This window comes from Bradyrhizobium sp. LeoB3 (genome assembly GCF_055456055.1).
The window spans coordinates 1-56,128 of the sequence record NZ_JBVBEF010000057.1 but is presented as its reverse complement, the minus strand read 5'-3'; the positions used below and the strand labels follow the sequence as shown (position 1 = coordinate 56,128).

Here is a 56,128-nt window from a genome sequence, read left to right as displayed (position 1 = left end):
GCGATCGAACCCGCGCATCTTCAGGCCGAACGCCATGTTGTCGTAGACGCTCATGTGCGGATAAAGGGCGTAGTTCTGGAACACCATGGCGATGTCGCGGTCCATCGGCGGCAGCTCGTTGACAATGCGGTCACCGATCATGATCTCGCCCGAAGTGATCGATTCGAGCCCAGCCACCATGCGGAGCGTCGTGGTTTTGCCGCAGCCCGAGGGACCGACGAGCACCACGAATTCCTTGTCGTGGATATCAAGATTGACATCCTTGACGGCATGGACTCCGTCAAACCTCTTGTTCAAGCTCCGTATGATGACCCGAGACATGGCTCACCCTTTGGCTCACCCTTTGACGGACCCGGTGATGCCGGCAACGTAGTACTCGACGAAGAAGGAATAGATCAGCGCCACCGGCACCGAGCCGAGCAGGGCGCCGGCCATCAGCGAGCCCCAGTAGAATACGTCGCCGCGGACCAGCTCCGAGGTGATGCCGACGGAGACCGTCTTCTGCTCCGGCGAGGACAGGAAGACGAGGGCATAGATGAACTCGTTCCACGACAGCGTGAAGGCGAAGATTCCGGCCGAGAGGATGCCGGGCACGGCGACCGGAAAGACGATGTAGACCATCGCTTGCCAGCGGGTCGCGCCGTCGATGCGCGCACATTCCTCAAGTTCGCGTGGGATCGCCTTGAAGTAGCCCATCAGCAGCCAGGTGCAAAACGGGATGAGGAAGGTGGGGTATGTGAGAACGAGCGCCCAGGGCGTATCGCCGAGGCGGAAGTTGCGGATGATATCGGCGAGCGGAATGAACAGCAGTGTCTGCGGCACGAGATAGGTGATGAAGATTCCGGTCCCTAAGCTGCCGGCGAACGGAAATTTGAGCCGGGAGAGCGCGTAACCGGCGAGGAGCCCGCAGAACAGCGAGATCACCGTGGCCAGCACCGAAATGAAGAAGGTGTTCAACATCCACCTATTGAACAGCGTCTCGTCCAGGAGATAGCGGATATGGTCAAGGGTCGGATTGAGCGTCCAGAACGGCGTGTAGTTCGGCGCCATCCAGGGACGATAGAGCTCGGCGTCCGGGCGCACCGTCGTCACCATCATCCAATAGAACGGAAACAGCAGCCCGATCACGAACAGCGCGAGCGGGAGATTGAAGAAGACCCAACGACGCCAGCGCGCGCCCTCTATCATCAGAGTGTCTCCACGCGTCGGATGTAGAGCAGCTGCACGACGACGACGACGAGCAACACCGGGAACATGGCGAGCGATATCGCCGCGCCCTCGCCCAACAGACCCGTGCCGACGCCGATCTGATAGGCGTAGGTGGCGAAGAGCTGCGTGGCGTTGGCCGGTCCGCCGCCGGTCAGGATGTAGACGAGCTGGAAATCGGCGAATGTCTGGATCACCGAGAACAGCACCACAACCATGGTGACGGGCAGCAGCAAGGGCCAGGTGATGTAGCGGAAGCGCTGCCAGGGCCGCGCTCCGTCAATCGCGGCCGCCTCGGCGAGCTCCGGACTGATGGTCTGCAATCCGGCGAGCAGGCTGATTGCGTAAAACGGCACGCCGCGCCAGACATTGACGATCATCACCGAGATCAGGGCAAGTTGGGGGTCGCCGAGCCAATTGATGCGGGTGCGGATGATGCCGAGGTGAAAGAGCGTCCAGTTGATGACGCTGAAAGTCGGATCGAACATCCACTTCCACGCGAAGGTCGAGAGCACGGTCGGGATGATGAAGGGCAACAGGATGAAGGCGCGCGTCAGGGCCTTTGCCCTGAAATGGCGGTTGAGCAGCAGGGCAAGCCATAGGCCGAGCGCCAGCTTGAAGATCGTCGTCACCGCCGTGTAGAGGATGGTGTTCCAGACCGCGATGCGGAAGATGCTGTCGTTCATCAGCACCGCGAAATTCTGCAGTCCGACGAAATTTCCGGGCACGCCGACCTTGGCGTCGGTCACCGCCAGCAGCACGCCCTTGACGAAGGGATAGGCGATGAAGAGGCCGAGCAATACCGCGGTCGGCAGCAGCAGAAAGAACGCGAACCAGCGCTCGTTCTCAAGAACTCGCGTAACCGGCCCGCGGCGCGGCGCGGCCACATAGGGTTTGGCGGCGGCGACATAGTCGACGGCCATCGCGCGATTCTCCGAGCGACTGCCGGAGCGCTGCGGCCGCGGGCCGCAGCACCGAGGCGAGAGAGCAAAACCTAGCGCGCGGAAGAAGCGGCTTCAAGCGCCATAAATCCTCGCCACCTCATCGTGCGCCCATTTCACCGCGTCTTGCGGCGGCATGCCCTGTATCGCCTTTGCGGTCATGTCGACCATGATGTACTTGCTCAGCACCTCGGCTGCGCGCCGATCGGCCGGACCGGCGTAGCCGGGGAAACGCCCGGCCCGCGCCGCGGTGCGGAATGGCAGCATCACGGGGTCGTTGTCCCAGAGCTTGTCCTGCTCCCAAACCGTGGTGGCCCCGACGGAATAGCCCTGCTGCGAGTCGAACCACGCCTGATAGACCGGCTTGGAGGTGATCCAGCGCAGGAACTCCTTGCCGGGCTTTGGGTCCTTCACATACTTCATCAGCATGTTGGACATCGGCAGGTGATAGCCGAACTGACCGGCGGCGCCCTTGGGCAGCGGCGAGTGCAGGATGTCCTGCCAGAGCGGGGCGCCGGTTTCGGTCAGATAGACCTGGGGCTTGCGCTTGGCCTCGATATAGATCGAGGCGCCGTTCAGCGTGGAGCTGATCGTGCCTGCGAGGAAGGCCCGGTTGTTGCTGGTATCGTCCCAGGCGAGCCCACCCTCGTCATAGGCGTCGTTCCAGAAGCCGACGGCGAAGTTGACGGAATCGACCGTCGCCTTGGAGTTCAGCGTCACCGTCTTGCCGTCCGCTTCGACCTCCTTGCCGCCCCATGACCAAAGATACGGATAGGCATAGGTCGGCGGGTCGCCGAAGCTGTGGCCGACCGTCTGCCCCAGCGGCCGGCCCTTCGCCTTGAGCTTCTTGCCGGCCTCGCGATATTCCTCCCAGGTTTGCGGGAACTTCGGCGCGTCGTAGCCGATCTCCGCAAACCAGGACTTGCGGTACGCCAGTTGCGCGCCGAGCACGCACCAGGGGACCGCGATCCATTTCTTGCCGTCATTGGCGACGACGCGTGATTCCTCGTAGAAGCCGCCCTGCGCCTGGCCGATCTCCTCCGCCACATCGCTGACGTCGACGACGCTCTCGGGATAGAGCTGCGCCCAGTTGTTGAGCGCGCAGATCACGTCCGGTCCGGTGCCGGATTGAATCGCCGAGGTGGTGCGGGCCTGGATGTCGTTGCCGTTGATCATCTCGATGTTGAGCTTGATGCCGAGCGCCTTGGCGCATTCGGGAACGATCACCTTGCGGAGCAACTCGTCCGAGGCAGGAACGAAATCGTTCCAGCGCAGCCAGTGAATCGTCGTTGCCTGTCCGTAGGCGGGCGCCTGCTTCAGGGCAATGATTGACGCCAGTCCCCCAGTCCTCGCCGCCACCGCACCACCGCCGGAAAGCTTCAGAAGCTTACGCCGACTTATGCGAGCCATGATCTGTCCTCCCTGTTATTTCGTTAAGTTGAATTCTCCTCTTTGCATGCAGACGTCACCCAAGAGACGTTACCGAAAATACTCGGGCGTAAAGAATACTTGGGCGCGAAGAACTGGAGATATTAGCACGCCTGCGCAATTTCGATATCGGCGAGGTGGGCGGAAGCTCGCCCGAACCGGCATTAAGCCGGGATGGCGGCGGCTCTGCCGCGCAGTCTTCCGCACTGCACCGTTCCGGCAATCCATGCGTCAGCGCAGCGCAGCTTGCTTTGCCGACATGAAAAAACGCCCTGTGCTATAATGGTCGGGTCCGCAATCATGTGGAGCGGTGCCATGCGCGCACTCGAGGTGTTCGCGATCTACGTCGCGCCCTTCGTCGTGATCGGAATCATCGCCAAGGTCCTGATGAAGCGAAGCAGCGTCGATCTCACCGACGTCCAGGCGCAGGCGGGAGCAAATCGCAGACCGCGCAGAGTTTTCCTGTTGGGAGGCTGGCGCAACGAAAATTGAAGTTGCCTGTTCCGTCTTCTTCAAGGGCCGCAGCGCAAAAAAATTGCGATGGCGCCAGGAGCCGGCCGCGTGTATAAGCCGGTAGCTTCTTCCGTAGCATGAAGAGGCTGATATGAACGACTTGCATGCATGGCTCTCGCAACAACACCATGGCTTGCGAACCTTCCGAAACTTCCAACAAAAACTTGACGCGTTGGTGAAGGACGAGCCCGGGCAGCAGGCCTTGTGCCGGCTGCTGAGCGATCTCGTTGGTGGCTATATCGAAACCTTCGATGAAGAGCCTCTGCCCGTTGATATCGCGGACCATGCCTATCAGCGTCTGCTCGAGCTGGTTGGAAGCCTCGACCTTGAGGCAAATGCCGATCGGCGCCTGGCCGACATCAATCGCGTCGCGGCGTACGACTTGCTGCATTAATCGCAGATCGCTCGACTGCCAGACTAGAGAGCATTTTCGGTTCTGATGGAATCAGAACCGAAGCTCTGGATTCTTGTTTTGACGGGTTTTCTTCGCGCGAACCGGTGTCCACTTTGCTCGAAAGCGCTCTAATCCTCGTCGCCGAACAGCCTGATCCTCGGCGTCCCGACGCTTACCGGTTCGGCCTCCAAGACGCGTGACCGCTCGGTATCTTCCCTGACGCTGCGCTCGACGTCGCGCAGTTCGTCATCGCGCGGCTCGCGGACGCGGCGACGCTCAGCCCATTGCTGTCGGCGCTCCGCCTTGCGCCGCTGCTCGACACGGCGGGCGTCACGCTTGGATTCGGCGTCGCGTGCTCTTGCCAGCGCGTCGCCGGAAGAAGCCGACGAAGTGCGCGCGGCGGTTTGCGCCGACGGCTGTGCGTTGGCTGCAGGCTGCGCAGATGCATTGGGACCGCGCTCCGGCTCGCTCGACGCCGCGTTGGTTGGAGTGGTGTTGGTTTGCTGCGCCGGCTCGGCCTGCTGCGGCGGCGCTTGCGGCGCGGGATCGACGACGACCGGATTGGTCGCGGCGGCCCGGGTCGCTGCAAGATAGGGTACCGGCTCAGCCGGTGCATTCGATGTCGCGACAGGCTCCGCCGCGCGCCGCTCGAGCTTTGTCAGCTCGGCGCCTGCCTTTGGCTGATGCGGGCTTACGATGTTCGAGATCACCATGCCGCCGCCGAGGCCAACGGCGATCGCGATGACCACAGTTCCGACCCCCGCAAAAAATGCGGTCGTTGTGCGCATGACGGGCTCCCTCTCCTACGCCGCGAGCAACGTGCGAGCGGAAGCGATGTTCCTGCGGAACCCGCGCGACGAAAAACCTGCGCGACCAAGCGCAACGTCGCGGATGAAGGAGATTGCAGAAGGCGCGAGGGCGAAGTGGCGCGCTCAGATCATCGCGGCGACTTTTTCCAGGCCGATGACGCGGGCGAGCGAGCGGACTTCGTTCTTCTGGTCTTCGCGGAGCTGGAACAGGAGCGGCATTGCCGCCGATTTCAATTGCTGCACTTCGTCGGAGTCCGGATCGATCGGCACGCCGGTCGCGTTCGGATCGGCTTGGCGCTTCTGGTGGATCTTGCGGGCGACGGCGCGGAGCGCGGTCTCGACCGCCGGCCAGTAATATTCCTGCGACGAGGTCAGCTTCAGCCGATCCTTGATGCCGGCGATCTGCGCGTCGCTGAGCAGCGCGTAGTTCTTCTGCGGCGCGGGCTTGGCCACCGCCTTCGGCTTGGCGGGGGCCGCCGGCGTAGCCGGCTGGGCGGTTGCCGGCTGGTTCACGGGGGGCTCGGTCAATTTCGGCAGTCCCACATCGGCCGGCTCGGCCGAGGCATAGGCCTGGCGCAGCGAGGCCGTGAGATCCGGGATGGCAGCCTGGGCCTGGGCCTGAAGCTGCGCCTGCGCCGGGGTCTGCGGCTGCGGCTCATAGGCGGCGAGCGCGTAGGCCACCACCGCCAGACGATCCTTCTTGCTCTCCTTGTTGGAGACGGGATGAACGGGCGCGGCGTCCTCCGCGACACTGCGCGGCATCGGCACGCTGTCACGGCTCAAAATGCTGGTGGCGGCGGCGCCGACCACGAGGAAGCAGGTCAGCGCGATGATGGTCATGGCCCTGGTCAACGACGTCTCCATCCCGGCCGGATTACCCTTTGAAATTGAACGCCAATTGCGGCGTTAGCATGCCCTCGGAACCGCCAAGGCGGGAAAAGGCCGAAAAAATCGTATCCAAGCCAGCGAAAATCAGGCCGCGACGGCCAGTTCATAGGCTTCCTGGATGTCGGCGACGATGTCATGGGCCTCGAACAGCGCGGACCCTGAGACCGAATGCAGGCTGATGGTCCAGTTGGTCCGCCGGGTGCGGGGCATCCTGACGACGTCGAATTCGACGTTTCGGCAGAGCGGATGGCGCTGCAAGGCGTGGCGGACACGGGTCCGAAGCTCATCAAGGGTCGCGGGGGTTTTGGTGAGAGAGGCCTCAAGAAGCACGTCGCATCCCCTTTGGTCTTGCGCCAGCCCGGCCGTGGCGGCGGGCTGTCCTGCGCAGCTATTGTTGGGGCGAACGTGGTTAAGGCCGGGTTAAATGGTGAACACAGGGTTGCGAGCCGGACGGCAGGATGGGTACCAGCTAGGAGAGCTCGATACGGCGCGCCGCTGCACGATATTCCTCAACCGTCCGCGCAACCAGTTCATCCACCGCGAGCACGTCAGTCACGCCGGAGACCGAATGGCCGGCGCTCCAGATGTCGCGCCAGCGCTTGGGGCGGGCGCCGATGTCGATATCCTTGCCGATGTCGATGGCCCCGCGCTGCGGCAGATTGTCCGGGTCGAGGCCGGCGGCTTCGATCGAGGACCGCAGCATGTTGGTCTGCAAACCGGTGAAAGCGGTGGTGAGCAGGATGTCGTCGGCGCCGCTTGCGACCAGCATCTGCTTGTAGCGCTCGTCTGCCATGCTCTCGCGCGTAGCGATGAATTTGGTGCCCATATAAGCGAGGTCGCAGCCGAGCGCTTCGGCGGCGCGGAGGGCGTGGCCGTCTGAGATGCCGCCGGCGAGCACGATCGGACCATCGAAAAAGGCACGGACCGCGCGCACGAACACGAACGGATTGAGCCAGCCGGTCTGCCCGCCCGCGCCCGCGGTGAGCAGCACCAATCCGTCGGCGCCGGCCTCGACCGCGCGCTCGGCATGGCGGATCGATGCGACGTCGGCGAACACCAGCGCGCCTATATCATGCAGCGGTGCCAGTACAGGCGTGGGCGAGCCGACCGAGGTGATGACCATCTCCGGCTTGTGACGCAGCAGCACCTCCAGATCCTGCGGCAGCCGCGCGTTGGAGCGATGCACGATCAGGTTCGGACAGATCGGCGCGGCCGTCTTCCCGCTCGCGTCGGAATGACGCTGCAATCGATCTTCGATCTCGGCGAGCCACTGATCGAGCTGTTCCGTCTCGCGGCAATTCACCGTGGGGAACGAACCGATCACGCCATTGCGGCAGGCGGCGACCACCAGCTCGACGCCGGAGACCAGAAACATCGGCGCCGCAATCAGCGGCAGCGCGAGGCGTTCGCGAACGCGCGAGCGAAAGTTGTCCGACGGCAAGGCGTTCCTTCCCTCTCCCGGCTTGAGCCGCTTCCTTGTTGTGCTAGCGTCATCGTCAACATTGGCACGAAGAAATGCCAGACACAAAATCGGCAGGGAGGAATCTTTCAGATGAGCCATCCGCTCCATGCGTTTCCACCGGTATGCGAACAGACGCTGCGGGCGCTGGCACGCTATCCATCGCGCACGGCCTTTAGCTGGCCTGATGGATCGATCACCTACCAGGGCGCGACCGACCTGATCGGGCGGATCCAGAACGTGTTCATGCGGCTCGGCTTCGCGCCCGGCACCCGCGCCGCGCTGCTGAGCGCCAACCGCGCCGACGCCTGGTGTGCCGGCGTCGCCGCGCAGCTCGCGCGACTTGCGATCACCTGGCTGCATCCCTTGGGATCACTGGACGACCAGCTCTTCCAGATCGAGGATTCGGACGCGCAGATGCTGATCATCGATGCCGCGACCTTCCGCGACCGCGGCGGCGACCTCGCAACGAAGGCTACGAAGATCAAAACCGTGTTTACCCTGGGCCCGGCCGATTACGGCATCGACCTGTTGCAGGCGATCGAGCAGGCGGGACACGTCACCGCGCGCTGCCTGGCCGGACCGGACGACGTCGCGACGCTGAACTATACCGGCGGCACGACAGGCAAATCCAAGGGCGCGCTGCGTTATCACCGCGAATATGGCGGCTTCGCCGGCGCGATCCTCGCCGACTTCGAGATCCCCGACACGCCGCGCTATCTCACGGTGGCGCCGATCAGCCACGTTGCCGGCACCAAGGTGCTGCCGACGCTGATGCGCGGCGGCACCGTGCACACGCTCAAAGGTTTTGATCCCGAGGCCGTGTTCAAGACGATCGAGCGGGAGAAGATCAACTTCACGCTGTTCGTGCCGACCATGATCTATGTGCTGCTCGATCATCCCGCGCTTGATAAGACCGATCTCTCCTCGCTCGAACTGTTGCTTTATGGCGCCTCGGCGATGTCGCCGAGCCGGCTGGTCGAAGGCATCGAGCGGATCGGGCCGGTGTTCTCGCAGCTCTACGGCCAGACCGAATGCTATCCGGTCTCGGTGCTGCGCAAGGCCGACCACGATCCGAAGACGCCCGAGCTCCTCCTGTCCTGCGGCTTCCCGATCGCGGTCTGCGACGTGAAGATCCTTGATGACAATGACGAGGAGGTCAGAGCCGGCGAAGCTGGCGAGATCTGCGTGCGCGCGCCGCATGTGATGGCGGAATACTGGAAGCGGCCCGACACGACAGCGGAGACACTGAAGAACGGCTGGCTGCATACCGGCGACATCGCCCGCGCCGACGAGCGCGGCTACATGTACATCTTGGACCGCAAGAAGGACATGATCGTCTCCGGCGGCTTCAACATCTTCCCGCGCGAGGTCGAGGACGTGCTGTCGCAGCATGCTGATGTCGCGATGGTCGCGGTCGTCGGCGTGCCCGACGACAAATGGGGCGAAGCGGTCACCGCTGTCATCGTCGCCCGCGACGGCGCGCGGCCGGATGCCGATGAGCTGATCAACCTGGTGAAAGCGAAGAAAGGCTCGGCGCATGCCCCGAAGCAGATCCGCTTCGTCAAGGAATTGCCGATGACCGCCGTCGGCAAGGTCGACAAGAAAGTGTTGAAGGCAAGCTTCTGGGCCGGCCGCGAGCGGATGGTGGGATAGGCGTGACGTCATTTCGGGCCACCGGAGCGGCGCTACGCGACGTCATTGCGAGGAGCGAAGCGACGAAGCAATCCAGCTCTCCCGTGCGGAGGCATGGATTGCTTCGCTTCGCTCGCAATGACGCGGAGAGAGCTGAGGCGGCATTTATCGCAGCAATTGATCGAGCCGATCGCGCAACTGGTCCTGGTGGTAGGGCTTCGCCAATCGCGGCAAATCGACCTGGACGCCGTCGGGCAGCTCGGCGTAGCCGGTGGCGAGCAGGATCGGCAGCGACGGGCGCACTTTTCGCGTGGCGGCGGCGAGCTCGAGCCCGGTCATTCCTGGCATGACGTGATCGGTCATCATCAAATCGAGCGGCTGCTCGCTGCGCAGGATGTCGAGCGCGTGCAGGCCCGAGGTGGCGCCGATCACGCGATGGCCAAGATCCTCCAGCATCTCCGTGGTCGACATCGCGATCAAGGGATCGTCGTCGACGAACAGGATCACCGCGGAGCGCTCCAGCTTTCGCGACGGCAGCTGCGGGCTCGCTGCTTCCGCCAGTACGGTCGCAACCGGCAGCATCAGCGTTGCGGTGGTGCCCTGGCCTTCGATGCTGGAAAGCTGCAGCGTGCCGCCGAGCTGCACGGCGAGCCCATGCACCATCGACAGTCCGAGCCCGGTGCCCTTGCCGAGCGGCTTTGACGAGAAGAACGGCTCGATCGCGCGCTTCAGGATCTCCGGCGACATCCCGGTGCCGGTATCGATCACCGACAGCCTGATATACCTGCCCGGCTTGAGCGCCGGATCCTTCACGGCCTGATCTTCCGACACCTTGATGTCGATCGCGCCGCCATCGGGCATCGCATCGCGCGCGTTGATCGCGAGATTGAGGATCGCAAGCTCGAGCTGGTTGGCGTCGATCCGCGCCGGCGGCAGGGCTTCGGGCAAATCAAGATGCAATGCGATCCGCGGCCCCAGCGAGCGTTCGAGCAGATTGCTCATGCCCTGGATCAAGACGCGCAGATCGACCGGCACCACGCGCAGATCTTGCTGCCGGGCAAAGGCGAGCAGCCGCTGCGTCAGCGAGGCGCCGCGCTCGGCCCCCTGCATTGCGCCGTCGATGAGACGATGCAGGCGCTGGTCGCCCGGCAGACGCTTGCGCAAGAGTTCGAGATTGCCCATCACCGCCATCAGCAGATTGTTGAAGTCATGGGCGATGCCACCGGTGAGCTGGCCGACGATCTCCATCTTCTGCGCATGGCGGAGCTGCTCCTGCGCCTTTTCGCGCGCGGCGACTTCTTTCAGGAGGTCGGCGGTACGCTGTTCGACGCGCTGCTCCAGCGTCGCCGTCAATTCCGAAAGCGCAATGCGCTCGGCTGCGAGCTGCGCCAGCAGGTTTTCGCGCTCGATCTCGGCGGTCTTGCGCAAGGTAATGTCGGAGCAGACGCCAACCAGCGACCTGAGACTGCCGTCGGGCCGCCGCACGGCGCGGGCGCGCACGTCGAGCCAATGCTGCGAGCCGTCCGGCCAGATCACGCGGTATTCGATCGCGTAGTGCTTGCCGGTGCGGATGCTTTGCTCGAGGACGCCAAGTCGCCGCTCGCGGTCGTCGGGATGTACGGCGTCGAGGAGCTCCGGATAGGTGAAGTGCTCGCTCGCGCGACGCCCGAAATAGGTCTTGCAGATGTCCGAGGCCTCGAGCTCGAATTCCGGCAAATGCAATTCCAGCGCGCCGAGCTGGCCGGCATTCAGCGCGGTCTGCAGCAGGCTCTCGCTCTCGGTGAGATCTTCGAGAATGGCGCGGGTCTGGTACTGGCGGCGCCGGCCACGCACCGCGGAGCCGACGATGCTCGCAAGCGTGGTGGGATGAAACGGGCGCTCGATGAAGGTGACATTGCCCAGGATCTTGCCGAGCCGTACCGCGCCCGGATCACGCTCCAGGCTGCCGCCCTGGGTCAGAAGCACGATCGGGAAATCTGACCATGCCGGCTGATCGTTGAGCCATCGCGTCAGGTCGGTCAAATCCGCCCCCTTGATCGCGTCGTCGGCAATGACGGCAAGGCCGGCGCCGCTTGCGATCTCGCGCCTCAGCACAGCGAGATCACCGCAGATGTTGGCGTAGTAGCCGGCGTCGCGGATCAGGCAGGCAGTCTCGACCGCTTCACGCTCGCTCGAGGCAAGGACCACCGCACGCTCAGAGGAAGGACCGGGCCTCACAACACGCTCCGGCTTGAAAAGGACTTGGCTGCAATAGGATAGGAAGTGCCGACGGCTGACGCTTGCCTGGCAGCGAGCGTCAGTCCGCCGGCGGCTAAATCAACGCGCTTCATGATGGCCCTCGACGAGTGCCAAACTCGCCCGGCCTCGAAGCGTTCCAAGGTGAGGCAGCGATTTTTCGCCGCGTTGCTCTACCGCTTCTCGATTACGAGGCTTTGCACGGCGCGGCCGAAATAGCCGCGCTCGTCGGCGAGACGCGACATCGCAAGCCCCGCCCCGTCGGGGCCGATCCAGCTTTCGCCGTCAAGCAGGATCCACTCGCCGACCGGTTGTCGCGAAAGGCTCACGGTGAGGTCGGCATTGATGAAGGTCCACTCCCGGAAATCCAGCGCGGACGAAGTGCCGTTACTGAAATCGGCGGCGACCACCGCGCGCATGGCCTGCGACACCGGCGATCCCGCGATCAGCGGCCGCTCGACGCGAAACCAGATCGCGGCAGGACCAACCATGCCGAAGCGGCCGCGGGCGGCGCGCATCGAGATACATTTGGTGAACGGGCTGCCGGCGTTATCGGCAGGCTCGAACGTCGATTGATCGGGGCCGGGAAGTCCGAGCGGCAGATCAACGACATCCGGCGGCAATGCCTGTGCCTGCGACTTGATCCGCAGCACGGAGGCCGCGACCACAGGCACACCTTCGGCCAGCAGCCGCACGCCGCAGAGCTGGATCTTGCGGCCCTCGCGCAAGATCTCGGTCTCGATGGCGAGCGGCGCGACCGGCACCGGCCGCATCAGGTCGATGGTGACGCGCGCGATCTGCATCGGCAGCGGCGTCGGCAGGGACTCGGCGGCCCACACCACCAGCGCCGCGGGCGCGGAACCGTGCTGCATCTGCGGATGCCAGGGGCCGGCGGCATCCGGGCTGGTGACGACCTTGTTGCCGTCAACGCGGAAGATGGGGTCCATGATAACTGGGCCTATTTGGTGCCGAACATGCGATCGCCGGCATCGCCGAGGCCGGGCAGGATGTAGCCGTGGTCGTTCAACCGCTCATCGATGGCCGCGGTCCAGAGCGGCACATCGGGATGCTCCTTCTGGAAATGAGCGATTCCCTCGGGAGCGGCCAGCAGGCAAACGAAGCGGATGTCACGTGCGCCACGCTTCTTCAGCAGTGTCGCACCGGCGACGGCGGAATTGCCGGTCGCCAGCATCGGGTCCATCAGGATCGCGGTGCGATCGGCCAGGTCGTGAGGCGCCTTGAAGAAATATTCCACCGCTTCCAGCGTCTCGGGATCGCGATAGAGCCCGATATGCGACACGCGCGCCGACGGCACCAGCGCGAGCATGCCGTCCAGGAAGCCGACGCCGGCGCGCAGGATCGGCGCGAAGGTCAGTTTCTTGCCTGCGATCATCGGCGCCCGCATCGGCATCAGCGGCGTCTCGATGTCGACCAGTTCGAGCGGCAGGTCTCGCGTCACCTCGTAGCAGAGCAGCATGCCGACCTCGTTCACGAGTTCCCGGAAACTCTTGATCGACCGGTCACGCTCGCGCATCAGCGTAAGCTTGTGCTGTACCAGCGGATGGTTGACGACGTTGACGGCGGCGGCGCTCATGGCGGTATTTGTCGCACAGGCGTGATGGCTGCATCAAGGGTGTGCGGACGGCGACGGGTGCCCCACTCCGTCATGGGCGGGCTTGACCCCGCCATCCACGCGTCTCCGCAAACTCCCGAAGAGCGTGGATGCCCGGGTCAAGCCCGGGCATGACGGACTAGGAAAGACGCCGCGCCAAACGAGGCGTTCACAACGCCGGATCGACGGCTTCCTCGTATTCCTTCTTGAAGCGCGCGATCAGTTCGGCGGCGGGCACGATCTTTTCGACGCTGCCGACGCCCTGGCCCGAGCCCCAGATCTCCTTCCAGGCTTTCGGCTTCGCCCGCTCGCCGGAGGCGTCGGTGCCGAAGCTCATCTTGGAGGGATCGGAGGTCGGCAGATTGTCCGGGTCCATGCCGGCGGCGACGATCGACGGCTTCAGGTAATTGCCGTGCACGCCGGTGAACAGGTTGGAATAGATGATGTCTTCGGCGGCCGAGCCGGTGATCATGTTCTTGTAGCCTTCGACGGCGTTCGCTTCTTTGGTCGCGATGAAGGCCGAGCCGATATAGGCGAAGTCGGCGCCGAGGACGCGCGCGGCGCGGATCGCCTTGCCGTTGCCCATCGCGCCCGACAGCGCGATCGGGCCGTCGAACCACTGCCGCGTCTCCGTAACGAAGGGGAACGGCGACAGCGTGCCGGCATGACCGCCCGCGCCGGCCGCCACCAGGATCAGGCCGTCGGCGCCCTTCTCGATCGCCTTGTGGGCGAACTTCTGATTGATCACGTCGTGGAAGACGATGCCGCCCCAATTGTGCACGGCCTGATTGAGCTCCTCGCGCGCGCCGAGTGAGGAGATGATCATCGGCACCTTGTGCTTCTCGCAAAGCGCGAGGTCATGATCGAGCCGGTTGTTCGATTTGTGCACGATCTGATTGACCGCGAACGGCGCCGAGGGCCGTTCCGGATGCGCCCTGTCATAGGCCGCGAGTTCTTCCTTGATGCGCCCCAGCCATTCGTCGAGCAACTCCGGCGGCCGCGCATTCAGCGCCGGAAACGATCCGACCACACCGGCCTTGCACTGCGCGATCACGAGATCAGGCACGGAGATGATGAACAGCGGCGCACCGATCACTGGAATCGACAGACGGCCCTTGAATAACGCAGGCATGGACATCAGGGAAAATCCTTCGAGCTACTTGGAAGCGAGACTCGGCTTAGGATGCCAGACATCATACCAGCAACGCAATCTTTCCAGCGTCAAGTATTGCGTCTTGGCGCTACTGCCGTAGCCCGGGTGAAGCGGAACGCGTAACCCGGGACCCCTGTGTCCTTGTCTCCGAGCGCACCCGGGTTACGCTGGCGCTCCACCCAGGCTACGAGAGCTACAGCACTACTGGCAGATCGCCCGCGTGACGAAATTTTCCGTCCGGCAGTCGTTCGGCCTGCGTTTGTGGCCGGGCAGGAACACGATCGGCGAGCATTTCTCGGCGGCATCGGTGTCCAGGCTCTTGCCTTCCTTGTAACCCTTGCTCTGGCAGAGCCTGTCGGCGCCGGCCTTGCAGTCTGGCGCGCCGTTGGCTGCCACCAGGCAGGCCGCGCGGCCGGTGACGATCAATGACGGTCTTGTGAGGGCAGACAGGTTCTCGCCCGCATCCCTGACGCTGTTGTTGAGGTCGTCGACGGTCTCGCCCGGGCTCTTCAAGGACGGCAGGATCGACCTGGACTTTTCGAACAGCTTGCCGATCTCGTTGATGAGGCCGGGGTTCTCCTCACGCGCGGGTGGCGGAGCTTGGTTCGGCTGGGGCTGTGACTGGACACCGAGCGAGATTGGAGGCGCGGCCTGCGAAAAAGCGAGATCGGAGGCGAGCATCAGTGTCGACACGACAACAGCCGCCTTGGCGACGGGCGGTCCGATGCGAAACGAAAGCTCGACTCGATCACGCATGCCGAAGCGTAACCGAGGACGACGACACGGCAAAGCGCTTTACGCCACACCTATCGCCCTCATCCCGAGGAGCCGCGCAAGCGGCGTCTCGAGGGATGGGCCACGGGCTCGGTTGGGGCCTCATGGTTCTCAAGGCGATGCGAAGCATCGTCCGGAGACGGCGCTTACACGCCTCCTCACCATGAGGAGTTAGAGCACCGGTTTTGTCGCGCAGGATCAAACCAGCTTGAAGGCGATGTAGAAGCCGAACACCAGGACGATTGCGCCGAGCGCGACGTAGAAGCCCAGCCGCTTCTCCAATTCCTTGCGGATGAAATCGCCGTAGCGGTTGAGCAGGACCGCGACAATGAAGAAGCGGCCGCCGCGCGCGACGATCGAGCACAGGATGAACAGCCAGATGTTATAGCCGGCAAAGCCCGAGGTGATGGTGACGAGCTTGTAGGGGATCGGGGTCAAGCCCTTGAGCAGGATGATCACCGCGCCCCATTCGGCATAGGAGGCGCGGAAGGCGTCGACCTTGTCGCCGAGGCCGTAGATGGTGATCAGCCAATGGCCGACCGAGTCATAGAGCAGCGCGCCGATGGCGTAGCCGAGCACGCCGCCGGCGACCGACGCGATCGTGCAGACGGTGGCGAACCACCACGCGCGCCTCGGCTGCGCGAGCGACATCGGCAGCAGCATGATGTCGGGCGGAACCGGGAAGAATGAGCTTTCAGCGAAGGCGACCGCCGCGAGAATCCAAAGCGCGTAGGGTTTGTCGGCGGCGTCGATGCACCAGTCGTAGATCCGTTTCAGCATGGGCGCGATCAACCATCATGGAGCGCATTTGTCCATGCCGGCAAAAGAGGATTGTTGGCGGGTCAGCGCCGCTTCCGCAGGCTGCTTTCGAGCGCGACAATTCGCCGCCGCACGACCGGCTCGGCCGACGGCTTGGCCAGTCTGGCGCCAGTCTTCGGCAGTTTTTCGGCGATTCCGAGCAGATGTTCGCGCCGTTCCATCTCTTTCCAGACATCCTCCGGCTTGACGCCGGCGGCTGCCCACAAAACAGTCAGATTATAGAGAAGGTCGGCGCTCTCGCGCACCACCGCGTCGGTCTTGCCGCTGAGGGCATCGATCACGACCTCGATCGCTTCCTCGGCCAGCTTCTTGGCCATCTTTGACGGCCCGCGCTGAAACAGCCGGGCGGTGCGCGACGTCGCCGGATCGAGATGCCGGGCCGCGAGAACCGCCTGATAGAGCCGTTCGACCGAATCACTCATTTCTCAAGCCTAATTCAAACCTCTGGCCAGCGTATTAACGCGCAACCATGACACGCAAAAAAATCCACCGGCCGCGCGGGCGGCCGGTGGATGTCGTTGCGATCAAGATTACGTTTACCAGCTCGCGATCGGGTGACCGCGATAATACGGCACGCCGCGGCCATAGCCGCCGCCGTAATAATACGGACCGCCGCCATAGTAGGCCGGACCACCGTAATAGACCGGGCCGCCACCATAGTAGCCGTAGGAATCATAGTAATCACGGCGGTTCTGGGCGGCGGCGATCGCAAGCCCCGCGCCAACGATGCCGGCAAAGGCGGCCGCAGCAGCCGCGCCACCACCGCCACCGCGATAGTATCGCCGGCGCGCGCTGATATCGGTGACGTCACTGGTGCCGGTCTGCGCCGTGACCTCCTTGGCCTTCGGGGCCGAGCCCGCATAGGCCATCGACGGCTCGACCGCCGTCAGCGCGACCGCCGCGACGGTGGCCAGCGCGGCTCCGCGGCCGATCGATGAAAACACACCTTTTCGCGCAAACATCTGAGTAGTCCTCCGTGGAAGCTCGGCCCGTCGGGCCACTCATAGCCAACCACGGGTGCGATCCTAAGTTCCCCAAACCAAACGCAGGCTGAACGATCCCTGGCGAAATCGTGGCAGTCATCAAGCATTCAGGTTAGAAGCGGCAGAATGGCACCGCTGAACGGGCGAAAACGCGCGTTCGGCGTCACGAAACAGACATACCCAGCGCGACAGATTGTCTCGCGTCTCCTGACGTCATCATGCGCGTAACCTCAACTTCCACCCGCCGCGACTTCCTGGGCCTTGCGATCGGCCTCGGCGCCAGCCTGTGCCCTCGCGCAAGCCGCGCGCAGAGCGCAGGCGCCGCCAGGCAGCCGATCACGATCCAGCTTACGCTCGACCGCCCGATCGACGCGGCGGCGTCGCCCTTCGTGATGGCAGCCGTCGGCGGATCGTTCGGTGCGGAGGGACTTGCGGTCACCACCAACATCGTCAGCGGATCGCAGGACGCGATCGCGCGCGTCGGCGCGGGGATGAGCGATTTCGCGCTGGTTGACATCAACACGCTGATCCGCGCGCGCGACCGGCAGGACGCGGCCCCGGTCAAAGCGATCTTCGTGCTGTTCAACCACGCGCCCTACGCCATCATCGCGCGCAGGAGCCGCGGCATTCGCGCCCTCTCCGACATCGAGGGCAAGAATCTCGGCGTCGCCGAGGGCGATCTCTCGATCCGGCTGTGGCCTGCGGTCGCCAGGCAGAACGGCATCAAGCCGGCAAGCGTGAAGCAGAGCAGCATCAGCGCCGCGGTCCGCGAGCCGATGCTGTCGGCCGGACAGGTCGACGCGGTCACCGGCTTCTCCTATCTGTCGGCGATCAACCTGCGCGATCGCGGCGTGCCGGCGGACGATCTCGCGGTGCTGCGCTTCGCAGACTACGGCTGCGAGGCCTATGGCGCCGCGCTGATCGTCAACCCGAATTTGGCAGCCGCCAAGCCCGAGGCCGTGAAGGGCTTTGTGCGGGCGGCGATCACGGGAACACATCTTGCGATCAAGGACCCGGGGCGCGCGGTGACCGAGGTGGTGAGCCGCATGGACGCCGGCTCGCGCGAACTGGAATCCGAGCGGCTGCGCGCCATCATCGGCGACAACATCCTCACCGCGGAAGTGAAGCAGCACGGCCTCGGCGGCATCGATACGGTCAGGTTCGAGCGGTCGATCGACCAGATCGCGGAGGATTTCAAATTCCAGAAGCGGCCGACCGCGACGGATATTTTCGATGACGCCTTCCTGCCGCCGGCCGACGCGCGCGTGGTGAATTGAGCAAATGTTTCCCTTGCGCAAGCGCCTGTCCCTCATGGTGAGGAGCGCCGTCAGGCGCGTCTCGAACCATGAGGCCCCGCCAGTGGCCTCATCCTTCGAGACGCCGCTGCGCGGCTCCTCAGGATGAGGTTCAAGAGCGTGGCCCGCGGACCGAAATCACACAACGTGGATAATATCTTTCGCTAACCATCGCGCTCTGGTTCTCGCCTGCGATCCCGGATTACAATGGCGGCATGTCGCTGCTTCGTCTTTATGTTCGCGTGCTCGAATTGCTCGGCAAGGAGGCGCGGCTCGGCTGGATCCTGGCCGGCGCCAATCTCCTGCTCGCCTGCGCGCAATTCGCCGAGCCGGTGCTGTTCGGCAAGATCGTCGATGTACTCTCGGGCAAGCCGGTCACCGGGCTGATCGCATCCACCTCGCCATGGCCGCTGCTCGCGGCCTGGGTCGCGTTCGGCCTGTTCACAATCGGGTGTAGCGCCATCGTGGCGCTGCATGCCGACCGGCTCGCGCATCGCCAGCGGCAGGCAGTTCTGACCGATTATTTCGAGCACATCCTGCAACTGCCGCTGACCTTCCACACCGGCACCCATTCGGGACGGCTGATGAAGGTGATGCTGAACGGCACGGACGCGCTGTGGCGGCTCTGGCTCGGCTTCTTCCGCGAGCATTTCGCCGCAATCCTGTCGCTGGTCGTGCTGTTGCCGCTGTCGCTCTACATCAACTGGCGGCTTGCGATCCTGCTGTTCGCGCTCTGTGTCGTCTTCACCGTGCTGACGACGCTGGTGGTGCGCAAGACCTACGGCATGCAGAGCGAGGTCGAGGAGCACTACAGCGATCTCTCCGCGCGCGCCTCCGACGCGCTCGGCAATGTCGCGCTGGTGCAGAGTTTCGTGCGTATCGACTCGGAGGTGCAGGGCCTGCGCTTCGTCGCCGACAAGCTGCTCGCCGCACAAATGCCCGTGTTGTCGTGGTGGGCCCTGGTGACCGTGATCACGCGCGCCTCCACCACCATCACCGTGCTTGCGATCTTCACGGTCGGCATCGTGCTGAACCAGCAGGGACTGACCTCGGTCGGCGAGATCGTGATGTTCGTCTCCTTCGCGACCATGCTGATCCAGAAGCTCGAGCAGGTGGTGAGCTTCATCAACAACGTGTTCATGGAAGCGCCGCGCTTGAAGGAATTCTTCGACGTGCTCGACGCGGTGCCGGCGGTGCGCGACCGTCCCGGCGCGATGGATGCGGGCCGGCTGTCGGGTCTCATCGAATTCAACGATGTCTCCTTCTCCTATGACGGCAAGCGGCCGGCAGTGGAGGATTTGACCTTCACCGCGCTGCCCGGCCAGACCATCGCGCTGGTCGGCTCGACCGGCGCCGGCAAGTCGACCGCGATCGCGCTGCTGCACCGCGCCTTCGACCCGCAGTCTGGCATCATCAAGATCGACGGCATGGACATCCGCGCGCTGAAGCTGACTGCGCTGCGAAGGAACATCGGCGTGGTGTTCCAGGAGGCGCTATTGTTCAACCGCTCGCTTGCCGAGAACCTGCGCGTCGGCAAGCCTGATGCCACCGACGAGGAACTTCGCACGGCAGCAGCCCGGGCGCAGGCGCTGGACTTCATCGAGCGTAGCGAGAAGGGTTTTGATACCCACGCCGGCGAGCGCGGCCGCATGCTGTCGGGCGGCGAGCGGCAACGCTTGTCGATCGCCCGCGCGCTTCTGAAGGATCCGCCGATCCTGATCCTGGACGAGGCGACCAGCGCGCTCGACGCCGTCACCGAGGCCAAGGTCAACGCCGCTCTCGATGAAGTGATGAAAGGCCGTACCACCTTCGTGATCGCGCATCGCCTCTCCACCATCCGCCACGCCACCCGCATCCTGATGTTCGACAATGGCAGGGTGATCGAAAGCGGAACTTTCGATGAACTCGTCGCGAAAGGCGGCCGTTTTGCCGATCTGGCGCGGGCCCAGTTCATGGTTCAGGAGAACGCGCGGACGAGCCTGCAGGCAGAATAGGTCGCGGTCCACCGGCCGCGGAATTGTCGAAATTCGGCCGATTTCGTCCACGATTAAATAACCCGACCTCTGTTCTCGAAAGGCGGCCCGGTATAGGGTTTGCATCGCCGCAAAATTGGCCGGCGCCGGACACGCTTGAAACCGGAACGTCACATCTGAAAGTCCCACCTTGCCCAACGCGTTTGTTCAAGGCGGGTCTCCAAGGACCGGACCAGGATAGTGCACCTTCTTCGCCCGCTGCTTCGCCGATCGCTTCTCCTCTTCGTCGCCGCCGCGGCCCTCGCTCTCGCGCCGCGCGCGACCAACGCCGAGGCGCTGCTGTTGGTGGAAGCCGATAGCGGAAAGGTGCTGCAGGCTGACAACGCGACCATGCCCTGGTATCCGGCATCGGTCACCAAGCTGATGACCGCCTATGTGACGCTGAAGGCGGTGAAGGACGGCCGCATCTCGCTCGACACGCTGCTCACGGTCTCGCCGACGGCCGCCTCGCAATCGCCGTCGAAGATGGGCTTCCGCCCGGGCACGCAGGTCACCGTCGACAATGCGCTGAAGATGATGCTGGTGAAGTCGGCCAACGACATGGCGGTCGTGCTCGCTGAAGGCGTCGGCGGATCGATCGACGGCTTCTCCGCGATGATGAACGAGACCGCGCAGAAGCTCGGCATGGTGCAGACGAGCTACGTCAATCCGAACGGACTGCCGGCGGACGGTCAGATCACCTCGGCGCGCGACCTTGCGATCCTCGCCCGCGCCATCATCCGCGATCTCCCGGAATACGAATATTTCGTGCACATCCCCTCGATCCGCTTCGGGCGCCGGGTCACGCAGAACTTCAACCGCCTGATCGGCCGCTATCCCGGCGCTGACGGCTTCAAGACCGGCTTCATCTGCGCCTCCGGCTACAACCTCGTTGCGTCGGCGACGCGCGACGGCAAGCGGCTGATCGCAGTGGTGCTCGGCGCCTCGTCGGGCCGGATGCGCGCGGTGCGCGCGGCGCAACTGCTCGATCGCGGCTTCGCCAATAACGGCCTGTCCTGGCTCAAGCCCTCGCTCGGCACGGTGGAGAATCTGGCGCCGATCGACGCCACGCCGCCGAACCTGCGCGACGAGATGTGCGGCCCCAAGCGCAAGCGGCCGGCGAGCGACGAGGATGAGGACACTGTCGCCAGCAGCACAAGCAGCAGCAGCGGCGAGACCGGCGCAACCTTCTTCGCCGCCGCCCTGCCACCGCCGCTGTTCAAGCCGGCTGACTTGCTGGCGCAGCCTGCGGAGGCGTCCGAGCCGGTCGTGGTCTATACCGGCCCAACGCGGACGGGTGCGGCGCTGATCGCCGCGGTTGCGGCGGACAGCGAGAAGGACACGCCAAAGCCACACAAGAGGAAGGCGCATGTCGCGGCCAAGAAGCCCGACGCTTCTGCCGAGGCCAAGTCGGACGGTAAGTCCGACGCCAAGCCGGCTGCAAAGCAGGCCAAAGCGGATACCAAGCAAGCCGCTAAGCCGGAGGCCAAGCCAGCGGCGAAGCCTGCCGCTGTGCGGCATGCCAGCGCCAAGTCGAATGGCGCGGCCGCAAAGCCTTCGGAGAAGCCCGCTGCCACCGCGGGTGATAAGCCAGCCGCCAAGCCGGCGAAGCCGAAGGCGGCGGCCAAGCCGAAGAACGACAGCAGCAAGCCGGCCAGTTAACCGCGCCGCAACATCCCCCGATCTGCAGATGCGTCGAACGGGCGCGGGCGGCTTGCCATCGGCTGCTGGCTAGCCCAATACTGCCCAAAAGAAGGCAGTCCGGGCCAACGTCCCGGGACGAGGAGAGAGGGGATTTCCATGGAGCGCATCTGGCTCAAGCACTACCCGGCCGGCGTGCCCGCCGACATCGACGTTACGCAATACTCATCGCTGGTTGAGCTGCTCGAGGAAAGCTTTGCGAACTTCGCCGACCGCAAGGCCTTCATCTGCATGGACAAGGCGATCAGCTATCGCGAGCTCGACGAGATGTCGACCGCGCTCGGCGCCTACTTGCAGAGCCTCGGCCTGCAAAAGGGCGCGCGCGTCGCGCTGATGATGCCGAACGTGCTGCAATATCCGATCTCGACCGCCGCCGTGCTGCGCGCGGGATATGCCGTCGTCAACGTCAACCCGCTCTACACCCCGCGCGAGCTCGAGCACCAGCTCAAGGATTCCGGCGCGGAAGCCATCATCGTTCTAGAGAATTTCGCCAGCACCGTGCAGCAGGTGCTCGGCAAGACGTCGGTCAAGCACGTCATCGTCGGCAGCATGGGCGACCTGCTCGGCTTCAAGGGCGTGATCGTCAATCTGGTGGTGCGCCGGGTGAAGAAGATGGTGCCGCCGTTCTCGATCCCGCGCGCCGTCCCGTTCAATGCCGCTGTCGCTGCGGGCCGTGGCATGAAGCTCAACCGGCCCAGGATCACGCCCGACGACGTCGCCTTCCTGCAATATACCGGCGGCACCACCGGCGTCTCCAAGGGAGCCACCCTGCTCCACCGCAACATCGTCGCCAATGTGTTGCAGAATGACGCCTGGCTGCAGCCCGCGATCAAAAAGCCGCCGCATGTCGACCAGCTCTTCATCGTCTGCGCGCTGCCGCTCTACCACATCTTCGCGCTGACCGCCTGCTATCTGCTGGCGGTGCGCGCCGGCGGCGTCAACCTCCTGATCCCGAACCCGCGCGACCTGCCCGGCTTCGTCAAGGAGCTCGCGAAGTACCAAGTCAACAGCTTCCCCGCCGTCAACACGCTCTACAACGGCTTGTTGAACACGCCCGGCTTCGACAAGCTCGACTTCTCCAAGCTGAAGACCTCCTTCGGCGGCGGCATGGCGACGCAAAAGCCCGTGGCCGAGAAATGGCTGGCGGTGACCGGCTGCGCGCTATCGGAAGGCTACGGCCTGTCCGAGACCTCGCCGACGCTGACCTGCAACCCGGCAGACACCGACAAGTTCTCCGGCTCGATCGGCCTGCCCGTGCCTTCGACGTATCTCTCGATCCGCGACGATGACGGCAATGAACTGCCGCTCGGACAGGCCGGCGAGATCTGCGCCAAGGGCCCGCAGGTGATGTCAGGCTACTGGAACCGGCCGGACGAGACCGCGCGAGTGATGACCGCGGACGGCTATTTCCGCACCGGCGACATCGGGGTGATGGACGAGAACGGCTACACCAAGATCGTCGACCGCAAGAAGGACATGATCCTGGTCTCCGGCTTCAACGTCTATCCGAACGAGATCGAGGAAGTGATCGCGAGCCATCCGGGCGTGCTCGAATGCGCCGTGATCGGCGTGACCGACGCCAAGACCAGTGAGGCCGTGAAAGCCTTCATCGTCCGCAAGGACCCGAGCCTCACCGCCGAGGAGATCATCAAGTTCTGCGGCACCCAGCTCACCAACTACAAGGTGCCGAAGCAGATCGAGTTCAGGACCGAGCTGCCGAAGACCAATGTCGGCAAGATCCTGCGCCGCGAATTGCGTGACGAGAAGAAGCCGGCGGCTGCGGCCTGAATTCGCGCGCGAGCGGACATGCGGACCATGATTGACGTTCGCGATGTCACGCCGGGCGATATCCTGGCGTTCTGGCGGGGCGCCGGCCCCGATCGCTGGTACGCGCGCGACGATGTGTTCGATGCGGAAATACGCGACCGCTATCTCGAGCTCTGGCGGAAGGCGGCGGGCGGCGAGTTGTCGTCATGGGAGATGAGCGATGAGGGCGCACTGGCGCTCGTCATCGTGCTCGACCAGTTTCCCCGCAACATGTTCCGCGGCAATGCCCTGACCTATTCAAGCGACGCGCTGGCGCGCGAGGCGGCGCACCGGGCCATCAGCCGAGGCGTGGACGCGCGAATCGACCCCGACCTGCTCGAATTCCTCTACATGCCCTTTATGCATTCGGAGCATCTGCCCGACCAGATGCGCTGCATCGAACTGTTCCGCAACATCGGCAATACGGAGCAGCTCGAATACGCCGAGGGGCACGCCGATGTCATCCGGCGGTTCGGCCGTTTCCCTCACCGCAACCGCATCCTGGGCCGCGTGACCACGCCCGATGAGCAGGCCTTCCTGGATCAGGGCGGATTTTCCGGATGATGACGGAACGGTGAAGGCGCGCGCCCGTTGCGGTTTTGAGCCCCACGAATATTGTGCCGGCAAGCTGCACGGTCTACAAAACATCAGCTCATTCAGGGAGACTGGACGATGACGATCCAAGTTGGCGGCAAGCTGCCGGATGCCAAGTTTCGCGTGATGACCGAGGAAGGTCCGCAGGTGCGGACAACAGATGATGTCTTCAAGGGCAAGAAGGTGGCACTATTCGCCGTGCCCGGCGCCTACACCGGCACCTGCCACAAGATGCATCTGCCGAGCATCTTCCTCAACGCCTACGCCATCAAGGACAAGGGCGTCGACACCATCGCGATCGTCTCGGTCAACGATGCCTTCGTCATGAACGCCTGGAAGCGGGACACCGACCAGCGCGACGAGGCGCTGTTCCTCGCCGACGGCAATGCCGATTTCACCAAGGCGATCGGCATGGAGCTCGACGCCTCCGGCAACGGCCTTGGCATCCGCTCCAAGCGCTATTCGATGCTGGTCGAGGATGGCGTGGTGAAGAAGCTCAACCTCGAACCGGCCCCTGGCAAGGTCGAGGTCTCCGGCGGCGATACGCTGCTGGCGCAGCTGTAAGCTTTACCGCGTCATTGCGAGCAAAGCGAAGCAATCCACCTCACCACTTGCGGAGACATGGATTGCTTCGTCACTAGGCTCCCCGCAACGACGAGCTGAGGCTACGGAACGCCGTCATGCCCGGGCTTGTCCCGGGCATCCACGCCTTTGCTTCCGAACGCGCAGCGACCCGTGGATGGCCGGGACGAGCCCGGCCATGACGAATGCGGCAAAATTGCGCGCTACTGCCCCACTCTCTCCTTGAGCCGGGCCATGGCGACGCCTTCGCGGGCGAGCTGGTCGGCGCGCTCGTTTTCGGCGTGGCCGGCGTGGCCCTTGATCCAGTGCCAGCGCACCTCGTGCGGCTTCAGCGCGGCATCGAGCCGCTGCCATAGCTCGACGTTCTTCACCGGCTTCTTGTCGGCGGTGCGCCAGCCGTTCTTCTTCCAGCCGAAGATCCAGCCGGTGATGCCCTGGCGGACATATTGGCTGTCGGTGGTGAGATCGACCACGCAGGGCTTCTTCAGCGCCTCCAGCGCCGAAATCGCCGCCATCAATTCCATGCGGTTGTTGGTGGTATGGGCCTCGCCGCCCTTCAATTCCTTCTCGACGTCGCCGAATTTCAGGATCGCGCCCCAGCCGCCCGGGCCGGGATTGCCCGAGCAGGCGCCATCGGTGAAAACAGTCACGTGCGGCTTGTCGCTCACGCCACGCACCCTGCCTGCGTCACGCCGTAGTCGCGCAGCGTCTTCACGCTCTGGTGGAAGCGCAGCTTCCGCGCGTATTCCAGCGGGTCCTTGGGCTTCACCAGCGCACCCGCCGGCACGTTGAGGAAATCGACCAGGCGCGTCAGCAGGAAGCGCAGCGCGGCGCCGCGCGCAAGCAGCGGCAGCGCCGCCTGCTCTCCTTCCGATAGCGACCGCGCCCGGCCGTACGCATTGAGCAGCGCGCGCGCCTTGGTCGCGTTGAAGGAATGGTCCGGCTCGAAGCACCAGGCATTGAGGCAGATCGCGACGTCATAGGCCAGGATGTCATTGCAGGAGAACGGGAAGTCGATCAGGCCGGACAGCCTGTCGCCGAGGAAGAACACGTTGTCCGGAAACAGATCGGCATGAATGACGCCGACCGGCAGATCGGCCGGCCAGTTCGCCTCGAGATAGCCGAGCTCGCACTCGACGAAATCGCGCAGGCCCGCCTGCACGCTGTCGGCGCGCCCGCTGGCGAGATCGAACAGCGGCCGCCAGCCGGCGACCGAGAGCGGGTTCTTCCGGAACATCGGAAAATCGAGCCCGGCAAGATGCATTTTCGCCAGCGCCTCGCCGACCGCTCCGCAGTGCCCGACAGTCGGCCGCCGCGGCCACATGCCTTCGAGGAAATTGATGATCGCCGCTGGCCGCCCGGCAAGCCGGCTATAGACCTCGCCGTGGCGGTTTCGCGCCGGCTGCGGGCAGCTCACACCGCGCTCCGCCAGATGCGCCATCAGCGACAGGAAATACGGAAGATCATCCTCCGCCACGCGCTTTTCGTACAGCGTCAGGATGAACGAGCCGCGGCTCGTGTGCAGCAGGAAGTTGGAATTTTCGACGCCTTCGGCGATCCCCTTATAGGAGAGGAGTTCGCCGATGTCGTAACTCTTGAGGAATTCCGCTAGCTCTTCGGCGGCGACGTCGGTGTAGACCGCCATAAAAGACTACTCGGCGGCGGCTTCGGGACGCAGCGAGCGCGGCAGCGGGAAGAACTCGTTTTCTTCCGCCGCCGACACGGTCTCGACATGCAATTCAAAGCGCTCGGCGAACGCGTCCATGATCTCTTCTACGATCACTTCCGGCGCGGAGGCGCCGGCCGTGATGCCGAGGCTGCTGATGCCCTCAAATCGCGCCCAATCGATATCGCTGGCACGCTGCGCCAGCACCGCGATCGGGCAGCCCTCGCGCTCGGCGACCTCGCGCAGGCGCTGCGAGTTGGAGGAGTTCGGCGCGCCGACCACGATCAGCGCATCGACCACCGGAGCCACCTTCTTCACCGCGAGCTGGCGGTTGGTGGTGGCGTAGCAGATGTCTTCCTTGTGCGGCCCGTTGACGTTCGGGAAGCGCTCCTTGAGCAGCGCGACGATCTCGGCGGTATCGTCGATCGACAGCGTGGTCTGGGTCACAAAGGCGAGGTTGTTGGGATCCTTCGGGGTGAAGGTCTTGGCGTCCTCGGCGGTCTCGATCAGGGTCACGGCGCCGGGCGGCAACTGGCCGAGCGTGCCGACCACCTCCGGGTGGTGGGAATGCCCGATCAGGAGGATTTCCCGCCCCCGCTTGAAATGGATGGCCGCTTCCCGGTGCACCTTGGTGACCAGCGGACAGGTGGCGTCCAGCGAGAACAAATGGCGCGCCTGAGCATCCGCCGGAACCGATTTCGGAACCCCATGGGCGGAAAAAACCACCGGCGCGGTGGTATTTTCGGGGATTTCGGCCAGTTCCTCGACGAAAATCGCGCCCTTCTTCTTCAGGCCGTCCACGACGTATTTGTTGTGAACGATCTCGTGCCGGACATAAACCGGGGCGCCGTAGATCGTCAGCGCCCGTTCCACGGTGTCGATGGCCCGGACCACCCCGGCACAAAAGCCGCGTGGCGAACAAAGCACGATTCTCAGGTCAGGTTTGGCTGGCATGGAGCGATCTCGCGACCGAATCACCCCTTGCCGGCGGCAGGGAACGGTCAGTTGGGGTAGGACTTGGGCTCGGTTTCCGGCGGTGTCAAGGCACTCTAGCAGAACCATTGCGCCACCGGTACCCGAAGGATTATATAGGGCTTAATTCCCGTCATCGCTGATGACCCCCCGGTTTCGCCTCCAAAGAGGTGGGCGAAGCACAAAGGAGATTTGCCATGAGCAACGCACCTCTGATGCCCAAGGCGACCGCCGTCTGGCTACTCGATAATACCGCGCTGACCTTCGACCAGGTCGCCGATTTCACCAAGATGCACCCGCTGGAGGTCCGCGCCATCGCCGACGGCGACGCCGCCCAGGGCATCAAGGGCATGGATCCGATCTCGACCGGCCAATTGAGCCGCGACGAGATCGAAAAGGGCGAAAGGGACCCCAACTATCGCCTCAGGCTCGGCGAGAGCAAGGTGGTGCTGCCGGCCGCCGCCAAGCGCAAGGGCCCGCGCTACACCCCGGTGTCGCGCCGCCATGAGCGCCCGAGCGCGATCCTGTGGCTGGTCCGCAACCATCCCGAACTGAAGGACGCCCAGATCATGCGGCTGGTCGGAACCACCAAGACCACGATCGCCAGCGTCCGCGACCGCACCCACTGGAATACCTCGACGCTGACCCCGATGGACCCGGTGACGCTCGGCCTGTGCTCGCAGATCGAGCTCGATTTCGAGGTGCAGCGCGCCGCCAAGGAGAAGCCCGCCACCGCCACCTATGGTGGCGCCACGCTGCTGCCGGCCTCCGAGACCACGCGGAAGGAGCCGGAGTTCGAGCCTGCCGAGAAGACGAGCGACGACCTCAACGTCGATGCCGTGTTCGCCAAGCTGAAGACGATCGGCGGCAAGAAGGCGGACGAGGAGGAGTAGGGCTCCTCCGCTTCGAGCATCGGAAACAAAAACGCGGCGGGATACCCGCCGCGTTTTTGTTTAGAGCAATACAGCAAGCGCCGACCCGGTTGCGCGTGATGACGGCGGATGGATCGCCCTCACGCCTTCTTCAGGAACTCCGTGCGCAGGACCAGGCCCTTGACCTTGTCGGTGCGGCCTTCGATCTCGTCCTCGTTATCGGTGAGGTGGATGTTCTTGATCACCGTGCCGCGCTTCAAGACCGTGGACGAGCCTTTCAGCTTCAGGTCCTTGATCAGCGTGACGCTGTCGCCTTCGGCGAGCAGCGCGCCGTTTGAATCCCTGACCTTGATTTCCATGTGATGCTTTCCGCGACGCGCGCTGAGATGAGAACACTCTTTCTTAGCGCAATTCGATTTCGTCCGTCATCTCATGCGGGCTCAGCATCAAGGCGGCTGGCGGCGCCGGAGCCCGGCTCCCGGCGCCGCCGCCCCCCGCGGCGTCAGAACTTGTAGACGACGCCGCCGCCCACCAGCCACGGATCGATATTGGCGCGCCCGGTGACTGGAATTGCGTTGTTGACGGTTGCCGAGTAGTCCGGCCGCAGCCACAGCTTCTTCACGTCGACGTTGAGGCCCCAGTGGCGGTCGAGCATGTAGTCGAAGCCGAACTGGACCGCGGCGCCGACCTGGTTGCTGATGTGCAGATCCGTCACCGCGAGGCCGCCGACCGGCGTGTTGGCCGCGGACTGGTTGAAGAACACGGTGTAGTTGATGCCGGCACCGATGTACGGCTTGAACGCGCCGAGCCCGGTGAAGTGATATTGCAGGGTCAGCGTCGGCGGCAACAGCCAGGCCTTACCGATGTCGAGCCCGTTGAGCGCCCCGGTACCGCTGATGTGATGCCTGGTCGCGCCAAGGATGAGTTCGGCCGCCAAGTTCTCGGTGAAGAAATAGGTGATGTCGAGCTCCGGGATGACCTGGTCGCTGATCGAGAGCCCCGAATTCGGTGACGACAGGCCCGGAACGCCGAAGACGTTAACCGAGCTGCCGCCCGCATCCGGCAACACGCCGAGCGCGCGCACACGGATCATCCAGGGGTTGAAAGGCTCGACCACCGGCGGTGCCTTCGCCTTGTAAACCGGCGCCAGATCCGCAGCCTGCGCCGAGATGGTGGCCCCACCGAACGCCGCCGCAAGCACGAGCGACGCCGTCAACATTGTTCTTCTCATCAAATTCCCCATCGCCAAGTCTTCCATCGCCAAGTCCGCGCGGAAAGTCGCGCGTTGCCTCTCTCAGACCAGAAGCGGGGCGGTGAAGGATTTGATGCGGATCAAATCAGACGAGACATGGCGTGATTGAGTCACACCGTTGCAAAAGTATCACGGCAAACACCGATGCGATTCAGTCGTAGCGGTAACACACGACCGCGCTCGTCATACTTCGCGGGCATGACAACGGAGATTCGCGAAGCACTATCCGAGCGTGATGTCTTCCGTCACCTCGTGCTTGAGCCCGACAGCGTCGATCGTCAGCGTCATTTTTGCAGTCAGCTTCTCGTGGCCTTTGAGACGGCCGGCGTCGATGCCGTCGCGTACGGCCTTTTCGATCTCGCGCTGGGAGGTGATGCCGACGCGCTTCAGGAATCGGCGCAGGCTTTCGTTGAAGACGTCTTCGTTCATGACGGTCCTCCTTGGCTCATGGCCTCACCGGATTGTTGAGCATGTCTTCGGCGAGATTGCGCTGCCGGCGGTCGGTCCTCGCTTCGGCGTTCTGCCGCTGGACGTCGCGGTCCTTGCGGCAGGCGACATATTCGGGCGAGCCCTGCTGGACATTGTTGGCGCGGCAGAACGCGTCGTCATCGCCCGCGGCGTCTGCCAGCGGCGCAGATCTATGCTCGAGGCAGCCGGCGAGCAGCGGGGCGAGCAGGAACAGCGCGATATGGGCTCGGGCGAAGTAACGTCGCATACGTGGGTTCCCTCTTTCGTCATTGCCGGGCGCCCCGTCCCCGACCCGATCGGGGATGACCCGGCAATCCATCGAAAAGATGGCGGCTTCTCTGATCTTGATGGATGCCCGGGTCATCCCCGATCGGGTCGGGGACGGGCGCCCGGGCATGACGATCCAACCGTCACACCCTTCCCTTCAGCGCGTCGCCGATCTCGTCAAGTACCTTGGGGTCCTCGATCGTGGCCGGCATGGTCCAGCTTTCGCCGTCGGCGATCTTCTTGATGGTGCCTCGGAGGATCTTTCCGGAGCGCGTCTTCGGCAGGCGGCCCACGGTGATCGCGAGCTTGAAGGCGGCCACGGGGCCGAGCTTTTCGCGCACCAGCGCTACGATTTCCTTCTCGATCTCGGCCGGCGGACGGCTGACGCCGGCCTTCAGCACCAGGAGGCCGCAGGGCACTTCGCCCTTGATCGCATCATTGATGCCGAGCACGGCGCATTCGGCGACATCGGGATGCGACGCCAAAATCTCTTCCATGCCGCCGGTGGAGAGCCGGTGGCCGGCGACATTGATGATGTCGTCGGTGCGGCCCATCACCCAGACATAGCCGTCCTCATCCTTGTAGCCGGCATCCGAGGTCTTGTAGTAGCCGGGGAATTCGGAGAGATAAGCTTCCTTGAAGCGCTCGTCCTGCTGCCACAGCGTCGGCAGGCAGGCGGGCGGCATCGGCAGCTTGACCACGATCGAGCCCATAGTGCCTGCGGGCACTGGCCTTGCGGCCTCATCGACCACATCGACCTGATAGCCCGGCATCGGTACCGTCGGCGAGCCGTGCTTGACCGGCAGCATGCCGAGGCCCACCGGATTGCCGGCAATGCACCAGCCGGTCTCGGTCTGCCACCAATGGTCGACCACCGGCACCTTCAATTGTGCTTCCGCCCATTCCACCGTCGGCGGATCGGCGCGCTCGCCGGCGAGGAAGAGCGTCCGGAAGTTTGCGAGATCGTATTGCCGGATGAACTTGCCTTCCGGATCCTCCTTGCGGATGGCGCGGAAGGCGGTCGGTGCGGTGAAGAACGCAACCGCCTTGTGCTCGGAGATAACCCTCCAGAACGCACCGGCATCGGGTGTGCCGACCGGCTTGCCTTCATACATGACCGAGGTCGCGCCATGGAACAGTGGGCCGTAAACGATATAGCTGTGGCCGACCACCCAGCCGATGTCGGAGCCGCACCACCAGACCTCGCCCGGCCTGACGCCATAGAGGTTGAACATCGACCATTTCAGCGCGACCAGGTGCCCGCCATTGTCGCGCACGACGCCCTTCGGGATTCCCGTCGTGCCCGAGGTGTAGAGGATGTAGAGCGGATCGGTCGCGAGCACCGGGACGCAAGGCGCGGCCTTGCCGGCATCGAGCGCGGCGCGGCGCAGACTGGCCCAGTCGTGATCGCGGCCCGCAGTGAGCTCGCAACCATGCTGCGGGCGCTGCAGGAGGATGCAGCCTTGCGGCTTGGCGCTGGCAAGCTTGATCGCCTCGTCAAGCAGCGGCTTGTACTGCACGATGCGGCCGGGCTCGATTCCGCAACTTGCCGAAAAGATCAGCTTCGGCTTGGCATCATCGATGCGGCTGGCCAGCTCCTTTGCCGCAAAGCCGCCGAACACCACGCTGTGCACCGCGCCGATCCGCGCGCAGGCCAGCATCGCCACCACCGCTTCCGGCACCATCGGCATATAGAGGATGACGCGGTCGCCCTTGGTCACACCGAAATCCTGCATGACCGCGGCGAGCGTCTGCACTTCCTTCAGAAGCTCGGCATAGGTGAATTTCGTCACGCTGCCGGTGAGCGGGGAATCGTGGATCAGTGCGACCTGCTCGGCGCGACCGCCCAGGACATGGCGGTCGAGCGCGTTGTAGCAGGTGTTGACGACGGCGCCGGTGAACCAGCGTCCATAAGCGCCAAGCGAGGGATCGAAAATCTTCTTCGCGGGCTCGATCCAATCGATCTCCCGCGCCGCCTCGATCCAGAAGCCCTCGGGATCAGCCAGCGAACGTGCATAGACCTCGTGATAGCGGCTGTCGTGAATGTTCATGGCGTCCTCCCGGTCCTTCTCCCCGTCATGGCCGGGCTCGTCCCGGCCATCCACGCATTGCTTCCTCGCAGGGAAGGACGTGGATGCCCGGCACAAGGCCGGGCATGACGCAAGCGGCTAGTTCATCGTCTTTGACCGCATTGTCACGGAGAGCGGTCATGATTCAAGCTGAAAAGAGCGCTCCGTTCAGCCAGCGCCATCCTAATACCCGTCGGCCCCGTTCAGCTTCTGGAGGCGCTGCTTCATCGCCTTCTGCAGGTCGTAGCCGGGACGGCCGAACTGGGCGTTGCGGCGGGCGATGAATTCGTCCTGCTCGCGCTGCAGGGCGCGGGCGGCACGCGGATTCTCGGCAGCGCGGATCGCCCTGGCATTCGCCGCAAAGATCTCGCGATCGAGATCGGCGAGTTCCGGATTGCCGCAGATGACCTTCTCCACCGCGCGGTGCGCCTTGGCACAATTGAAACTTGGCTTGCCGGCAACGGCCATCAGCGCGCCCAGGCGCTCCAATTCGAGCGCCAACGACTTGTAGTTCGCGCGCGCCGCGGCGTGATCGGGGTTCAGCTTGATCGCCGCGCCGAAATCAGCGAGCGCCTTGGGCCGGTCGCCCTTCTTGCGCCAGAGCTCGCCGCGCGCATTGAAGCTATCGGCAAGCGTCGGATCCAGCCTCAGCACCGCGTCGTAATCGGAGATTGCGCGGTCGACCATGTCCTTGCGGGCATAAGCGTCAGCACGCGCGATCAGCGCCTTGACGCGATCGGCCTTGGCGGTGTTTTCGTTGTCGATCAGCGCCGTGCAGAGCTCAACGGCCTTATCGTTGTCGTCAGCGCCGGCAGCAGTGAGGCATGGCGCGGGGTCGGCCTGCACATCCCTGAGCGGCTCTACGCTGGTTGCAAATGCATGCTGCGCAAGCGCCATGCAAAGGCCCGACGCGACGAGACCGCGTCGGATGAAGAGCCAGGGTTGCATCGATTGGTCCGGAAGGAATTCTTGATCTCAGCCGATGGTAGCAAACGACGCGTACCCCGCACAGCGGGAGATTTGTCGCGATTTACGCGCTTGCCCATAGGCTCGCAAACTGATGCTAGATTGGCATACATCTGCCAACGGGAATTTGACGCGTGTCAACCTTCGAATGGATCATCGTCCTGCTGCTCGTCGCCATCCCGCTGTCGGCGGTGGCGCGGCGAATCAACGTGCCCTATCCGACCTTCCTTGCGGTCGGCGGCGTGCTGCTGACCTTCCTGCCGTCGGGGCCATCCTGGACATTGGAACCCAGCCTCGCGCTGGCGCTGTTCGTGGCGCCTGTGCTGGTGGATGCTGCGTTCGACACCTCGCTGCGGGACCTCCGCAACAACTGGTTGCCGGTGACGATGCTGGTGCTTGCGGCGGTCGGGACCACCACCGCCGCGGTCGCACTGGTGGCGCACTGGTTCAAGCCTGATATGCCATGGGCCGCAGCGATCGCGCTGGGCGCCATCGTGGCGCCGCCGGATGCGGCGGCCGCGGTCGCGATCCTGCGTCAGGTCAAGCTGCCCTATCGGCTCCTGAAAATCCTCGAAGGCGAGAGCCTGCTCAATGACGCTAGCGCGCTGCTGATTTATCGCATCGCCGTCGGTGCCGTGGCGATCGAGCATGCGAAGCTGCACGAATTCGCGCCCGCGGTAGCGTGGGCGCTCGTCGGCAGCCTGCTCGCCGGCTTTCTCTTCGCGAGGATCTCGGCACTGCTGACGCAACGGATCAGCTACGCGCCGAGTGCGATCATTACCCAGTTCGGCGGCACGTTCATGATCTGGATCATCGCCGAGCGGATCGGCCTTTCCGGCATTCTTACCGTCGTGGTCTTCGCCATCACGCTGGCCCGCACCGCACCGGCGCGAACTCCGGCCCGGCTGCGTGTCCCGTCCTATGCGGTGTGGGAGACCGTGGTATTCGTGCTCAACGTGCTCGCCTTCATGTTCATCGGGATGCAGCTCAAGCCGATCTGGGCCGGCCTCGATGGCTACGTGCGCATGGAATACTGCATCTTTGCCGCGAGCGTGCTGGTGGCCGTGATTCTCGCGCGCATCGCCTGGGTGATGAGCTATGGCGCCGTCTTTCGGCGACTGGTGGCATGGGGGCTCTTCCAGCCATCGCGCGCGGCGCCGCCGCCGACAATCAAGAGCGGCTTCGTCGTGTCCTGGTGCGGCATGCGCGGGATCGTCACGCTGGCGGCGGCCTTTGCATTGCCGGAGGATTTTCCGTATCGCGACCTGATCCTGCTGACCGTCTTTTCGGTGGTGTTTGGAACGCTGGTGATCCAGGGCTTGACCCTACGGCCACTGATCATGGCGCTGCGTCTGAAGGACGACGATCCGGTGGCGGCCGAGGCGGCGCGCGCCCGCGCCATCGCCTTTCGCGCCGCGCTGGAGGAGATCGACAGCGATCCGTCCGAAGAGGCCGAAATCCTCAGGCTGGAGTACCGCGCGCTCCTGATGCGCGCCGAGACCGATCCAAGCGGCGGCGTCACGTCGAGCGAGCTTCCCGCCGATCCCTTAAGGCGCCGCGCCATCAGTGCCGCCCGGCAATCGCTGTTGACGCTGCGTGAATCCGAGGAGATCGGCGATGACGCGTTTCACCTGGTCGAGGAAGAGCTCGACCGTGCCGAATTGAGCGCGGAGGCGTAGCGGAGGATTTGTAGGGTGGGCAAAGCGCAGCGTGCCCACCTTTCTTGCACCGAACGTGGATGGTGGGCACGCTGCGCTTTGCCCACCCTACGGCACCGTACGTCAACTCACCTTCAGCGTCACGCCGCCGTCGACGACGAGCTCAATGCCGGTGACGTATTTCGATTCATCCGAAGCCAGGAACAAGGCAGCGTTGGCGACGTCCCAGGCGTCGCCCATGTGGCCCATCGGCACCTGCGCGTCGCGGGCGCGCCACATCGCTTCCACGTCGCCCGCGGAATAGCTGGCGGCGAGGCCGGCGGAATGCGCCACCATCGGCGTCTTCATCAGACCGGGCAGGATCGCGTTCACCCGCACATGGTCGCGCGCGAACTGCACCGCGCTGGTGCGCGTCATCTGGTTCATCGCGGCCTTCGTGGTGGCGTAGGTGACATAGGAGATGCCGAGATGGCGGATCGAGGCGATCGAGGAGATGTTGATGATCGAGCCGCCGCCCTGCTTCTGCATCACCGGGATCACGTGCTTCATGGCAAGATAGGCGCTCTTGAGGTTGACGGCGAACACGCGGTCCCATTCCGCCTCGCTCACCTCGACCACGTTGCCCATCTCGGCGATGCCGACATTGTTGTCGAGCACGTCGATGCGGCCATACGTCTTCAGGCATGCGGCGACCATCGCCTCGACGTCGGCCGCACGTGAGACGTCTGCGGTGAACGCTGCCGCCTTGCCGCCCTCGCCGGTGATGATGCCGGCCGTCTCTTCCGCGGCGGCCGCGTTACGGTCGACGCAGAACACGCTGGCACCCTCGCGCGCAAAGGTGACGGCGGTCGCCTTGCCGTTGCCCCAGCCCGGCCCGATCGAGCCGGCGCCGACCACCATCGCGATTTTGCCCTTGAGCCGATCCATTGGCTTCTCCCCTTGTTAGTGTTCGTATTGCAGCCAGGCGCCCGCGGTCAACCCAGTCCGGCTGATGTGCCCGATGCACACTCCGCATGCATCATCCGAAAGTCGCAGGCGCGATGCCCCTTGCAACGTTTGCCCCAAACCAGCATGAATGCGCCGCCCAAGACCCGGCCGTCCAGCCGGGTTAGAGAGAGCGTACTGGGGGAAGCATGACCACAGAAGGCCGACCGTCAGGCAAATCGTCGTCCAATGACGAAGTCGTCGCCATCTCCGAGGAGGCGCTGCAGAAAGCGGAAACCTTCGTAGAGGCCGAGGAAGGCGCGACCAACCGCCTGATGGGATGGGCAGGACGCATTTCGACCACGATCGCGGTGGTCATGAGCCTGTTCCACCTCTATGCGGCCTACGCGATCGTTCCGACCCAGGAACTCCGCTATACCCATGTCGCCTTCACGCTGGTGCTGAGCTTCCTCTTGTTTCCGCTCGCCACGCGGTTTCGCAACCGCGTCCGCTGGTGGGACATCGTGCCGGGCATCGTTGCGGTCGCAACCATCGTCTATGCGCTGTGGGGCGGCGAGGATTTCACCGACCGCGCCACCACGCCCGACCACCTGGATGTCATCGTCGGCATTGTCTTCATCGTGCTGCTGCTCGAGGCGACGCGGCGCACCACCGGACCCATCATGCCCGTGGTGTCGCTGTTCTTCATCGCCTATGCCATGCTCGGTCCGCATCTGCCAGCGCCGTGGACCCACCGCGGCTACGACCTGTCCCGTCTGGTCGGCCATCTCTTCATCACGCTGGAAGGCATTTTCGGCGTCGCCGTCGACGTGTCGGCTACCCTGATCATCCTGTTCACGATCTACGGCGCATTCCTGCAGCAATCCGGCGCCGGGAAGTTCTTCATCGACTTCTCGCTGGCGCTGATGGGCGGCAAGCCGAACAGCGCAGGACGGACGGTCGTGCTGTCGTCGTTCCTGCTCGGCGGCCCCTCAGGTTCGGGCGTTGCCACGACCGTGATGATCGGCACTGTGGCCTATCCGATGCTGGCCAAAGCGGGTTTTGAGAAAAACGCCGCCGGCGGATTGCTGGCGGCCGGTGGCCTCGGCGCGATCCTGTCGCCGCCGGTGCTGGGCGCGGCCGCGTTCCTGATCGCCGAATTTCTCAAGATCAGCTATCTCGACGTGATCTGGATGGCGACCATCCCGACCTGCCTCTATTACATGTCGCTGCTGTTCATGGTCGAACTGGATGCCCGCAAATTCGGCGCCAAGGACGTCAACTTCAAGCCGGAGATGACGCTCGGCCAGATGACCAAGCGCTACGGCTTTCACTTCGTCTCATTGGCCGCCGTGGTCGTGTTCATGATCATCGGCTATTCGCCGTCACTGTCGGTGTTCTACGCAGTTGTGGTCACCTTCGCGTTGAGCTTCCTGCGGAAGGAAACGGCGCTGGTGCCCACGAAGCTGGTGAAGGCGCTGGCCGACGGCTCGATCGGCGCGCTCAATGCCGCGACCACCTGTGCATGCGCCGGCATCGTCGTCGGCATCGTGACGCTGACGGGCCTCGGCCTGAAATTCTCGTCGATCGTGATCAGCTATGCCGGCGGCAGCTTACTACTGACCGCGATCTACACTTCGCTGATCGTCTGGATCATCGGCCTCGCGGTGCCGGTGACCGCCTCCTACATCATCTGCGCCGTGATCGCAGCGCCGGCGCTGATCAAGCTCGGCGTGCCCGATTACGCCGCGCACATGTTCATCTTCTACTACGCCGTGCTGTCGGAGGTGTCGCCGCCGACAGCGCTGTCGCCGTTTGCGGCTGCCGCCATCACCGGCGGCGATCCCTACCGCACGACGCTGCAATCGTGGAAATACACGCTGCCGGCCTTCCTGGTGCCGTTCGTGTTCGTGCTCGACCCGCAGGGCGTCGGCCTCCTGCTGGCGATCCCCAAAGGCGGCTCGTGGGTCGATATCCTCGAAATCACGCTCAAGGCGACCATCGGACTGCTGGCGCTGGCCGCGTTTGCCCAGAACTGGGCCCTGCGACAAACTACGCCGATCGAACGCGGCCTGCTTCTGCTATCCGGATTGCTATTGGTGTTTCCGAGTTTGATCGAGGCGATCGTCGAATGGATGATCGGCCGCGATATCAGCTACACCTACGTGCCAGGCCTGATCATAGGCCTCGGCGTGCTGCTGTGGCAGGCGAGAACACCGACGCCGAAGGAACCGGCGCTTACGATTTAATGAGGGAGTGACAGGATGAAGAAACTGAAAAAGACCGTGGCGATGCTGGCTGTGACGATCTCGGCCGGTCTCGCCTTTGCCGGCATCGTTCATGCGCAGCAGAAGATCATGTCGATCGGCACCGGCGGCACCGGCGGCGTCTACTATCCGCTCGGCGGCGCGATCGCCAACGTGCTCTCGAAGAATCTTCCCAATGTGCAGGCCACCGCCGAGGTCACCGGCGGCTCGGTCGACAATCTCAAGCTGATCGGCACCGGGCAGAGCGAAATGGGCTTCACCATGGCCGATGCCGCGCTCGACGCACTGCAGGGCCAGGACAAGTTCAAGAACAACAAGGTGCCGCTGCAGGCCCTCCTCGTCGTTTATCCGAACCGCATGCATGTGGTGACCGTCGAGGGCACCGGCATCCAGACCATGGCGGACTTCAAGGGCAAGCGCGTTTCGACGGGTTCGCCCGGCAGCGCCACCGAAGTGATGGCATTCCGCGTCATCGAAGCCGCCGGCCTCGACAAGGACAAGGACATGAAGCGCGAGCGGCTCGGCGTTGCCGAATCCGTCAACGCCATCAAGGACGGCAAGATCGATGCATTCTTCTGGGTCGGGGGCATCCCGACCGCGGCGGTGACCGACCTCGCGGCGACCCCCGGCGTCAAGATGAAGTTGATCGATCATGGCGACCTGGCCGAGAAGATGAACGCCAAATACGGCAAGCTCTACTCCGCCAGCAAGATCAAGGCAGGCTCGTATCCGGGCTACGACAAGGACAATTCCATCACCGAGGTCTGGAACCTGGTTGTCACCGGGGACAAGATGAGCAACGACGATGCTTATACGATCGTCAAGACGCTGGTGGAAAAGAAGGCCGACATCGTCGCCGTGCACAAGGAAGCCGAGAGCTTCTCGCTCGACAACCAGCGCCAGGATCGCTCCCCGATCCCGTTCCATCCGGGCGCATTGAAGTATTTCAAGGAAAAGGGCATCGACGGCTAGCACCTCTCAACCACAATTTCCTGACTGCAAGCCGAGCGGCGCCATCGTGCGCCGCTCGATTTTTCGGCGCCTATCCTTCCGCATCGCTCAAGGACCTCCAAATGCCTTCTTCGACCGTCGCTTCGTCAAATCTTACCCGCCGCTCGCTGCTGCGAGGCACCGCCGCGCTTGCCGGCGCATCAATGCTGCCGCGGCTGGCGCGCGCCGCCGAATGGCCGACGCGGCCGGTCAAGCTCCTGGTGCCATTTGCCGCCGGCGGCACCACCGACATCCTGGCCCGCGTGGTTGCGGCCAAGGTCTCCGAGGAATTCGGCCAACAGTTCATCGTCGAGAACAAGACCGGCGCCGGCGGCAATATCGCGGCCGACGCCGTCGCCAAGGCCGATCCCGACGGTTACACCTTCCTCGTGGGCACGCCCGGCACGCATGCAATCAATCCGTTCGTGTTCAGCAACATGCCGTTCGATCCGCTGAAGGATCTCGCGCCGGTCATCATCATCGCGCGGGTGCCCAATCTCTGCTCGGTCACCAACTCGCTGCCGGTGAAGTCGGTCGCCGAACTGATCGACTACGCCAAGTCGAAGCGTGGCGAATTGTTCTACGGCACGCCCGGGCTCGGCAGCACCGCGCATGTCTCGACCGAGCTGTTCCGCTCGATGACCGGGGTCGAGATCACGCATGTGCCCTACAAGGGCAGCGCGCCGGCATTGACCGACCTGATCGCCGGCCGCGTGCATCTGATGATCGACAACCTCCCCGCCGCGCAGCCCTTCGCCGAAGCCGGACAGATCCGTCCGCTTGCGGTGTCCACTTCCAAGCGCTGGCCGCTATTGCCCGACCTTCCGACGATCTCGGAGGCGGGCGTGCCCGGCTATGACGCCGCCTCCTGGTTCACGATCGCGGCTCCTGCGAAAACGCCGAAGGAGATCATCGTCCGCCTCAACGCGAGCGTCGACAAATTCCTCAAGACCGAGGACGGGATTGCACGCCTGCGCAAGCTCGGCGCCGACCCCGTCGGCGGTTCGGCCCAGGACATGCAGGCTTACGTGCTGGCGGAGACCGAGAAATGGGGCAAGGTCGCCAAATTCGCGGGCATCAAGCCGGAGTGACGATGGCAGTTCAGTCATTGGCAAGGATCGTATTCCCTGCTTAATTTTCCCTGCGCGAAACCGGCCCGCCAGTGGCCGGCGCAACCGGGAGAAACGCCAATGCCTGCTTACCGCGCCGTCGGACTATCTTTGGGAGCCGCAGTCCTGCTCTGCAATCTCACGTTCAATCCTGTCCATGCGAAACCTTTCATGATCGTCGGGCTCGACGAGAAGGTGTTATGGGATGACGATGGAAAACCGATCCTGTCGGCGCCCGGCAAGGACCAGGTTCTCATCCTCGACCTCGCCAATCCCGAAAATCCCAAGACCGTCGCCTCACTGCCGCTGAAGAATTCGGTGGTGGGACCGCCGGTCAATCTCGACATCGACCCGACCGGCTCGATCGCTCTCGTCGCCGATTCAGTCGATGTGACCAAGGACGGCGATGCGCTGAAGCAGGTGCCGGACAACAAGGTCTATGTCATCGATCTCAAGGCCAACCCGCCGAAGCTGGCAGCAACCGTGACCGTCGGCAAGCAGCCGTCCGGGCTCAGCATCAGTCCGGACGGCAAGATGGCGTTGGTCGCCAATCGCGGCGACAATTCCGTTAGCGTGCTCTCGATCAATGGGACTGACGTCAAGGTCACCGACACGATTGCGTTGCCCGACAGCGTCGCCCATGTGGCGTTCACGCCGGACGGCAAGCGGGCGCTTGCTGTCCGCTTCCCCGCGCACAAGGTCTCGGTGCTCGATATCGCCGGAGACAAGGTGACCTACAACAAGGTTGATCTGCCGACGGGCCAATGGCCATACAATGTCGCGGTGACACCGAACGGCAAACTCGCACTGACGGCCGACAATGGCGGCGCCGGCTCATCCGACGGCAGCGTCGACACCACGAGCGTGATCGATCTCGAAGGCAGTCCGCCGCGCATCATCGATCGTGTGGTGGTCGGCGACGGCCCCGAGGGCTTTGCGATTTCGCCGAAGGGAGATCTCGCTGTCGCCGCCATTTTGCGCGGCTCCAACATGAAGAATGCATACTACCATCAGAAGAACGGCAGCCTCACGGTGCTGAAGATCGACGGCAAGAAGGTGACCAAGACTCAGGACATCGAGGTCGGTGGCTTGCCCGAAGCCGTCGTGTTCACGCCGGACGGCAAGTACCTGCTGGCCGGAAATTACCTGACCCAGGATTTCTCGATCCTGAAAGTCGATGGTGGGAAGGTCAGCGACACCGGAAAACGCTTCAAGGTGCCGGGTCACCCGGCTTCGGCGCGCATGGGGCACTAGAGCATGATCCGGAAAAGTGGAGACCGGTTTTTCCGAAAAGATCATGCTCAAACAAAGAACGATCTGTAGCGGCATCGATCACGTGAACGCTATTCTCAAAACGGGAATCGATCACGGCGAGAACGATAAACAACCACAGACATTAACGCGTGCTGCCGCCGCGAAACGACGCGGCGGCGCACCATTGCAATCGCTTGCGAGCAGTTCGGACCGAATGGCGTCGGAGCACGGCATTTGAGGCCGCCGACGCGCTGATCTGCTTCGATTATTCATTACAATTTTAGCTTTATTTGTCTCTTTAACCCTACCTAAGCATTCATGGGGATTTGAAAGGAGGGTCCTCAAATTTCCCGATTAAGGCCGCCACGGAGATGTACGAGTCAAATCGACATCACGGGAAAGGGCGGGCATGAATCAAATCAACCCCAGGGAATACGCACGACCCGGCTGGTTCGGTCATCGCAAATTGACGCCGCGGGCTTGCGTCGCCGATAGCAAGAAGCACCTTCGTACCTTTCTTTCTGATGCTCTTGAGGATCTCGGCTTCATCACCTCGGAGTGCGGCGAGGCCACCGAACTGGATGGCGCGCTGGACGCGCATCGGCCCGACCTGCTTGTGCTCGGTGTCTCCGTCAACGGGATCGAGGTCGGCAGGATTCTGGAGGTTCTGGTCAGGAAGAATTTCGCCGGCAAGGTTCTCGTCATCGGCCCGCCCGAGTCGATTATGGTAAAAGCAGTCAGGCAAATTGGCGAAGAATACGGCGTAGCCATGCTGCCGCCGCTGGCGACGCCGTTCGGCGCCGGAACGCTGCGCGACAGCGTTGCGATGCTGCTGCCGCAGGAGCCCGCGCCGAGCCCCGCGGTCGATGTGGCAGAGGCGCTCAAGGCCGGCTGGCTCGAATTGTGGTACCAGCAGAGGATCAACCTGCGCACGCTGGTGCCCGCGGGCGCGGAGGCCCTGGTCAGGATGCGGCATCCGGCGTGGGGTGTGGTGCCGCCGGCCTATTTCATTCCCGATGAAAGCGATCCGCATTTCCATGCGCTGTCCGAATTCGTGGTCGGTCGCGCCATCGAGGACTGGCACTATCTCTTGGAGCAGAAAGGACCGGTGGATCTCTCGATCAACCTGCCGGTATCGTTCCTGAGCGATCCGCAAGCCGTGCGCGAATTATGTCGCCGCGTGCCGCAGCATCCCGCCTTCGGCGGCCTCCTGCTCGAGATCGGAAGCGCCGAGGTGATCGAGAACCTGGACCTCGTGGTCGAGGTGGCGCGGCAGGTGCGGTTCCACAACATCGCAATTTCTGTCGACCAGGTGGGCACGGAGTGGCCCTCGCTGATGGGAGTGAAGAACTTCCCCTTCGTCGAACTGAAGATCGATCATCAATTCGTCACCGGCGCCGCCGACGACCGGCTGAAGCAGACCGTGTGCAAACATGTCGTCGAGCTCGCCCACGACCACGGCGCGCGGGCGCTCGCCCAGGGCGTCGAGACCCGCGCCGACTTTCTCACCGCCCATGCGGTCGGCTTCGACCTGGTGCAGGGCTATCTGTTCGGCAAGCCGATGGGGGTGAAGAAGTTCGCCCGCTCGCGGCCGTCGCCGGCTGCGAGCGCTGAATCGAAATCGTGACGTTCACTGGAACGTCATGTCGATGCATTTCGAGATGTCCGAGCCGAGGCCGGAAGAGATGGTGATGCAGCCTCGCACTTTCTGCACGTTGTTATCACTGGCCCAGACCGAATAGCCGCCGGGACCGAAGAACGAGTTGGTGTTCGGCGGCTCGGTTTCAGTGGCATCGAAGGAATAGTTGCCATCGGTGTCGAAGATGCGCGGCCGCTTGGTGCAGCCGCCATCGGCCTGCACGTTGATAACCTCCTTGTTGTCGCGCGTCAGCGCCAGCGAGACCTGGCAGCGGAAATATTCCGAGGTCTTGGTGTTGAACAGATAGGCGTAGGACTTGCAGGTCGCCGTGTTAAGCTTGCCGGCGGACAATCCACGGCTGCAGGCGATGCGCTGGTTGTTGGAGAGCTTGAATTCGTCGGCATAAGCCGCGGTGGCCATCGTCATGAGCGAGAGCGCAATACCGAAACCGATATTCATGCCGGGGGTCATTCGAATCATCCCTATCAAACTTTTCGCAATCATGCGTTTGTAGATGGAAACGGCAACATAATCGCGAAGCAGGAAATCACAAACCCGCAGGTTGCACGTGATGCCGCACGACGACTTCCGTCGTATTGACGGAATAATGACGTTCGTGATTTGTTCAAGACAAGGGCGCCGGTTTCGGCAGCGACGACTGGGGAGGATGATCATGACTCGATTTCAGGCCAAGAGCTTTTTGATAACGGCTTTTTTGACGGCAGCGGCACTGACGACGCTGGCTGCTCCCGCACTCGCACAGGATGCATCGCCCGCACCCTGGGAGCTGAAGTCCGACATGGGCTACGCCTATGGCAAGGACGGCTCGACCCTCGCCTACAAGATGGGGACCAACAATGCCGGCCTGCTGCTCAAAGGCGCCAAGAAGGTGCCAAGAGGCACGCTGTTCTTCGTCGGCCAGAACGGCCAGCTCTACATGCGCTCCGGCCCCTATCTCGAGGGCGACGGCAAGTTCATGTTCGGATCGAATTAGGCGACGATGCCGCTGTAACCTGTAGGGTGGCAAAGCGCAGCGTGCCCACCATCCACGGTCGGTGCAAGAAAGGTGGGCACGCTCGCTTTGCCCACCCTACGGCCCGCGGGCCACTAAAACACTGACGCCAGTTCCTTGGCGCCGGGCTTGTTGCTGTTGAAATCCATCCGCTCGTCGGTGACTGCGAGCAGCTTTGCCACCGTGTTGTGGCGGATCGCGACCGGGTTGCGCTCGTAGCCGCCGCGCTGGAAGAAGTTGGCCGTCGGCACCCTCTCGCGCATCGCATGCGGCATCGTGACCATGTCGTAGCCGGTGCCGTCTCCGGTGAGGTTCATCATCTCGAGTTCGGCCGCGCTCAGCGGGCGGGTATAGCCCTTGTTCCGCGCGAAGATGACTGACGTCAGCAGCTTGTGGGTCTGCAGCATCGGGCCGACGTCGATATCGAGCACCATGGAATGGACCGCCCAGCCCTGCGGCGTGCTCGCGAGCCGCTCATGCGCCGACCAGTCGTCCGGCACCGTGCGTGCGAATGCCACCATCTTCTTCAGCACCGCGAGCTTGTGTTCCATCGCCTTGCGCGCGGGACCGGACAGCGTAGCGGCCTTTTGAGTCAGCACCTTGATGAACTCAGGGCCCTGCTGGGCGATCAACTCGACGGTGTTGGTGGTGAGCAACTGATTGTAGCCGATTGCGGTCGAGATCGCCTTTGTGCCCGGACCGCGGTAGCCCGACTGCATATCGTGATTGCCGGTGCCGCCGGTCTCGAAGGAATAGACCCGCACCGCCTGCTCGCGCGTCAAGCCGGCCGCGAGCGCGTAGCGGGCGTAGGCGCGCTTGAACTCGATCTCGGTGGCCGGCCGCTCTGGCGTGAACTGAAACTGCTCGGCGGCGGCCTTCAAGAAATCGGCGACGAGAGGAATGGTCCTGCGTGGACGCGACGGTTCCTCTTCTTCAGGTTCCGGATTCACCGGCCGTTTCGGCCCGGTATAGAGCGGCGGCTGGTCGAGCACATAATCATCGAGCGTGATCGGCTGTCGCTCGCGCCGTTTGGCGTTGCGGGTGCGCCGTTTCTCGGAAATCGCACTCCAATAGGCGCCCGCCTCCTCATCGAAGGCAGCGCGCGCTTCCTGATATTCGCGCAGCTTGCGGCGATATTCGGCGATCGCCTGCGGCGTTGCGGCCTGCGCCATCGCATCCGCGGTGGATGCAGAAAGGGTGGCAGCCTCGACCGCCACGGCCTCCGGCGCGCCCGCGAACAGCGCGAGCGCGACCAATCCGGGGAAACAGCGAATCAATGGCGGGCGCATGCCCTCTTGTAGCAAGGACGCGCGCGATGTCAGCCTCGAATTGAATCACTCAAAAGCGACCAAACGCCCCGCCATGGCCCAGAACAAGTGCTTCTCACTCCGGCTCGACGCCGCTGGCCTTCACGAGCTGCGCCCACTTCTTCTCGTCCTTGTCGATGAACTCGGCGTAATCCTCGGGCGAGCCCGGCGTGATCTCGGTGCCGTCAGAGCCCAATTGCCGCTTCACCTCCTCGGAGGCGAGCGCATCGCGCAGCACCTTGTTGAGCTTGTCGACGATCGGCCGCGGCGTGCCGGCCGGTGCCGCGAGGCCATAGTAGAGCGAAGCGTCGAATCCGGGAACGCCGGCCTCGGCGATCGTCGGCACGTCGGGCAGGAGACCGGAGCGGGTCACGCTGGTCACCGCGAGTGCGCGCAGCGTTCCGCCGCTGACGTTGGCGTGAGAGGCAGGGATCGGCGCAAATGCCATCGGGATGTGCCCGCCAATGAGGTCGACCAGCGCAGGGCCCGTTCCCTTGTAGGGAACATGCACGAGCGAGATACCGGCACTGCGCGCGAAATATTCGCCAGTGATGTGGCTTGCTGTGCCGGCGCCGGCCGAACCGAAACTGACCTTGCCCGGATTTTGTTTGGCATAGGCGATCAGCTCGGCGACGCTCCTGGCCGGGAACGACGGATGCACGACCAGCGAATTCGGCGCATTGCCGATCATGCCGATCGGCGCGAAATCCTTGCGCGGATCGTAGCCCGCCTTCTTGTAGAGCGACGGGCCGATCGCGAGTGTCCCGGTATAGCCGAGCACCAGCGTGTAACCATCGGGATCGCTCTTGGCGACCGCCTTGGTGCCGACCGTGCCGCCGGCGCCGGGGCGGTTGTCGATCACGATCTTCTCGCCGAGCAATTCACTCATCTTCTCGGCAATGCCACGGCCGACGATGGACGTGCTGCCGCCGGGCGCGAAGGGGATGACGAGCGTGATCGGCCGGTTCGGATAATCCTGGGCCTGCGCGGGATGCGATGCTGCGCCGACAGCGAGCGCGGCGATGGCAGTGTAAAGTCGCTTCTTCCAGGACAGCATGCCCGAACGCCTCCCCCGATGTTTGTTGTTATGGTGGCATTGTCACCCAAATGCTTGGCATCAGCAACCGGACTTCGGACTACACATCGGCAATGACGTGATTGACACCGCTGCCAGACCCTCATGGTGAGGAGCGCGTAGCGCGCCTCGAACCATGAGGCCCTGCCGGTGGCCTCGCCCTTCGAGACGACCGCTGCGCGGTCTCCTCAGGGTGAGGAGATAGAGTTGCGCGTGCGGCTCCCTACTTCCAGGCGAAGACCGGCTGCTCGAGATCGGCGACGCGGGTGTCGCGGCCGGCCAGCACTTCGCGGAACTGATAGATCAAGGCAGCCGTCGGCGCGTGGATGTGCTGGCCGGCGTGGCGGAAGCGGATCACGCGCCTGACACTCTCGGGAATGGTGGTGAAGCTGAACGCATCCTCCGCCTCGATCGATTCAAGCGTGATGCGATGGACGGAAGCTACCTCGTCCGGGTTGGGCATGATCGGCGCCCGTGTCGAGACCCACACTACCACCGGAGTGATCAGATAGCCCGAGCGGGTCGGATAGTCGTCGAGCACGCCGAGCACGTCGCCATCATCGACGCGCAGCCCGAGCTCTTCGTGCAGTTCGCGCAGTGCCGCTTCCGCCTGTGTCTCACCGGAATCGCAGCGTCCGCCGGGCAGCGCCCATTGCGCGCTGTGGCTGCGCAAGCTGGCCGCACGGCGGGTGAGCAGGAATGCGGTCTCCTCGCCCTCGCCGCTCGTGAGTGCGATCGCGACCGCCGCGCGTTTGAGCAGCGGCGCAGAATCGTCCGGCAGGCGCCTGAACGCCGTACAGAGCTCTGCGATATTCCGCCGGGTGGCATCATCAAATGAACGGGCCATTGATCTTGACTACAACAGTCCCGCGTTCGATGAAATGACCTGATATCATGCCTCGCCGGACGGAAAGCATCACATGACGAAACATGCCGCGGAAAAGCTCAAATCCGACGGCTGGAAGATCGTCGATACATCCGGTTTCCTGCATCTGGTCGGGCCGCTGTGGCAGCGCCTCGTCGATGACGAGCATGAATATGCGTTGATCACCGAGGACAAGCATCACAATCGCCGCGGCCTGGTGCAAGGCGGCGTGATCATGACCTTCGCGGACCGCACCTGCGGCATGACCGCCCGCTATGTCTCGGGCAAGCCGGCGCTTGCGACCGTGCAGCTTGATACGCACTTTGTGAAGGCCGGCAAGATCGGCGAAACCTTGATCTCGAAGCCGCGTGTGGTGCGCTCGACCAGGAGCCTGATCTTCATCACCACCGAAGTGACCGTCGACAAACGCTGCATCGCCATGGCGAACGGCGTGTTCAAGATATTGAAGAGCGAGTAACACCATTGTCATTCCGGGATGGTGCGCTGGCACCAGACCGCAGATGCGCAGTTGCGCATCGGGGAATCTCGAGATTCCGGGCTCGATGCTCCGCATCGCCCCGGAATGACGCCAGGAGGAGATACGATGCAGTACGGTCAACTCGGCCGCAGCGGCCTGAAGATTTCGCCGATCTGCCTGGGCACCATGATGTTCGGCGGCCCGACCGACGAGGCGACGTCGGCGCGGATCATCGCAAAGGCGCGCGAGGCCGGCGTCAACTTCATCGACACCGCGGATGCCTATAATGGTGGAAACTCCGAGCAGGTGGTGGGCCGCGCGATATCCAACAACAGGCAGAACTGGGTCCTCGCCACCAAGCTCGCCAATCAGATCGGCGACGATCCGAATTTCGGCGGGCTGTCGCGGCGCTGGGTGCTGCAGGCGGCGGAGGCGAGCCTGAAGCGGCTCGGCACCGACTACATCGACATCTACTACCTGCACAAGGAAGACCACACGACGCCGCTGGAGGAGACTGTGCGCGCGATCGGCGACCTGATCAGGCAGGGCAAGGTGCGCTACTTCGGCGTCTCGAACTATCGCGCCTGGCGCGTTGCCGAGATCTGTAACATCTGCGACCGGCTCGGCCTCGACCGCCCGATCGTGAGCCAGCCCTATTACAACGCGATGAACCGCATGCCCGAGGTCGAGCACCTGCCGGCCTGCGGCTATTATGGCCTTGGGGTGGTACCCTATAGCCCGCTCGCCCGCGGCGTCCTGACCGGCAAATATCGCGCTGATGCCACCCCCGACAAGGACACCCGTGCCGGCCGTAACGACAAGCGCATGATGCAGACCGAGTGGCGGCCGGAATCGCTCAAGCTTGCGCAGGAGATCAAGCAATATGCGGAAGCACGCGGCATCACGGCCGCGCAGTTCGCGGTCGCCTGGGTCTTGAATTCATGCTTCGTCTCCGCCGTGATCGCCGGTCCGCGCACCGAAGCGCAATGGGACGATTACGTCCGCGCGCTCGACTATCGCTTCACCGTCGAAGACGAGGCGCTGATCGACCGGCTCGTCGTGAGCGGGCATGCTTCCACGCCCGGCTACAACGATCCGGCCTATCCGATCGAGGGGCGGCGGGCGCGGACGGCGGAGCGGTCCTAGCCGCGCTGAAGATTGAAATAAGCCGCAGACAGCCTTCACGGGCGGCGCCGACGACACCCGAGGCCGCTTCCGACTCGGGCACGCGGACCTCATCCGGTGCCGACGCTGCTCACGATGCCGGAGAGCGATCCGATTGCGGCCGCGGCGCCGTGGTTCTTCGAGGCGCTCTGCTGCCGCAGGACGCTGTTGTGCTTCTCCGCCAGTGAGCATGGCAATCTTGCGCCGAATTTGAGACCAGTGATTCACCCGGCCCTGCGAGCGGGGATCGAGGCGATGTTGACGACGGCCGGCCTTTGGCTCAGAGATGCCGAGGTAAGAGCGTGAGCCTCGATGGAAAGCGCGACGCTGGTCCAAGCCCTCAATCTCCTGGGAACGCTGGTGTTTGCGCTCAGCGGCGCCGCCGCGGGCGTCCGGCAACGCATGGATATTTTCGGCGTTCTCGTGCTAGCCTTCGTGACCGCAGTTGCCGGCGGCGTTCTCCGTGATCTCCTGATCGGCGCGACTCCACCTGCCTCCGTGACGAATTGGCATGCGCTCGCCATTTCCGCCGCCGGCGGCCTGTTCGCCTTCTGGTTCTCGGCGGTGATCGATCGCCTGCGCTTTCCGGTCGAACTGTTCGATGCGGCGGGCCTTGGCATCTTCGCAACGACCGGCACACAGAAAGCCCTCGAATACGGCATTCCCCCTGTCATGGCCACGATCCTCGGCATGGTGACGGGGATCGGCGGCGGAATGGTGCGAGACCTGCTCTCCGTGCGGATGCCCATCGTCCTCTATTCCGAGTTCTACGCCATGGCCGCCCTCGCCGGCAGCGCGGTCGTCACGGTCGGACACGCGCTGGGCATGCCGGTCGCGGCCACCCTGCTGCCCGGCACGGCACTCTGTGTGCTGCTTCGCGTCTTGGCGCTCTATCACGGGTTCAGCCTGCCGCAGCCGCGCCGACGCGACGACGAACCCTCGGACCGGTAACCCGATCGCGAGATGCTGGGGCGAAGTCGACTACGCTGAAAGTCTAATAGAGCCTCCAGCCCTGCGGCTTGTTACCGGAGCCTTTTCTTCTCCTGCCGGGAATAAATCCGAACTCGCAGTCGCGAGCTTGTTGCTCGCGGCCCGCGTCCTAGCGTCGCATCATCGGGAACGTTCTTGCCAAACTCCTGCGCACGCCTTTGTCTTCCTTCCTAAAAAAGAGCGGATCCTAAAGGGACCGCCAATCATAAGGGCAGGGAGGAAACCATGACCAAATCCAATAAAGGCAGTACGTCCAGTCGCCGCCGCTTCCTGAAGGTTGCGGCCGCGGGCGCCGCAGCAAGCGTTGCAGCGCCCACCATCGTCAGCGCGCAGGGCCCGATCAACATGCGCTGGCAAAGCACCTGGCCGGCCAAGGATATTTTCCACGAATACGCGCTCGACTACGCCAAGAAGGTCAACGACATGACCGGCGGCGACCTCAAGATCGAGGTGCTTCCCGCCGGCGCCGTGGTGCCGGCCTTCGGCCTGCTCGACGCCGTCTCGAAGGGGACGCTCGATGGCGGCCATGGCGTCTTGGTCTATCACTACGGCAAGCAGACCGCGCTGGCGCTGTGGGGCTCCGGTCCGGGCTACGCGATGGATGCCAACATGCTGCTGGCCTGGCACAAATATGGCGGTGGCAAGGAGCTGCTCGCCAAGCTCTACGCCTCGATCGGTGCCAATGTCGTCTCCTTCCCCTATGGGCCGATGCCGACCCAGCCGCTCGGCTGGTTCAAGAAGCCGATGTCCAAGGTGGATGACTTCCAGGGCCTGAAATTCCGCACCGTCGGCATTTCCATCGACGTGTTCACCGGCCTCGGCGCCGCCGTCAACGCGCTGCCAGGCGGCGAGATCGTCTCGGCGATGGACCGTGGCCTGCTCGACGCTGCCGAGTTCAACAACGCGACTTCCGACCGCGTGCTCGGCTTCACCGACGTCTCCAAGATCTGCATGCTGCAGAGCTACCATCAGAATGCCGAGCAGTTCGAGATCATGTTCAACAAGACCAAGTACGATGCCCTGCCGGACAAGATGAAGGCCATCATCTCCAACGCCGTCGAAGCGGCCAGCCAGGACATGAGCTGGAAGGCGATCGACCGCTACTCGAAGGACTACGAGGAGATGCAGACCAAGGACAAGGTCAAGTTCTACAAGACGCCGGATTCGATCCTGCAGAAGCAGCTCGAGATCTACGACCAGGTGGTTGAGAAGAAGTCGGCCGAGAACTCGCTGTTCAAGGAGATCGTCGAATCCCAGCTCGCCTTCGCCAAGCGCGCGACGCAGTGGGAGAACGACACGGTGGTCAACCGCCGTATGGCCTACAACCACTATTTTGGCCCGAACGCCAAGAAAAAGACCTGACGGGCGCTGCGCACGACCGAAAGCGTCATCCGGGGACAGCGAACCGCGGATGGCGCTTCCGCTGTCTCTACACCAACCCGATACTTCCGGAACGGCCGGTAGCGAACGCAGATGAGCGCACAGCGTTTCCTGTACATGATCGACGGCATCAGCACCTGGACCGGCAAGGCCGCGGCGTGGCTGGTTGTCGGGCTGATGGGCCTTGTCTGCGCCGAGGTCTTCAAGCGTTACATCCTCAACATGCCGACGGCGTGGATTTTCGACGCCTCCAATATGCTGTACGGCACCCTGTTCATGATCGCGGGCGCCTACACGCTGGCGCAGAACGCCCATGTCCGCGGCGATTTCCTCTACAGCTCGATGCGGCCGCGCCTGCAGGCCTCGCTCGACCTCGTGCTGTATTTCGCGTTCTTCCTGCCGGGCATCGCGGCGCTGGTCTACGCCGGCTGGGACTACGCGCTCGATTCCTGGCGCATCAACGAGCATTCCAATGTGACCGCCGACGGCCCGCCGGTCTATCATTTCAAGTTCATGATCCCGCTGGCCGGAGCCTTGGTGCTGCTGCAGGGCGCGGCTGAGATCGCGCGCTGCATCATGTGCCTCAGGACCGGCGCCTGGCCTGACCGACTCCGTGACGTCAGCGAGATCGACGTCGTCGAGGAGCAGCTCGCGCACAGCGAATATGTCGATGAGGAATCGCGCAAGGCCGCGATCGCGCATGCGCAGGACATCGAGGAGAGCGCGCGGCAGCGCGGCATGGGTGGAGACCTGCAACGATGAGCGATCCGGCACTCGGGCTGTTGATGCTCGTCCTCATCGTGATCGTCATCATGATGGGCTTCCCGACCGCGTTCACGCTGATGGGCCTCGGCATGTTCTTCGGCTTCTTCGCCTATCACCGGGGCGGCGAGGCCTGGGGCGACAATCACATCTTCGACCTGATGGTCCAGCGCACCTATGGCGCGATGACCAACGACGTCCTGATCTCGATCCCGCTGTTCGTGCTGATGGGCTACGTGATGGAGCGCGGCGCGCTGGTCGACAAGATGTTCTATTCGATCCAGCTCGCGTTCCGCCGCCTGCCCGCCTCGCTCGCGGTGGCGACACTGATCGTCTGCACATTTTGGGGCATCGCCTCGGGCCTGGTCGGCGCGGTCGTCGTGCTGATGGGCGTCATCGCCTTCAACCCGATGCTGAAGGCCGGCTACGACGTCAAGCTCGCCTCCGGCGTCATCACCGCCGGCGGCACGCTCGGCATCCTGATCCCGCCATCGGTGATGATCATCGTCTACGCGGCAGTGGCCGGACAGTCGGTGGTGAAGCTCTACGCCGCGGCGATGTTTCCCGGCTTCTTCCTCGCCTTCCTCTATCTGATCTATGTCGTCGGCTGGGCACTGTTGAACCCGAAGATTGCCCCGAAGCTTCCCGAGAGCGAAACCAAGGTTCCGGTGCGACCCTGGATCGCCAAGCTGCACCAGTCTTATTCGCGCAAGATGCTGCCCGCGCTACTTGCGGCGGTGCTGATGCCCAGAAGGGCCGTCAGCGCCGGCGTGGATGGCACCCGCGTCACCTATTCGATGCTGCTGACGAGCCTCGCTCACGCCCTCGTGCCGCTGGTGCTGACGCTGGCCACCCTGTGGGCCGCCTGGTGGTACGTCGTGATTCACCAGCAGCCGGATATTGCGCCGCAGCTCCCGGCCGCCGCGCAGCAGCAGCGAACCCAGGAAACGCTTCAGCCGCTTGGTGCAGGCGCCCAGCCCGCGGAAGAAAGCGCCGAAGAGAAACTCGAGGAGCTCGGCGGGGGCGGCGCGAGCCGGTCGGAGGCCACCACGAAGAACGAGCCGGAAATGCTGCAGGAGATGGGCAGTGCCGAGCTGCGAGGCAAAACCATCGCGGCGCCGGCGGAGCTCGGACCGCCGCCGGAGTTCTATACTTATTTCGCGTTCGTCGCCGGCATCTGCGGCGTGCTGCTTCTCTACTATTACTGGACCATGGAGGCCGAGCAGTTCGAGGTGCTGCGGCTGCTCATCACCTCGGTGATGCCGCTTGGCATCCTCACGGTGGTGGTGCTGGGCGTGATCCTGTTCGGCATCACGACCGCGACCGAATCGGCAGCAGTCGGTGCGGCCGGCGCCTTCCTGCTCGCCTTCCAGGCGCGGACGCTGGACTGGAAGCGCACCAAGGAAGCGGTGTTCCTGACCGCCAAGACCACCTCGATGGTGTGCTGGCTGTTCGTCGGCTCGGCGCTGTTCTCGGCGGTGTTCGCGATCCTCGGCGGCCAGGCGCTGCTGGAGAGCTGGGTGCTGTCGCTCAACATGTCGCCGGTCCAGTTCATGATCCTGTCGCAGGCGATCATCTTCATTCTGGGCTGGCCGCTGGAATGGACCGAGATCATCGTGATCTTCGTGCCGATCTTCCTGCCGATGCTGAAGCACTTCAACATCGATCCGATTCTGTGGGGTGTCCTGGTCTTCGTGAACCTGCAGGCGGCGTTCCTGTCGCCGCCGGTGGCGATGTCGGCCTTCTATCTCAAGGGCGTGGCGCCAAAGCACGTCACGCTGAACCAGATCTTCTCCGGCATGATGCCCTACATGCTGATCGTCATCATCTGCATGGTGCTGATGTATATCTGGCCCGGCCTGACCTTGTGGCTGCCGAACTATCTCTACGGTAACTGACGGGCGGCAAGGTTCTAATTCACTGCATCGAATTTGTAGGACGTCTGCAGGAACGTGCCGAAGCGTTCGGCGCGGATCGGGAGGGTCGATGTCGGAAACGGACTGCCGAATCCCCTCGTGAAAACATCGGTCGCCCACATCGACCAGAAGCGGCCGCCGACGCCGACACTGAAGCGCTCGGTCACGTCATAGGTCAGCACGGCTTCGAGCTGCATGCCGCGCCCAGTGCCGTTGGCCGGGGAATAGGGCGACGGCTCGTCGGAACGCAAGTAATGCGTATCGAGACCGGAAACGGAAACGTAGGGCAAATAGGCCGCGTCGGCCGTGAGCTTGAGTCCGGGCGCAATCGTGACGATCCCATTCACACCGATGCGCAGCGAGTGCCAGTCTTCGGACTGCGAGATGGTGATCCCGGTGGTCGGCGAGGGAACTGCGCAAATCACGCCGCCGCCGGGATACGCAATCTGGGCGCATCCATAGGAGTCCTTGCGGTCGCGATAGAAATTATAGCCTGCGAACGCCCCGAATTTCGCGCCCGGCGTTTCCAACAGGGTGTATCCAACGTCCAGCGTGGCATAGGCAATCGTGCCCTCGACCCTGCCCTGGTCTGTGTTCGAGTAGGCCATGGCTGTGTTGCGATAGGTTGGTAGCCAATCCTCATCGTTCATGTGGCCAGATGTCAGCCCGCCACCGCCGGCAAAGCCTTTCAGGAACACCCTGGCCGGACTGTCGACGCGGCCGAACACCTCGCCGGAGTGCCCTGTGGTCTCATAGGTGAGCCGTGAAATCAGCGCGTTCTGCAGCGGCTGATCTGTGCTCATACCGAGATCGTTCTGATAGCGACCGCTGCTGTACCAGTAACGCGCGCCGACTTCCGCCGTCCACCCGGAGACCGACGGCGCCGCCGTCAGCAAAGCGGCGGGCCGATTGTCCCAGCCGCGCGATGCGTCGACACCAGGGCGATAGTTCACGCCGAGCTTGACGACATGGCTGTCCTGCCGGACTCCCGTCGGCAGACCAGTGGTTTCGACCAGGCTGGCTGGATCGAGCGGCGCCGTCTGAAGACCGCCAAGTGGCGTCGCGATGTCGCGGCTTCCGAAATTGGCATAGTCGTATTCCAGCTTCATCGACCAAGCCGGTGCCAGAGCGTGTTCGACACCGAGCCCGATTGTCCATCCCCACTGCACGGCGTTGGCGTTCACCGAAGCTTCCGGCCGCTCGAAGAAATCGAGAGCGTTGGTCGTCATCGAGAAACGGCTCGACAGAAACGCGGCGCCGCCTTTCACATAGGCCAGCGAGTGACCGGCCGGCCCGAAGGCTTGGCCGACCCGCCCGGTGATGGTACCCATCGCATCCTGCCGGATACGACAGTTCGCCGAGACGAACAGGCCGGAATAGGCGAGACAGGTGTTGGTGCCGTCGGCATCGACGGCGGAGACATCGGCTTCGAGGCCGAACACCCATGGTGATCCGGCCTGCTGCCAGTTGTAGCCAAGCTGGCCACCGATGAGCGCCTTCGGCGTACGGATGTCGTCGCCATAGATCGACGGACCGTAGGGATCACCGACATGGGTGATGCCGGAGCCTCCGCCAAAATGTCCGCCGATATAGAAACCGTTCCAGGTCCACGGCAGTGGCGGCGCCTTCACGACCGGCCGCACAATGTCCGCAGAAAAAGCATCCGTTCCGTTCAGCGCCATGAGCACGCCGACCGCCACCACGTACCGCATCCGTAACACGAGCCGAGTCCTTGCCTTCGAGGAAACCAACTACGCATTACTGAGCCCGCACTATGGTAGGGGCGAAGATTCGAACACCACTGGAGATAGCATATCAGCCAAGCCCCGCAACACGGACTCGCGCGGAATGGAGCCAAGCGTTACCACGCGAAGCTGTGGTGGAGCAGTCCGTAGAGCCTGAGAACCAATTCGGTTTTCGGGTAGACGGCATCCGAAGTAGCGGATGTTGAAGACCTCGACGGTGGA

The 56,128-nt window shown here is 63.7% G+C and carries 56 protein-coding genes (1 of these 56 cut by a window edge); 25 read left to right on the top strand and 31 right to left on the bottom strand.

The window, feature by feature from the left end; genetic code table 11:
* The 4 genes from ACZXDY_RS29470 to ACZXDY_RS29455 all read right to left on the bottom strand — a co-directional run.
* Positions 1-321: the 5' end (the start) of an ABC transporter ATP-binding protein gene (locus ACZXDY_RS29470; RefSeq protein WP_028168695.1), read on the bottom strand. The gene continues 771 nt to the left of window position 1, outside the view; only the first 321 of its 1,092 coding nucleotides appear in the window; it begins with the start codon at positions 319-321; its stop codon lies off the left edge, out of view.
* A 15-nt stretch (positions 322-336) separates the two neighbouring features.
* Entirely contained in the window at positions 337-1,188 is an 852-nt protein-coding gene (locus ACZXDY_RS29465) for a carbohydrate ABC transporter permease (RefSeq protein ID WP_028168694.1), read from the bottom strand.
* On the bottom strand, positions 1,188-2,129 hold the full coding sequence (locus tag ACZXDY_RS29460; protein ID WP_464347915.1) for a carbohydrate ABC transporter permease: 942 nt from the start codon (positions 2,127-2,129) through the stop codon (positions 1,188-1,190). Before ACZXDY_RS29460 ends, ACZXDY_RS29465 begins: the two co-directional genes overlap by 1 nt.
* 93 nt (positions 2,130-2,222) lie before the next feature.
* The gene (locus ACZXDY_RS29455; RefSeq protein WP_464347914.1) at positions 2,223-3,557 is read right to left on the bottom strand and encodes an ABC transporter substrate-binding protein; all 1,335 of its coding nucleotides are present in this window, start codon (positions 3,555-3,557) and stop codon (positions 2,223-2,225) included.
* A gap of 333 nt (positions 3,558-3,890) precedes the next feature.
* Between ACZXDY_RS29455 and ACZXDY_RS29450 the strand changes: the two genes are divergently transcribed.
* Together ACZXDY_RS29450 and ACZXDY_RS29445 are read left to right on the top strand one after the other, a co-directional pair.
* Positions 3,891-4,067 (top strand): hypothetical protein, encoded by a 177-nt coding sequence (locus ACZXDY_RS29450; protein ID WP_208824251.1) that lies wholly within the window; start codon positions 3,891-3,893, stop codon positions 4,065-4,067.
* Positions 4,068-4,179: 112 nt separating this feature from the next.
* Positions 4,180-4,482 (top strand): hypothetical protein, encoded by a 303-nt coding sequence (locus tag ACZXDY_RS29445; protein WP_028168691.1) that lies wholly within the window; start codon positions 4,180-4,182, stop codon positions 4,480-4,482.
* A gap of 128 nt (positions 4,483-4,610) precedes the next feature.
* On the opposite strand, the gene ACZXDY_RS29440 is transcribed toward ACZXDY_RS29445, so the two are convergent.
* The 4 genes from ACZXDY_RS29440 to ACZXDY_RS29425 all read right to left on the bottom strand — a co-directional run bounded on the left by ACZXDY_RS29440 (position 4,611) and on the right by ACZXDY_RS29425 (position 7,620).
* Positions 4,611-5,270 carry a hypothetical protein gene (locus tag ACZXDY_RS29440; protein ID WP_464347913.1) on the bottom strand — a complete coding sequence of 220 codons (660 nt, stop codon included), beginning with the start codon at positions 5,268-5,270 and terminating at the stop codon, positions 4,611-4,613.
* 144 nt (positions 5,271-5,414) lie between these two features.
* Positions 5,415-6,143: a hypothetical protein gene (locus tag ACZXDY_RS29435; protein WP_464347912.1), complete on the bottom strand. Its 729-nt coding sequence runs from the start codon at positions 6,141-6,143 to the stop codon at positions 5,415-5,417.
* Positions 6,144-6,263: 120 nt separating this feature from the next.
* Positions 6,264-6,509: a hypothetical protein gene (locus tag ACZXDY_RS29430; RefSeq protein ID WP_028168688.1), complete on the bottom strand. Its 246-nt coding sequence runs from the start codon at positions 6,507-6,509 to the stop codon at positions 6,264-6,266.
* Positions 6,510-6,648: 139 nt separating this feature from the next.
* Positions 6,649-7,620 carry an NAD(P)H-dependent flavin oxidoreductase gene (locus tag ACZXDY_RS29425; protein WP_464347911.1) on the bottom strand — a complete coding sequence of 324 codons (972 nt, stop codon included), beginning with the start codon at positions 7,618-7,620 and terminating at the stop codon, positions 6,649-6,651.
* A gap of 111 nt (positions 7,621-7,731) precedes the next feature.
* Here ACZXDY_RS29425 and ACZXDY_RS29420 point away from each other — a divergent pair, with 111 nt between their 5' ends.
* Positions 7,732-9,294 carry an AMP-binding protein gene (locus tag ACZXDY_RS29420; protein ID WP_464347910.1) on the top strand — a complete coding sequence of 521 codons (1,563 nt, stop codon included), beginning with the start codon at positions 7,732-7,734 and terminating at the stop codon, positions 9,292-9,294.
* Positions 9,295-9,438: 144 nt separating this feature from the next.
* Here ACZXDY_RS29420 and ACZXDY_RS29415 read toward each other — a convergent pair whose 3' ends face one another.
* The 8 genes from ACZXDY_RS29415 to ACZXDY_RS29380 form a co-directional block, all read right to left on the bottom strand.
* Positions 9,439-11,460, bottom strand: a complete 2,022-nt coding sequence (locus tag ACZXDY_RS29415; RefSeq protein ID WP_464347909.1) for an ATP-binding protein — start codon at positions 11,458-11,460, stop codon at positions 9,439-9,441.
* 221 nt (positions 11,461-11,681) lie between these two features.
* Positions 11,682-12,455: a thioesterase family protein gene (locus tag ACZXDY_RS29410; RefSeq protein WP_464347908.1), complete on the bottom strand. Its 774-nt coding sequence runs from the start codon at positions 12,453-12,455 to the stop codon at positions 11,682-11,684.
* Positions 12,456-12,466: 11 nt separating this feature from the next.
* The gene (gene upp / locus ACZXDY_RS29405) at positions 12,467-13,102 is read right to left on the bottom strand and encodes a uracil phosphoribosyltransferase (RefSeq protein WP_464347907.1); all 636 of its coding nucleotides are present in this window, start codon (positions 13,100-13,102) and stop codon (positions 12,467-12,469) included.
* A gap of 187 nt (positions 13,103-13,289) precedes the next feature.
* On the bottom strand, positions 13,290-14,258 hold the full coding sequence (locus ACZXDY_RS29400; RefSeq protein WP_464347906.1) for an NAD(P)H-dependent flavin oxidoreductase: 969 nt from the start codon (positions 14,256-14,258) through the stop codon (positions 13,290-13,292).
* A gap of 216 nt (positions 14,259-14,474) precedes the next feature.
* Positions 14,475-15,029, bottom strand: coding sequence for a hypothetical protein (locus ACZXDY_RS29395; protein WP_464347905.1), 555 nt, complete (start codon positions 15,027-15,029; stop codon positions 14,475-14,477).
* Between the two features lie 216 nt (positions 15,030-15,245).
* Complete coding sequence (locus tag ACZXDY_RS29390; RefSeq protein ID WP_130229835.1) at positions 15,246-15,827, bottom strand: YqaA family protein; 582 nt, start codon at positions 15,825-15,827, stop codon at positions 15,246-15,248.
* Positions 15,828-15,889: 62 nt separating this feature from the next.
* A complete protein-coding gene (gene hisE, locus ACZXDY_RS29385) occupies positions 15,890-16,288 on the bottom strand; it encodes a phosphoribosyl-ATP diphosphatase (RefSeq protein WP_028168679.1) in 399 nt (132 codons plus the stop codon).
* Positions 16,289-16,402: 114 nt separating this feature from the next.
* On the bottom strand, positions 16,403-16,828 hold the full coding sequence (locus tag ACZXDY_RS29380) for a hypothetical protein (protein WP_028168678.1): 426 nt from the start codon (positions 16,826-16,828) through the stop codon (positions 16,403-16,405).
* 239 nt (positions 16,829-17,067) lie between these two features.
* Here ACZXDY_RS29380 and ACZXDY_RS29375 point away from each other — a divergent pair, with 239 nt between their 5' ends.
* The 6 genes from ACZXDY_RS29375 to ACZXDY_RS29350 all read left to right on the top strand — a co-directional run bounded on the left by ACZXDY_RS29375 (position 17,068) and on the right by ACZXDY_RS29350 (position 24,821).
* On the top strand, positions 17,068-18,126 hold the full coding sequence (locus ACZXDY_RS29375) for an ABC transporter substrate-binding protein (protein WP_464347904.1): 1,059 nt from the start codon (positions 17,068-17,070) through the stop codon (positions 18,124-18,126).
* 233 nt (positions 18,127-18,359) lie between these two features.
* A complete protein-coding gene (locus ACZXDY_RS29370) occupies positions 18,360-20,138 on the top strand; it encodes a glucan ABC transporter ATP-binding protein/ permease (protein ID WP_464347903.1) in 1,779 nt (592 codons plus the stop codon).
* 219 nt (positions 20,139-20,357) lie between these two features.
* Positions 20,358-21,818: a D-alanyl-D-alanine carboxypeptidase family protein gene (locus ACZXDY_RS29365; RefSeq protein WP_464347902.1), complete on the top strand. Its 1,461-nt coding sequence runs from the start codon at positions 20,358-20,360 to the stop codon at positions 21,816-21,818.
* A 138-nt stretch (positions 21,819-21,956) separates the two neighbouring features.
* Positions 21,957-23,645: a long-chain-fatty-acid--CoA ligase gene (locus ACZXDY_RS29360; RefSeq protein WP_464347901.1), complete on the top strand. Its 1,689-nt coding sequence runs from the start codon at positions 21,957-21,959 to the stop codon at positions 23,643-23,645.
* A gap of 27 nt (positions 23,646-23,672) precedes the next feature.
* Positions 23,673-24,227 (top strand): DUF924 family protein, encoded by a 555-nt coding sequence (locus ACZXDY_RS29355; protein ID WP_464347900.1) that lies wholly within the window; start codon positions 23,673-23,675, stop codon positions 24,225-24,227.
* A gap of 108 nt (positions 24,228-24,335) precedes the next feature.
* Positions 24,336-24,821, top strand: coding sequence for a peroxiredoxin (locus tag ACZXDY_RS29350; protein WP_028168672.1), 486 nt, complete (start codon positions 24,336-24,338; stop codon positions 24,819-24,821).
* 221 nt (positions 24,822-25,042) lie between these two features.
* Here the strand turns inward: ACZXDY_RS29350 and rnhA are convergent, their stop codons facing one another.
* Genes rnhA through ispH form a run of 3 tightly spaced genes read right to left on the bottom strand, consistent with a single transcriptional unit; the run spans position 25,043 to position 27,459 of the window.
* The gene (rnhA, locus tag ACZXDY_RS29345; RefSeq protein WP_464347899.1) at positions 25,043-25,507 is read right to left on the bottom strand and encodes a ribonuclease HI; all 465 of its coding nucleotides are present in this window, start codon (positions 25,505-25,507) and stop codon (positions 25,043-25,045) included.
* Positions 25,504-26,484 (bottom strand): homoserine kinase, encoded by a 981-nt coding sequence (locus ACZXDY_RS29340; RefSeq protein ID WP_464347898.1) that lies wholly within the window; start codon positions 26,482-26,484, stop codon positions 25,504-25,506. Before ACZXDY_RS29340 ends, rnhA begins: the two co-directional genes overlap by 4 nt.
* 6 nt (positions 26,485-26,490) lie before the next feature.
* On the bottom strand, positions 26,491-27,459 hold the full coding sequence (gene ispH, locus ACZXDY_RS29335; protein ID WP_028168252.1) for a 4-hydroxy-3-methylbut-2-enyl diphosphate reductase: 969 nt from the start codon (positions 27,457-27,459) through the stop codon (positions 26,491-26,493).
* A gap of 215 nt (positions 27,460-27,674) precedes the next feature.
* Between ispH and ACZXDY_RS29330 the strand changes: the two genes are divergently transcribed.
* The gene (locus ACZXDY_RS29330; RefSeq protein ID WP_028168251.1) at positions 27,675-28,370 is read left to right on the top strand and encodes a DUF1013 domain-containing protein; all 696 of its coding nucleotides are present in this window, start codon (positions 27,675-27,677) and stop codon (positions 28,368-28,370) included.
* Positions 28,371-28,489: 119 nt separating this feature from the next.
* Here ACZXDY_RS29330 and ACZXDY_RS29325 read toward each other — a convergent pair whose 3' ends face one another.
* From ACZXDY_RS29325 to ACZXDY_RS29300, 6 genes are all read right to left on the bottom strand, one after another.
* The gene (locus tag ACZXDY_RS29325) at positions 28,490-28,708 is read right to left on the bottom strand and encodes an alkylphosphonate utilization protein (RefSeq protein ID WP_464347897.1); all 219 of its coding nucleotides are present in this window, start codon (positions 28,706-28,708) and stop codon (positions 28,490-28,492) included.
* 143 nt (positions 28,709-28,851) lie between these two features.
* Positions 28,852-29,580, bottom strand: a complete 729-nt coding sequence (locus tag ACZXDY_RS29320) for an OmpW/AlkL family protein (protein ID WP_464347896.1) — start codon at positions 29,578-29,580, stop codon at positions 28,852-28,854.
* A 243-nt stretch (positions 29,581-29,823) separates the two neighbouring features.
* Positions 29,824-30,030 (bottom strand): DUF6494 family protein, encoded by a 207-nt coding sequence (locus ACZXDY_RS29315; protein WP_028168248.1) that lies wholly within the window; start codon positions 30,028-30,030, stop codon positions 29,824-29,826.
* Positions 30,031-30,046: 16 nt separating this feature from the next.
* Positions 30,047-30,316 carry a hypothetical protein gene (locus tag ACZXDY_RS29310; protein ID WP_028168247.1) on the bottom strand — a complete coding sequence of 90 codons (270 nt, stop codon included), beginning with the start codon at positions 30,314-30,316 and terminating at the stop codon, positions 30,047-30,049.
* A gap of 163 nt (positions 30,317-30,479) precedes the next feature.
* Complete coding sequence (locus ACZXDY_RS29305; RefSeq protein ID WP_464347895.1) at positions 30,480-32,387, bottom strand: propionyl-CoA synthetase; 1,908 nt, start codon at positions 32,385-32,387, stop codon at positions 30,480-30,482.
* Between the two features lie 201 nt (positions 32,388-32,588).
* A complete protein-coding gene (locus tag ACZXDY_RS29300; protein WP_464347894.1) occupies positions 32,589-33,353 on the bottom strand; it encodes a tetratricopeptide repeat protein in 765 nt (254 codons plus the stop codon).
* Between the two features lie 152 nt (positions 33,354-33,505).
* On the opposite strand from ACZXDY_RS29300, the gene ACZXDY_RS29295 reads away from it, so the two are divergent.
* Positions 33,506-35,050: a cation:proton antiporter gene (locus ACZXDY_RS29295; protein ID WP_464347893.1), complete on the top strand. Its 1,545-nt coding sequence runs from the start codon at positions 33,506-33,508 to the stop codon at positions 35,048-35,050.
* 102 nt (positions 35,051-35,152) lie between these two features.
* On the opposite strand, the gene ACZXDY_RS29290 is transcribed toward ACZXDY_RS29295, so the two are convergent.
* Positions 35,153-35,956: an SDR family NAD(P)-dependent oxidoreductase gene (locus ACZXDY_RS29290; RefSeq protein WP_456643614.1), complete on the bottom strand. Its 804-nt coding sequence runs from the start codon at positions 35,954-35,956 to the stop codon at positions 35,153-35,155.
* Between the two features lie 206 nt (positions 35,957-36,162).
* Between ACZXDY_RS29290 and ACZXDY_RS29285 the strand changes: the two genes are divergently transcribed.
* The 6 genes from ACZXDY_RS29285 (at position 36,163) to ACZXDY_RS29260 (ending at position 43,200) form a co-directional block, all read left to right on the top strand.
* Positions 36,163-38,202 (top strand): TRAP transporter permease, encoded by a 2,040-nt coding sequence (locus ACZXDY_RS29285; RefSeq protein WP_130229696.1) that lies wholly within the window; start codon positions 36,163-36,165, stop codon positions 38,200-38,202.
* A 15-nt stretch (positions 38,203-38,217) separates the two neighbouring features.
* Positions 38,218-39,192: a TAXI family TRAP transporter solute-binding subunit gene (locus ACZXDY_RS29280; protein WP_130229695.1), complete on the top strand. Its 975-nt coding sequence runs from the start codon at positions 38,218-38,220 to the stop codon at positions 39,190-39,192.
* Between the two features lie 101 nt (positions 39,193-39,293).
* Positions 39,294-40,301: a Bug family tripartite tricarboxylate transporter substrate binding protein gene (locus tag ACZXDY_RS29275; RefSeq protein ID WP_464347892.1), complete on the top strand. Its 1,008-nt coding sequence runs from the start codon at positions 39,294-39,296 to the stop codon at positions 40,299-40,301.
* Between the two features lie 99 nt (positions 40,302-40,400).
* Entirely contained in the window at positions 40,401-41,573 is a 1,173-nt protein-coding gene (locus ACZXDY_RS29270; protein ID WP_464347891.1) for a beta-propeller fold lactonase family protein, read from the top strand.
* 16 nt (positions 41,574-41,589) lie between these two features.
* On the top strand, positions 41,590-41,811 hold the full coding sequence (locus ACZXDY_RS29265) for a hypothetical protein (RefSeq protein ID WP_464347890.1): 222 nt from the start codon (positions 41,590-41,592) through the stop codon (positions 41,809-41,811).
* Positions 41,812-41,982: 171 nt separating this feature from the next.
* Positions 41,983-43,200 carry an EAL domain-containing response regulator gene (locus ACZXDY_RS29260; RefSeq protein WP_464347889.1) on the top strand — a complete coding sequence of 406 codons (1,218 nt, stop codon included), beginning with the start codon at positions 41,983-41,985 and terminating at the stop codon, positions 43,198-43,200.
* Between the two features lie 3 nt (positions 43,201-43,203).
* Here ACZXDY_RS29260 and ACZXDY_RS29255 read toward each other — a convergent pair whose 3' ends face one another.
* On the bottom strand, positions 43,204-43,683 hold the full coding sequence (locus tag ACZXDY_RS29255) for a hypothetical protein (protein ID WP_028168237.1): 480 nt from the start codon (positions 43,681-43,683) through the stop codon (positions 43,204-43,206).
* Between the two features lie 202 nt (positions 43,684-43,885).
* Between ACZXDY_RS29255 and ACZXDY_RS29250 the strand changes: the two genes are divergently transcribed.
* Complete coding sequence (locus ACZXDY_RS29250) at positions 43,886-44,206, top strand: hypothetical protein (RefSeq protein ID WP_028168236.1); 321 nt, start codon at positions 43,886-43,888, stop codon at positions 44,204-44,206.
* 113 nt (positions 44,207-44,319) lie between these two features.
* On the opposite strand, the gene ACZXDY_RS29245 is transcribed toward ACZXDY_RS29250, so the two are convergent.
* The 3 genes from ACZXDY_RS29245 to ACZXDY_RS29235 form a co-directional block, all read right to left on the bottom strand.
* Positions 44,320-45,513 carry a hypothetical protein gene (locus ACZXDY_RS29245; RefSeq protein ID WP_464347888.1) on the bottom strand — a complete coding sequence of 398 codons (1,194 nt, stop codon included), beginning with the start codon at positions 45,511-45,513 and terminating at the stop codon, positions 44,320-44,322.
* 94 nt (positions 45,514-45,607) lie between these two features.
* A complete protein-coding gene (locus ACZXDY_RS29240; RefSeq protein ID WP_464347887.1) occupies positions 45,608-46,588 on the bottom strand; it encodes a Bug family tripartite tricarboxylate transporter substrate binding protein in 981 nt (326 codons plus the stop codon).
* 241 nt (positions 46,589-46,829) lie between these two features.
* A complete protein-coding gene (locus ACZXDY_RS29235; RefSeq protein WP_464347886.1) occupies positions 46,830-47,453 on the bottom strand; it encodes an NUDIX hydrolase in 624 nt (207 codons plus the stop codon).
* A 73-nt stretch (positions 47,454-47,526) separates the two neighbouring features.
* On the opposite strand from ACZXDY_RS29235, the gene ACZXDY_RS29230 reads away from it, so the two are divergent.
* The 7 genes from ACZXDY_RS29230 to ACZXDY_RS29200 all read left to right on the top strand — a co-directional run bounded on the left by ACZXDY_RS29230 (position 47,527) and on the right by ACZXDY_RS29200 (position 54,143).
* Positions 47,527-47,949 carry a PaaI family thioesterase gene (locus ACZXDY_RS29230; protein ID WP_464347885.1) on the top strand — a complete coding sequence of 141 codons (423 nt, stop codon included), beginning with the start codon at positions 47,527-47,529 and terminating at the stop codon, positions 47,947-47,949.
* Between the two features lie 126 nt (positions 47,950-48,075).
* Positions 48,076-49,095, top strand: coding sequence for an aldo/keto reductase (locus tag ACZXDY_RS29225; RefSeq protein ID WP_464347884.1), 1,020 nt, complete (start codon positions 48,076-48,078; stop codon positions 49,093-49,095).
* Positions 49,096-49,191: 96 nt separating this feature from the next.
* A complete protein-coding gene (locus tag ACZXDY_RS29220) occupies positions 49,192-49,419 on the top strand; it encodes a hypothetical protein (RefSeq protein ID WP_464347883.1) in 228 nt (75 codons plus the stop codon).
* A gap of 6 nt (positions 49,420-49,425) precedes the next feature.
* Positions 49,426-50,064, top strand: a complete 639-nt coding sequence (locus ACZXDY_RS29215) for a trimeric intracellular cation channel family protein (protein ID WP_208828329.1) — start codon at positions 49,426-49,428, stop codon at positions 50,062-50,064.
* A gap of 264 nt (positions 50,065-50,328) precedes the next feature.
* On the top strand, positions 50,329-51,465 hold the full coding sequence (locus tag ACZXDY_RS29210; protein ID WP_464347882.1) for a TRAP transporter substrate-binding protein: 1,137 nt from the start codon (positions 50,329-50,331) through the stop codon (positions 51,463-51,465).
* 111 nt (positions 51,466-51,576) lie between these two features.
* Positions 51,577-52,245 carry a TRAP transporter small permease subunit gene (locus tag ACZXDY_RS29205; RefSeq protein WP_130229586.1) on the top strand — a complete coding sequence of 223 codons (669 nt, stop codon included), beginning with the start codon at positions 51,577-51,579 and terminating at the stop codon, positions 52,243-52,245.
* Positions 52,242-54,143 (top strand): TRAP transporter large permease, encoded by a 1,902-nt coding sequence (locus ACZXDY_RS29200; protein ID WP_464347881.1) that lies wholly within the window; start codon positions 52,242-52,244, stop codon positions 54,141-54,143. Before ACZXDY_RS29205 ends, ACZXDY_RS29200 begins: the two co-directional genes overlap by 4 nt.
* A gap of 14 nt (positions 54,144-54,157) precedes the next feature.
* On the opposite strand, the gene ACZXDY_RS29195 is transcribed toward ACZXDY_RS29200, so the two are convergent.
* On the bottom strand, positions 54,158-55,873 hold the full coding sequence (locus tag ACZXDY_RS29195; protein WP_464347916.1) for an outer membrane beta-barrel protein: 1,716 nt from the start codon (positions 55,871-55,873) through the stop codon (positions 54,158-54,160).
* Positions 55,874-56,128: the final 255 nt, after the last annotated feature.

Bases quoted from the DNA above. Each gene is read 5' to 3' on its own strand.
- ACZXDY_RS29465 (WP_028168694.1), bottom strand. From the start codon at position 1,188: ATGATAGAGGGCGCGCGCTGGCGTCGTTGGGTCTTCTTCAATCTCCCG.
- ACZXDY_RS29285 (WP_130229696.1), top strand. From the start codon at position 36,163: ATGACCACAGAAGGCCGACCGTCAGGCAAATCGTCGTCCAATGACGAA.
- ACZXDY_RS29210 (WP_464347882.1), top strand. From the start codon at position 50,329: ATGACCAAATCCAATAAAGGCAGTACGTCCAGTCGCCGCCGCTTCCTG.
- ACZXDY_RS29320 (WP_464347896.1), bottom strand. From the start codon at position 29,580: ATGAGAAGAACAATGTTGACGGCGTCGCTCGTGCTTGCGGCGGCGTTC.
- ACZXDY_RS29395 (WP_464347905.1), bottom strand. From the start codon at position 15,029: ATGCGTGATCGAGTCGAGCTTTCGTTTCGCATCGGACCGCCCGTCGCC.
- ACZXDY_RS29250 (WP_028168236.1), top strand. From the start codon at position 43,886: ATGACTCGATTTCAGGCCAAGAGCTTTTTGATAACGGCTTTTTTGACG.
- ACZXDY_RS29260 (WP_464347889.1), top strand. From the start codon at position 41,983: ATGAATCAAATCAACCCCAGGGAATACGCACGACCCGGCTGGTTCGGT.
- ACZXDY_RS29410 (WP_464347908.1), bottom strand. From the start codon at position 12,455: ATGGACCCCATCTTCCGCGTTGACGGCAACAAGGTCGTCACCAGCCCG.
- ACZXDY_RS29275 (WP_464347892.1), top strand. From the start codon at position 39,294: ATGCCTTCTTCGACCGTCGCTTCGTCAAATCTTACCCGCCGCTCGCTG.
- ACZXDY_RS29315 (WP_028168248.1), bottom strand. From the start codon at position 30,030: ATGAACGAAGACGTCTTCAACGAAAGCCTGCGCCGATTCCTGAAGCGC.
- ACZXDY_RS29230 (WP_464347885.1), top strand. From the start codon at position 47,527: ATGACGAAACATGCCGCGGAAAAGCTCAAATCCGACGGCTGGAAGATC.
- ACZXDY_RS29255 (WP_028168237.1), bottom strand. From the start codon at position 43,683: ATGACCCCCGGCATGAATATCGGTTTCGGTATTGCGCTCTCGCTCATG.
- ACZXDY_RS29235 (WP_464347886.1), bottom strand. From the start codon at position 47,453: ATGGCCCGTTCATTTGATGATGCCACCCGGCGGAATATCGCAGAGCTC.
- ACZXDY_RS29195 (WP_464347916.1), bottom strand. From the start codon at position 55,873: ATGCGGTACGTGGTGGCGGTCGGCGTGCTCATGGCGCTGAACGGAACG.
- ACZXDY_RS29450 (WP_208824251.1), top strand. From the start codon at position 3,891: ATGCGCGCACTCGAGGTGTTCGCGATCTACGTCGCGCCCTTCGTCGTG.
- ACZXDY_RS29310 (WP_028168247.1), bottom strand. From the start codon at position 30,316: ATGCGACGTTACTTCGCCCGAGCCCATATCGCGCTGTTCCTGCTCGCC.
- ACZXDY_RS29440 (WP_464347913.1), bottom strand. From the start codon at position 5,270: ATGCGCACAACGACCGCATTTTTTGCGGGGGTCGGAACTGTGGTCATC.
- ispH (WP_028168252.1), bottom strand. From the start codon at position 27,459: ATGCCAGCCAAACCTGACCTGAGAATCGTGCTTTGTTCGCCACGCGGC.
- ACZXDY_RS29455 (WP_464347914.1), bottom strand. From the start codon at position 3,557: ATGGCTCGCATAAGTCGGCGTAAGCTTCTGAAGCTTTCCGGCGGTGGT.
- ACZXDY_RS29445 (WP_028168691.1), top strand. From the start codon at position 4,180: ATGAACGACTTGCATGCATGGCTCTCGCAACAACACCATGGCTTGCGA.
- hisE (WP_028168679.1), bottom strand. From the start codon at position 16,288: ATGAGTGATTCGGTCGAACGGCTCTATCAGGCGGTTCTCGCGGCCCGG.
- ACZXDY_RS29200 (WP_464347881.1), top strand. From the start codon at position 52,242: ATGAGCGATCCGGCACTCGGGCTGTTGATGCTCGTCCTCATCGTGATC.
- ACZXDY_RS29225 (WP_464347884.1), top strand. From the start codon at position 48,076: ATGCAGTACGGTCAACTCGGCCGCAGCGGCCTGAAGATTTCGCCGATC.
- ACZXDY_RS29245 (WP_464347888.1), bottom strand. From the start codon at position 45,513: ATGCGCCCGCCATTGATTCGCTGTTTCCCCGGATTGGTCGCGCTCGCG.
- ACZXDY_RS29375 (WP_464347904.1), top strand. From the start codon at position 17,068: ATGCGCGTAACCTCAACTTCCACCCGCCGCGACTTCCTGGGCCTTGCG.
- ACZXDY_RS29400 (WP_464347906.1), bottom strand. From the start codon at position 14,258: ATGTCCATGCCTGCGTTATTCAAGGGCCGTCTGTCGATTCCAGTGATC.
- ACZXDY_RS29300 (WP_464347894.1), bottom strand. From the start codon at position 33,353: ATGCAACCCTGGCTCTTCATCCGACGCGGTCTCGTCGCGTCGGGCCTT.
- ACZXDY_RS29305 (WP_464347895.1), bottom strand. From the start codon at position 32,387: ATGAACATTCACGACAGCCGCTATCACGAGGTCTATGCACGTTCGCTG.
- ACZXDY_RS29390 (WP_130229835.1), bottom strand. From the start codon at position 15,827: ATGCTGAAACGGATCTACGACTGGTGCATCGACGCCGCCGACAAACCC.
- ACZXDY_RS29340 (WP_464347898.1), bottom strand. From the start codon at position 26,484: ATGGCGGTCTACACCGACGTCGCCGCCGAAGAGCTAGCGGAATTCCTC.
- ACZXDY_RS29215 (WP_208828329.1), top strand. From the start codon at position 49,426: ATGGAAAGCGCGACGCTGGTCCAAGCCCTCAATCTCCTGGGAACGCTG.
- ACZXDY_RS29420 (WP_464347910.1), top strand. From the start codon at position 7,732: ATGAGCCATCCGCTCCATGCGTTTCCACCGGTATGCGAACAGACGCTG.
- ACZXDY_RS29460 (WP_464347915.1), bottom strand. From the start codon at position 2,129: ATGGCCGTCGACTATGTCGCCGCCGCCAAACCCTATGTGGCCGCGCCG.
- ACZXDY_RS29370 (WP_464347903.1), top strand. From the start codon at position 18,360: ATGTCGCTGCTTCGTCTTTATGTTCGCGTGCTCGAATTGCTCGGCAAG.
- ACZXDY_RS29205 (WP_130229586.1), top strand. From the start codon at position 51,577: ATGAGCGCACAGCGTTTCCTGTACATGATCGACGGCATCAGCACCTGG.
- ACZXDY_RS29360 (WP_464347901.1), top strand. From the start codon at position 21,957: ATGGAGCGCATCTGGCTCAAGCACTACCCGGCCGGCGTGCCCGCCGAC.
- ACZXDY_RS29355 (WP_464347900.1), top strand. From the start codon at position 23,673: ATGATTGACGTTCGCGATGTCACGCCGGGCGATATCCTGGCGTTCTGG.
- ACZXDY_RS29240 (WP_464347887.1), bottom strand. From the start codon at position 46,588: ATGCTGTCCTGGAAGAAGCGACTTTACACTGCCATCGCCGCGCTCGCT.
- ACZXDY_RS29380 (WP_028168678.1), bottom strand. From the start codon at position 16,828: ATGTTTGCGCGAAAAGGTGTGTTTTCATCGATCGGCCGCGGAGCCGCG.
- ACZXDY_RS29325 (WP_464347897.1), bottom strand. From the start codon at position 28,708: ATGGAAATCAAGGTCAGGGATTCAAACGGCGCGCTGCTCGCCGAAGGC.
- ACZXDY_RS29330 (WP_028168251.1), top strand. From the start codon at position 27,675: ATGAGCAACGCACCTCTGATGCCCAAGGCGACCGCCGTCTGGCTACTC.
- ACZXDY_RS29290 (WP_456643614.1), bottom strand. From the start codon at position 35,956: ATGGATCGGCTCAAGGGCAAAATCGCGATGGTGGTCGGCGCCGGCTCG.
- upp (WP_464347907.1), bottom strand. From the start codon at position 13,102: ATGAGCGCCGCCGCCGTCAACGTCGTCAACCATCCGCTGGTACAGCAC.
- ACZXDY_RS29280 (WP_130229695.1), top strand. From the start codon at position 38,218: ATGAAGAAACTGAAAAAGACCGTGGCGATGCTGGCTGTGACGATCTCG.
- ACZXDY_RS29270 (WP_464347891.1), top strand. From the start codon at position 40,401: ATGCCTGCTTACCGCGCCGTCGGACTATCTTTGGGAGCCGCAGTCCTG.
- ACZXDY_RS29350 (WP_028168672.1), top strand. From the start codon at position 24,336: ATGACGATCCAAGTTGGCGGCAAGCTGCCGGATGCCAAGTTTCGCGTG.